This is a genomic window from Stenotrophomonas sp. Marseille-Q5258 (assembly GCF_946900935.1).
GTDB classification, from domain to species: Bacteria; Pseudomonadota; Gammaproteobacteria; order Xanthomonadales; family Xanthomonadaceae; genus Stenotrophomonas; species Stenotrophomonas nematodicola.
The window spans coordinates 1-55,719 of sequence record NZ_CAMPPN010000014.1 but is presented as its reverse complement, the minus strand read 5'-3'; the positions used below and the strand labels follow the sequence as shown (position 1 = coordinate 55,719).

General features: G+C 68.3%; 52 protein-coding genes, 1 other RNA gene and 1 riboswitch (1 of these 54 only partly in view). Of the genes, 24 read left to right on the top strand and 29 right to left on the bottom strand.

Going from position 1 to position 55,719, the window contains the following annotated elements:
- The 4 genes from hemW to pepQ all read left to right on the top strand — a co-directional run.
- A protein-coding gene (gene hemW, locus OC534_RS10930; protein ID WP_229296483.1) for a radical SAM family heme chaperone HemW crosses the window boundary here: on the top strand, positions 1–476 show its 3' end. 748 nt of this gene lie to the left of the window's left edge; the window shows 476 of its 1,224 coding nt (coding positions 749–1,224); its start codon lies off the left edge, out of view; the stop codon is at positions 474–476.
- Between the two features lie 169 nt (positions 477–645).
- The gene (locus OC534_RS10925; protein WP_262071781.1) at positions 646–3,108 is read left to right on the top strand and encodes a DUF1631 domain-containing protein; all 2,463 of its coding nucleotides are present in this window, start codon (positions 646–648) and stop codon (positions 3,106–3,108) included.
- On the top strand, positions 3,105–3,455 hold the full coding sequence (locus OC534_RS10920; RefSeq protein ID WP_153164723.1) for a PilZ domain-containing protein: 351 nt from the start codon (positions 3,105–3,107) through the stop codon (positions 3,453–3,455). Before OC534_RS10925 ends, OC534_RS10920 begins: the two co-directional genes overlap by 4 nt.
- An 82-nt stretch (positions 3,456–3,537) precedes the next feature.
- Positions 3,538–4,866 (top strand): Xaa-Pro dipeptidase, encoded by a 1,329-nt coding sequence (gene pepQ, locus OC534_RS10915; RefSeq protein ID WP_262071780.1) that lies wholly within the window; start codon positions 3,538–3,540, stop codon positions 4,864–4,866.
- A 142-nt stretch (positions 4,867–5,008) separates the two neighbouring features.
- Here pepQ and OC534_RS10910 read toward each other — a convergent pair whose 3' ends face one another.
- Complete coding sequence (locus tag OC534_RS10910) at positions 5,009–6,334, bottom strand: aminopeptidase P N-terminal domain-containing protein (RefSeq protein ID WP_165699792.1); 1,326 nt, start codon at positions 6,332–6,334, stop codon at positions 5,009–5,011.
- A 7-nt stretch (positions 6,335–6,341) separates the two neighbouring features.
- Positions 6,342–6,890 (bottom strand): UPF0149 family protein, encoded by a 549-nt coding sequence (locus OC534_RS10905; protein ID WP_017355836.1) that lies wholly within the window; start codon positions 6,888–6,890, stop codon positions 6,342–6,344.
- A gap of 199 nt (positions 6,891–7,089) precedes the next feature.
- Here OC534_RS10905 and OC534_RS10900 point away from each other — a divergent pair, with 199 nt between their 5' ends.
- The 8 genes from OC534_RS10900 to OC534_RS10865 all read left to right on the top strand — a co-directional run bounded on the left by OC534_RS10900 (position 7,090) and on the right by OC534_RS10865 (position 11,192).
- Complete coding sequence (locus OC534_RS10900; RefSeq protein ID WP_017355837.1) at positions 7,090–7,311, top strand: TIGR02449 family protein; 222 nt, start codon at positions 7,090–7,092, stop codon at positions 7,309–7,311.
- Complete coding sequence (locus OC534_RS10895) at positions 7,308–7,604, top strand: cell division protein ZapA (protein ID WP_017355838.1); 297 nt, start codon at positions 7,308–7,310, stop codon at positions 7,602–7,604. The genes OC534_RS10900 and OC534_RS10895 overlap by 4 nt, the downstream gene beginning before the upstream one ends.
- Positions 7,605–7,727: 123 nt before the next feature.
- A non-coding RNA gene (ssrS, locus tag OC534_RS10890) (6S RNA) lies at positions 7,728–7,912 on the top strand.
- Between the two features lie 82 nt (positions 7,913–7,994).
- Positions 7,995–8,597, top strand: a complete 603-nt coding sequence (locus OC534_RS10885) for a 5-formyltetrahydrofolate cyclo-ligase (protein ID WP_136003180.1) — start codon at positions 7,995–7,997, stop codon at positions 8,595–8,597.
- Between the two features lie 7 nt (positions 8,598–8,604).
- On the top strand, positions 8,605–9,081 hold the full coding sequence (locus tag OC534_RS10880) for an EVE domain-containing protein (RefSeq protein WP_017355840.1): 477 nt from the start codon (positions 8,605–8,607) through the stop codon (positions 9,079–9,081).
- Between the two features lie 38 nt (positions 9,082–9,119).
- On the top strand, positions 9,120–9,767 hold the full coding sequence (gene rpiA / locus OC534_RS10875) for a ribose-5-phosphate isomerase RpiA (RefSeq protein ID WP_017355841.1): 648 nt from the start codon (positions 9,120–9,122) through the stop codon (positions 9,765–9,767).
- Between the two features lie 45 nt (positions 9,768–9,812).
- Complete coding sequence (locus OC534_RS10870; protein WP_136002966.1) at positions 9,813–10,265, top strand: DUF192 domain-containing protein; 453 nt, start codon at positions 9,813–9,815, stop codon at positions 10,263–10,265.
- 81 nt (positions 10,266–10,346) lie between these two features.
- Positions 10,347–11,192, top strand: a complete 846-nt coding sequence (locus tag OC534_RS10865; RefSeq protein ID WP_136002965.1) for a SirB1 family protein — start codon at positions 10,347–10,349, stop codon at positions 11,190–11,192.
- A 33-nt stretch (positions 11,193–11,225) separates the two neighbouring features.
- On the opposite strand, the gene OC534_RS10860 is transcribed toward OC534_RS10865, so the two are convergent.
- Complete coding sequence (locus OC534_RS10860; protein WP_136002964.1) at positions 11,226–11,417, bottom strand: rubredoxin; 192 nt, start codon at positions 11,415–11,417, stop codon at positions 11,226–11,228.
- A gap of 72 nt (positions 11,418–11,489) precedes the next feature.
- Between OC534_RS10860 and thiE the strand changes: the two genes are divergently transcribed.
- Both thiE and hemL read left to right on the top strand, forming a co-directional pair.
- Positions 11,490–12,143 (top strand): thiamine phosphate synthase, encoded by a 654-nt coding sequence (gene thiE, locus OC534_RS10855; protein ID WP_262071779.1) that lies wholly within the window; start codon positions 11,490–11,492, stop codon positions 12,141–12,143.
- Positions 12,140–13,429, top strand: a complete 1,290-nt coding sequence (hemL, locus tag OC534_RS10850; protein ID WP_017356525.1) for a glutamate-1-semialdehyde 2,1-aminomutase — start codon at positions 12,140–12,142, stop codon at positions 13,427–13,429. The genes thiE and hemL overlap by 4 nt, the downstream gene beginning before the upstream one ends.
- A 67-nt stretch (positions 13,430–13,496) precedes the next feature.
- On the opposite strand, the gene azu is transcribed toward hemL, so the two are convergent.
- Positions 13,497–13,943: an azurin gene (gene azu / locus OC534_RS10845; RefSeq protein WP_136002962.1), complete on the bottom strand. Its 447-nt coding sequence runs from the start codon at positions 13,941–13,943 to the stop codon at positions 13,497–13,499.
- Between the two features lie 131 nt (positions 13,944–14,074).
- On the opposite strand from azu, the gene OC534_RS10840 reads away from it, so the two are divergent.
- Positions 14,075–14,683 carry an HAD-IA family hydrolase gene (locus OC534_RS10840; RefSeq protein ID WP_262071806.1) on the top strand — a complete coding sequence of 203 codons (609 nt, stop codon included), beginning with the start codon at positions 14,075–14,077 and terminating at the stop codon, positions 14,681–14,683.
- A gap of 60 nt (positions 14,684–14,743) precedes the next feature.
- Here OC534_RS10840 and OC534_RS10835 read toward each other — a convergent pair whose 3' ends face one another.
- Positions 14,744–15,973: an acetylornithine transaminase gene (locus OC534_RS10835; RefSeq protein WP_136003178.1), complete on the bottom strand. Its 1,230-nt coding sequence runs from the start codon at positions 15,971–15,973 to the stop codon at positions 14,744–14,746.
- Between the two features lie 65 nt (positions 15,974–16,038).
- Here OC534_RS10835 and OC534_RS10830 point away from each other — a divergent pair, with 65 nt between their 5' ends.
- Complete coding sequence (locus OC534_RS10830) at positions 16,039–16,911, top strand: ion transporter (protein ID WP_017356529.1); 873 nt, start codon at positions 16,039–16,041, stop codon at positions 16,909–16,911.
- 3 nt (positions 16,912–16,914) lie between these two features.
- Here OC534_RS10830 and OC534_RS10825 read toward each other — a convergent pair whose 3' ends face one another.
- Together OC534_RS10825 and OC534_RS10820 are read right to left on the bottom strand one after the other, a co-directional pair.
- Entirely contained in the window at positions 16,915–17,733 is an 819-nt protein-coding gene (locus tag OC534_RS10825) for an NAD(P)-dependent oxidoreductase (RefSeq protein ID WP_017356530.1), read from the bottom strand.
- Between the two features lie 75 nt (positions 17,734–17,808).
- Positions 17,809–18,465, bottom strand: coding sequence for a phosphotransferase (locus OC534_RS10820; RefSeq protein WP_136002961.1), 657 nt, complete (start codon positions 18,463–18,465; stop codon positions 17,809–17,811).
- Between the two features lie 111 nt (positions 18,466–18,576).
- Between OC534_RS10820 and OC534_RS10815 the strand changes: the two genes are divergently transcribed.
- Entirely contained in the window at positions 18,577–20,571 is a 1,995-nt protein-coding gene (locus OC534_RS10815; protein ID WP_136002960.1) for a bifunctional DedA family/phosphatase PAP2 family protein, read from the top strand.
- A 32-nt stretch (positions 20,572–20,603) separates the two neighbouring features.
- On the opposite strand, the gene OC534_RS10810 is transcribed toward OC534_RS10815, so the two are convergent.
- The 3 genes from OC534_RS10810 to OC534_RS10800 all read right to left on the bottom strand — a co-directional run bounded on the left by OC534_RS10810 (position 20,604) and on the right by OC534_RS10800 (position 23,458).
- Positions 20,604–21,185 carry an LON peptidase substrate-binding domain-containing protein gene (locus tag OC534_RS10810; protein ID WP_017357030.1) on the bottom strand — a complete coding sequence of 194 codons (582 nt, stop codon included), beginning with the start codon at positions 21,183–21,185 and terminating at the stop codon, positions 20,604–20,606.
- A 5-nt stretch (positions 21,186–21,190) separates the two neighbouring features.
- Positions 21,191–22,555, bottom strand: a complete 1,365-nt coding sequence (mpl, locus tag OC534_RS10805) for a UDP-N-acetylmuramate:L-alanyl-gamma-D-glutamyl-meso-diaminopimelate ligase (protein WP_017357029.1) — start codon at positions 22,553–22,555, stop codon at positions 21,191–21,193.
- 339 nt (positions 22,556–22,894) lie between these two features.
- Positions 22,895–23,458, bottom strand: a complete 564-nt coding sequence (locus OC534_RS10800) for an adenylate kinase (RefSeq protein WP_136002959.1) — start codon at positions 23,456–23,458, stop codon at positions 22,895–22,897.
- Between the two features lie 141 nt (positions 23,459–23,599).
- On the opposite strand from OC534_RS10800, the gene OC534_RS10795 reads away from it, so the two are divergent.
- Complete coding sequence (locus OC534_RS10795) at positions 23,600–24,859, top strand: 6-phosphofructokinase (RefSeq protein WP_166473405.1); 1,260 nt, start codon at positions 23,600–23,602, stop codon at positions 24,857–24,859.
- Between the two features lie 139 nt (positions 24,860–24,998).
- The gene (locus OC534_RS10790) at positions 24,999–25,796 is read left to right on the top strand and encodes a hypothetical protein (RefSeq protein ID WP_017357026.1); all 798 of its coding nucleotides are present in this window, start codon (positions 24,999–25,001) and stop codon (positions 25,794–25,796) included.
- Between the two features lie 94 nt (positions 25,797–25,890).
- On the opposite strand, the gene OC534_RS10785 is transcribed toward OC534_RS10790, so the two are convergent.
- Positions 25,891–26,394 carry a hypothetical protein gene (locus OC534_RS10785; protein WP_136002957.1) on the bottom strand — a complete coding sequence of 168 codons (504 nt, stop codon included), beginning with the start codon at positions 26,392–26,394 and terminating at the stop codon, positions 25,891–25,893.
- Positions 26,395–26,722: 328 nt separating this feature from the next.
- Here OC534_RS10785 and OC534_RS10780 point away from each other — a divergent pair, with 328 nt between their 5' ends.
- Positions 26,723–28,750, top strand: a complete 2,028-nt coding sequence (locus tag OC534_RS10780) for a sodium-translocating pyrophosphatase (RefSeq protein WP_136002956.1) — start codon at positions 26,723–26,725, stop codon at positions 28,748–28,750.
- Here OC534_RS10780 and OC534_RS10775 read toward each other — a convergent pair whose 3' ends face one another.
- Genes OC534_RS10775 through OC534_RS10755 form a run of 5 tightly spaced genes read right to left on the bottom strand, consistent with a single transcriptional unit; the run spans position 28,751 to position 31,725 of the window.
- On the bottom strand, positions 28,751–29,488 hold the full coding sequence (locus tag OC534_RS10775; RefSeq protein WP_153164729.1) for a TonB family protein: 738 nt from the start codon (positions 29,486–29,488) through the stop codon (positions 28,751–28,753).
- Positions 29,485–29,910 (bottom strand): TonB system transport protein ExbD, encoded by a 426-nt coding sequence (gene exbD / locus OC534_RS10770; protein WP_136002954.1) that lies wholly within the window; start codon positions 29,908–29,910, stop codon positions 29,485–29,487. Before exbD ends, OC534_RS10775 begins: the two co-directional genes overlap by 4 nt.
- A gap of 10 nt (positions 29,911–29,920) precedes the next feature.
- Positions 29,921–30,649 (bottom strand): tonB-system energizer ExbB, encoded by a 729-nt coding sequence (gene exbB / locus OC534_RS10765; protein ID WP_262071778.1) that lies wholly within the window; start codon positions 30,647–30,649, stop codon positions 29,921–29,923.
- Positions 30,633–31,097 carry a YbaN family protein gene (locus OC534_RS10760; RefSeq protein ID WP_136002953.1) on the bottom strand — a complete coding sequence of 155 codons (465 nt, stop codon included), beginning with the start codon at positions 31,095–31,097 and terminating at the stop codon, positions 30,633–30,635. Before OC534_RS10760 ends, exbB begins: the two co-directional genes overlap by 17 nt.
- Before the next feature lie 40 nt (positions 31,098–31,137).
- Positions 31,138–31,725 (bottom strand): biliverdin-producing heme oxygenase, encoded by a 588-nt coding sequence (locus tag OC534_RS10755; RefSeq protein WP_017354295.1) that lies wholly within the window; start codon positions 31,723–31,725, stop codon positions 31,138–31,140.
- Positions 31,726–31,864: 139 nt separating this feature from the next.
- Between OC534_RS10755 and OC534_RS10750 the strand changes: the two genes are divergently transcribed.
- A complete protein-coding gene (locus OC534_RS10750) occupies positions 31,865–32,122 on the top strand; it encodes a DUF2789 domain-containing protein (protein WP_017354294.1) in 258 nt (85 codons plus the stop codon).
- A 50-nt stretch (positions 32,123–32,172) separates the two neighbouring features.
- Here OC534_RS10750 and OC534_RS10745 read toward each other — a convergent pair whose 3' ends face one another.
- From OC534_RS10745 to OC534_RS10715, 7 genes are all read right to left on the bottom strand, one after another.
- The gene (locus OC534_RS10745) at positions 32,173–35,091 is read right to left on the bottom strand and encodes a TonB-dependent receptor (RefSeq protein ID WP_262071777.1); all 2,919 of its coding nucleotides are present in this window, start codon (positions 35,089–35,091) and stop codon (positions 32,173–32,175) included.
- Between the two features lie 171 nt (positions 35,092–35,262).
- Positions 35,263–36,237 (bottom strand): FecR domain-containing protein, encoded by a 975-nt coding sequence (locus OC534_RS10740; RefSeq protein ID WP_262071776.1) that lies wholly within the window; start codon positions 36,235–36,237, stop codon positions 35,263–35,265.
- A gap of 112 nt (positions 36,238–36,349) precedes the next feature.
- Positions 36,350–36,850: an RNA polymerase sigma factor gene (locus tag OC534_RS10735; RefSeq protein WP_017354291.1), complete on the bottom strand. Its 501-nt coding sequence runs from the start codon at positions 36,848–36,850 to the stop codon at positions 36,350–36,352.
- A 136-nt stretch (positions 36,851–36,986) separates the two neighbouring features.
- Complete coding sequence (locus tag OC534_RS10730; protein WP_262071775.1) at positions 36,987–37,658, bottom strand: glutamine cyclotransferase; 672 nt, start codon at positions 37,656–37,658, stop codon at positions 36,987–36,989.
- 43 nt (positions 37,659–37,701) lie between these two features.
- Positions 37,702–38,922 carry a helix-turn-helix domain-containing protein gene (locus OC534_RS10725; protein ID WP_262071774.1) on the bottom strand — a complete coding sequence of 407 codons (1,221 nt, stop codon included), beginning with the start codon at positions 38,920–38,922 and terminating at the stop codon, positions 37,702–37,704.
- Positions 38,923–38,978: 56 nt separating this feature from the next.
- Entirely contained in the window at positions 38,979–39,461 is a 483-nt protein-coding gene (locus tag OC534_RS10720; RefSeq protein WP_153164736.1) for a hypothetical protein, read from the bottom strand.
- A gap of 52 nt (positions 39,462–39,513) precedes the next feature.
- Positions 39,514–40,032: a hypothetical protein gene (locus OC534_RS10715; RefSeq protein ID WP_136002947.1), complete on the bottom strand. Its 519-nt coding sequence runs from the start codon at positions 40,030–40,032 to the stop codon at positions 39,514–39,516.
- 187 nt (positions 40,033–40,219) lie between these two features.
- Between OC534_RS10715 and ppa the strand changes: the two genes are divergently transcribed.
- Positions 40,220–40,756: an inorganic diphosphatase gene (gene ppa, locus OC534_RS10710; RefSeq protein ID WP_017355116.1), complete on the top strand. Its 537-nt coding sequence runs from the start codon at positions 40,220–40,222 to the stop codon at positions 40,754–40,756.
- Between the two features lie 153 nt (positions 40,757–40,909).
- Positions 40,910–42,028: an HDOD domain-containing protein gene (locus OC534_RS10705; RefSeq protein WP_136002946.1), complete on the top strand. Its 1,119-nt coding sequence runs from the start codon at positions 40,910–40,912 to the stop codon at positions 42,026–42,028.
- A 162-nt stretch (positions 42,029–42,190) separates the two neighbouring features.
- Here OC534_RS10705 and OC534_RS10700 read toward each other — a convergent pair whose 3' ends face one another.
- The 5 genes from OC534_RS10700 to thiC all read right to left on the bottom strand — a co-directional run bounded on the left by OC534_RS10700 (position 42,191) and on the right by thiC (position 51,356).
- The gene (locus tag OC534_RS10700; protein ID WP_026070634.1) at positions 42,191–45,049 is read right to left on the bottom strand and encodes a TonB-dependent receptor; all 2,859 of its coding nucleotides are present in this window, start codon (positions 45,047–45,049) and stop codon (positions 42,191–42,193) included.
- Positions 45,050–45,096: 47 nt separating this feature from the next.
- Complete coding sequence (locus tag OC534_RS10695) at positions 45,097–45,999, bottom strand: helix-turn-helix transcriptional regulator (protein ID WP_262071773.1); 903 nt, start codon at positions 45,997–45,999, stop codon at positions 45,097–45,099.
- A 112-nt stretch (positions 46,000–46,111) separates the two neighbouring features.
- A complete protein-coding gene (locus OC534_RS10690) occupies positions 46,112–48,448 on the bottom strand; it encodes a winged helix-turn-helix domain-containing protein (protein ID WP_262071772.1) in 2,337 nt (778 codons plus the stop codon).
- Positions 48,449–48,699: 251 nt separating this feature from the next.
- Complete coding sequence (locus OC534_RS10685; protein WP_017355111.1) at positions 48,700–49,377, bottom strand: ion channel; 678 nt, start codon at positions 49,375–49,377, stop codon at positions 48,700–48,702.
- A 101-nt stretch (positions 49,378–49,478) separates the two neighbouring features.
- Entirely contained in the window at positions 49,479–51,356 is a 1,878-nt protein-coding gene (gene thiC, locus OC534_RS10680) for a phosphomethylpyrimidine synthase ThiC (protein ID WP_262071771.1), read from the bottom strand.
- A 138-nt stretch (positions 51,357–51,494) separates the two neighbouring features.
- Positions 51,495–51,596: riboswitch (TPP riboswitch) on the bottom strand.
- A gap of 278 nt (positions 51,597–51,874) precedes the next feature.
- On the opposite strand from thiC, the gene OC534_RS10675 reads away from it, so the two are divergent.
- Complete coding sequence (locus OC534_RS10675) at positions 51,875–53,443, top strand: BCCT family transporter (RefSeq protein WP_017355108.1); 1,569 nt, start codon at positions 51,875–51,877, stop codon at positions 53,441–53,443.
- Positions 53,444–53,564: 121 nt separating this feature from the next.
- Here OC534_RS10675 and ggt read toward each other — a convergent pair whose 3' ends face one another.
- Positions 53,565–55,283, bottom strand: coding sequence for a gamma-glutamyltransferase (gene ggt / locus OC534_RS10670; RefSeq protein ID WP_017356278.1), 1,719 nt, complete (start codon positions 55,281–55,283; stop codon positions 53,565–53,567).
- Positions 55,284–55,719: the final 436 nt, after the last annotated feature.

The following is a 55,719-nucleotide window of genomic DNA, read 5'->3' as shown; positions in this document are numbered from 1 at the left end:
AGCGTCTGCTGGCCGACGCCGGCTATGCGCAGTACGAGGTCAGCGCCTATGCGCGGCCGGGACGGCAGAGTGCGCACAACCTGAACTACTGGCGTTTCGGCGATTACCTGGGCATCGGCGCCGGCGCGCACGGCAAGATCAGCAGCGGCGCCGGGCAGAACGTGCTGCGCCGCTGGAAGCACAAGCATCCGCAGACGTTCATGGAGACCGCCGGCACGGCCGCATCGATCGGCGGCGACGACATCATCGATGCCGACCGCCTGCCCTTCGAATACATGCTCAACCTGTTGCGCCTGCACGAAGGGTTTGGCCTGCGCGATTTCGAATCGCGCACCGGGTTGGCGCGGGCACAGATAGCCGCACCGTTGCAGACTGCAGTGGCGCGCGGGTGGATGACCATGACAGGCGACCATGCGCAGCCCACCGAACTGGGCCGGCGCTTCACCAACGACGTCGTCGAACTGTTCCTCCCCTGACGCCGGGTTCTTCCCGGTTTGTTGCAGGTGGCATGGACCACACGGAACGCAGCCGGGCAGCACCCGGCTCCGTGGCGGCCCGCGGCCGGGGCGCCTTCACGCACCGTGTGGCGGCAAACCGGGGAAACCGTTAGATTCCGGGTACTCAGGGGAGCCGGAACCACCACGGATGTCTGCGTCCGCACCTTCATCGTTTCAGGCCGACAGCGCGCGCTTTGCCAGCGTCGATGCGCCGCCGCGCGTGCGCCGGCTGCTGGCCGCCCTGCACGCGCAGGCGGTACAGACGCTGAGCAACCCGCTCAAGCTGACCATCGTCGAGCTGGAGCGTGAGTTGTTCCGCGATGCGGAACGCGCACGCAACAGCCAGATCCAGGCCGACATCTACGCCCAGGCGCGGCAGCTGCACGAGGTGAACGCCCTGTTCGCGCCGCGCTTCCTGGCCGCCCTGGCCGACGCGCTGGCGCAGCTGCGCCAGCCGCGACAGGCACACCGCCCGGTGGCCGCCGCCACGCCGGTGTCGGCCAATACCCTCACCCTGGTCACCGATACCGACATCGACCGCGATATCGTGCTGGCCGACATCACCCGGCGCGAAGCCCAGCGGTCGGCCAGCGCGCTGCAGCTGCTGGGCCAGCGCTTCGGCGTCCTCGCGGCCGGCCCGGCGTTCGACGTGGAAGATCTGCCCTTCGGCCCGTACGTGCTGTGCCGGATCGCGCGCGAGCTGGGCGAACAGTTCTCGCTGGGGCTGGAGACCCAGCTGGCCTTGTTCCGTGTGTTCGACCGCCAGCTGATCGAGCGTCTCGGCGAGCTGCTGGAGCGCGCCAACATCCTGCTCGGCCACGAAGGCGTGCTCCCCGGCCTGGTCTATACCCCGTATCTGGCCCGTTCGGCGACCACCCGCCGCATTGTCACCGGCGCCGAGCGTGGGTCGCCCGCCCGTGCCGGCGGCGCCGGCGCGCGGCCGCTGACCGGCTGGGGCGGTGCCACGCCCGCCGGTGCCTGGGCGGCCATGACCAGCGAAGCGATGGCGGCCCTGCCACGTTCGCTGCAGAACGCCACGCTCGCACCGATGACCGCCGCAGGGGCCGGTGCAGCGGTACCGGCATCCGCTGGCACCGGTGCGGCCGGTCCGGATCTCACGGCACCGGCGATGGCGGCCCTGCACCAGTTGCTGGGCGCCGCGCGCCAGGCCAACGCCGGGGCAGCACCTGCGGACGGCGGCGGTGCCGCGACGCCGGGCGGACCGGCCACGGCGGGTGCGCCCGGTTCCGCCTCCCAGCTTCCCGCGCAACCGGCGCCAGCCAGCACCGCCGTTCCGATTCCGGACGAGGCCCTGCAGGCCACCCTGGCACGCCTGCAGGGCCAGACCGCACACGCGGCGGGCACCCGCCGCAGCATGGCCGACCTGCACAACGCGCTGCTGGCCCAGGTACGCGCCGACCACGGGCCGCAGGCAGCGCTGACCATCAAGGACAACGACACCTTCGACCTGCTGGACATGCTCTACGGGCAGATCCAGCGCGAAGTCCGCCATGACGCGGCCGCCGCCGACCTGCTGACCCGTCTGCAGGTGCCGGTGGCGCGCGCAGCGCTGTCCGACCCCGCCTTCTTCGTGCGCGACCAGCACCCGGCCCGCGAACTGCTCAATGCCGTGGCCGAAGCAGGGGCCACCTGGCTGGGCGAGGAGGATGTCGATCCGCAGCTGGTGGCCAAGCTCAGCCACGCCGTCGACCAGGTGGTACAGAACTACAAGGGCGACACGGCGGTATTCGACGCTGCCAACGACGACATCCAGCAGCATTTCCGCGCACTGGCGCACAAAGCCGAACTGGCCGAACGCCGGCACGTGGAGGCGGCACGCGGCAAAGAGCGCCTGGAATCGGCCAAGCAGCAGGCCAGCGCCAGCATCGAGCAGCTGTGCGCGCAGGCCGCGCCGCCGCGCTTCGTGCAGTCCCTGCTCAAGCAGGCCTGGTCGGACACCCTGACCCTGACCCTGCTGCGCCACGGCGAGGAGTCGCCACAGTGGCAGCAGCGCCAGGAGGAAACAGCCCGCATCGCCGCCATCACCTGCCAGCCGCCGGGCGCTGCGGACAGCGACACCGCGCTGGGTGAGCAGGTCGAAGCCGCGCTGCTGCAGGTGGGGTACCACCAGGACGAGGCCGCCGCGATCGCCCGCCGGCTGTCCACGCCCGGTGGCGAGGATGACAGCACGTCGCGGACCGAACTGACCGCGCGCCTGAAAGCGCGCACCCGCCTCGGCGAACAGGCCGACAGCGCCGACCCGCGCAAGGTCGCACCGCTGGCGCGCAGCACGGCCGAGGAAGACTGCTACCGCCAGCTGCGCACGCTGCCGTTCGGCACCTGGTTCGAGTTCACCACCAACCAGCAAGGTGACGTGCGCCGCCAGCGCCTGTCCTGGTACAGCCTGGTCACCGACAACGCATTGTTCGTCACGCCGCGTGGGCAGAAGGCCGGCGAGCACTCGCTCGACGCCCTTGCCCGCCTGATGGCGCACGGCCAGGCGCGCATCGTCACCGAAGACAAGGGCCGGCTTATCGACCGCGCCTGGCAGGCCACCCTGCGCACCCTGCGCTCGCTGGCAGGCGTCGGCACCCCGGAGGCATCGGCATGAATACCCCCGACACGCGACGCGCGCCCCGCCGCCAGGTGGCCGAGCTGGTGCCGGTCACCGACTGCATGGCCGAGACCATTATCGGCCGCCTCGGCAACGTCTCCGAAACCGGCATGCTGATGCTGGCCTCCGTACCGATGCACGAGGATGCCCTGTACCAGCTGCAGTTCGCCATTCCCGGGCCGCACGGCCAGCCGCGCGTGCTCGATGTGGGCGCGCACCTGCTGTGGAGCGAACAGACCCATGCGCCCGGCCAGGCCTGGGTGGGCTTCCGCTTCCTGACACTGAGCCGCGAACACCGCGAACAGCTGCGCGACTGGATCGCGCAGGAATCTTCGGCAGTGTGAGTGCCGGTTCCGGCACAGCGCCGCCGGCGCGATTGCGGCAGAATCAGGGGCTGCACTCCGCACTGTCGAACGAGCCCCCGTGATGAACCAGCCAGACCTCGGCGCCCTGTATTCCCACCACATCGGCGTGCTGTGCCGGCGCGCGGATGAAGCGCTGGCGCGCGGCGGTTTCGACCACCTGGTGATTCCCAGCGGCACCCAGCACTACCAGGCGTTCGACGACCGCGACTATCCGTATGCGGTCAACCCGAACTTCAAAGCCTGGCTGCCGCTGACCAAGGTCCCCAACAGCTGGCTGGTGTACACCCCGGGCAAGCGCCCCACGGTGATTTTCCACCAGCCGTTCGACTACTGGCACGTGGTGCCCGACGCGCCCAACGGCTGGTGGGTGGAGCATGTGGACATCGCGATCATCCGCACCCCCGAGGAAGCGCTGACGCTGCTGCCCAGGGACATCGCGCGCTGCGCGATCCTCGGTGAGCCGCAGAGCGCGCTGGGTACCGTGGTGCCGAACAACCCCGAGCCGGTATTGAGCTACCTGGACTGGCACCGCGCCAGCAAGACGCCGTATGAAATCGCGTTGATGCGCCAGGCCCAGCGCCTCGGCGTGCGCGGCCACCGCGCTGCCGAAGCCGCCTTCCGCTCCGGCGCCAGCGAGTTCGAGATCCACATGGCGTACTGCCGTGCGGTAGGCCAGGACGCCAATGAACTGCCCTACGGCAACATCATCGGTCTCAACGAACACGCCGCGGTACTGCATTACACCGACCTGGGGCGCACCGCACCGCAGCCGCTGCGCAGCTTCCTGATCGATGCCGGCGCCAGCGCGCACGGTTATGCCAGCGACATCACCCGCACCTATGCGGCCGCCGGCCACGACGAGTTCCAGGCGATGATCGACGCGGTCGACACCGCGCAGCAGGTCATGTGCGCCGGGGTGCGTGCGGGCGTGGACTACAAGCAGCTGCACATCGACGCGCACCTGTCGCTGATGGGCATCCTCAAGGACGTCGGCGTGCTCAAGGTGTCTGCCGAGGCCGCCCTGGCCACCGGCGTCAGCGCCGCGTTCTTCCCGCACGGCCTGGGTCATCTGATCGGCCTGCAGGTGCACGATGTCGCCGGCTTCGCCGCCAGCGACCGCGGCGGCCGCGTCGAACGCCCGCAGGGCCACCCCTACCTGCGCCTGACCCGCGTGCTGGAGCCGGGCATGGTGGTCACCATCGAGCCGGGCCTCTACTTCATCGACATGCTGCTGGACGAAGTGAAGCAGGCCGGCAACGCCGACAGCATCGACTGGGGCCGCGTGGACTTCTTCCGCCCGTATGGCGGCATCCGTATCGAAGACGAGGTGCTGTGCACCGACGGCGACGCCGACAACCTCACCCGCCCTGCCTTCGCCGCCGCGGATTGACCAGCCGCGGGTAGAGCCGACCGCTGGTCGGCTATCGCGCGCAACGCGGGGTGTCGCGATGCCGGCGCGGAGAGCAGCCGACCAGAGGTCGGCTGTGCGGGGCGATGCGGCGTTGATCGGCAACGCCGCGCCCCGGGCCGGCTCAGCGCGCGGCCATCTCCGCTTCGATCTCGTCCGCGCTGCGCGCCAAGGCGGCGGTCAGCACCTGGTGGCCGTTGTCGGTGATCAGCACATCGTCCTCGGTGCGGATGCCGATGCCACGCCAGCGCGCCTCCACGGTGCGATCATCGACCGAGACATACAGACCCGGCTCGATGGTGAACACCATGCCCGGTTCCAGCATCCGCGAGTCGCCAGCCAGGCGGTAATCGCCGACATCATGTACATCCAGCCCCAGCCAATGGCCGGTCTTGTGCCGGTAAAAGCGCTGGTAATGACCCTCGGCGATGTTCTCTTCCAGGCTGCCCTTCAGCAGTCCCAGCCGCAGCAGGCCTTCGGTGAGCGTTTCCACCGCCGCCAGGTGCCCGGCCTCGTACGCCTGGCCCGGGCGCGCCTGGGCCAACGCGGCCGCCTGCGCCGCGCCCACCAGATCGTGCAGCGCACGCTGTTCGGGCGTGAAACGGCCGTTGACCGGGAAAGTCCGCGTGATGTCGCTGGCATACCCGCGGTACTCGGCGCCGGCGTCGATCAGGACCAGATCACCGTCGCGGCTGCAGGCAGTGTTGTCGCGGTAATGCAGGATGCAGGCGTTGGCGCCGGCCCCGACAATGCTGCCGTACGCGGCCCAGGCATCGTTGGCGCGGAACTGGCGTTCCAGGTCGGCCTGCAGCTCGTACTCGTGGATGCCTGGCCGCGCCACCCGCATCGCGACGCGATGCGCCTGCACGCTGATGTCCGCCGCGCGCTGCATCAAGGCGATCTCGGCCGCAGACTTGAACAGGCGCTGCTCATGCAGCAGGTGGCCCAGCTCCAGGAACTCGTGCGGCGGCTGGGCGCCATGACGGACCTGGGAGCGCACGCGGTTGACCCAGCCGATCAGCTTGAGGTCGAACTCCGCATCACGGCCGAAGTGGTAATACACCCGCGAACGGCCCTCGAGCAGGCCCGGCAGGATGTCGTCCAGATCGTCGATCGGGTACGCATCGTCCATGCCGTAGCGCGACACCGCGCCCTCCTGGCCGGCGCGTGCGCCATCCCAGGCCTCGCGGTCGGCATCGCGCTCGCGGCAGAACAGGATCACCTCGCCGTGGCGGCGCCCGGGGATCAGCACCAGCACCGCCTCCGGCTCGGGAAAGCCGGACAGGTACCAGAAATCCGAGTCCTGGCGGAACGGATAGTGGGTATCCAGGCTGCGCACGCGCTCGGCGGCGGCCGGCAGCACCAGGATCGCGTCGTCGCCGGCCATTTCCATCAACTGGCGGCGGCGACGGGTGTATTCGGCGGCGGAGATGCCGGTCAGCTGCCGGATATCCATCTCAGTTCAGGCGCTGCCGATGGCGCGCGGCCATGACGCAGTCCCCGTGCAGCAGCAGCACCGCCACGCGGATGAACTCCTCGATTTCGGCCAGCGCATCGTCGTCATCGTCGTTGCCGCTTTCAAAATCCTCGCTCGACGCCTGGGCCAGCTTGGCCAGGTCGTTGAGCGCCTCTTCGCCTTCCTCGGACAGCGTCGGGCGGCGACCACCCGCGCCCAGCCCGAAGCCGCCCAGGAACGCGCGCGCCCAGGTGAACAGGGCGTCGGCCTGCGCGGCAGTGTCGCCGGCATCGGACAGCAGCAGCTCGAAGGCGAAATCACGGTCTTCCAGCTGGGCCACACTGGCCTCCAACAGACGCGACAGCGCGTCGCCCTCTGCCGGCACCGGCAGGGCGTCGTCGGCCAGCACCCGCGCCGGCCATTCGCGCACCGGCGCACCACCGGCGGACAGCCAACCGCACAGGCCGCCGTGGAGTTCAGCGGCGCTGGCGCCCAGGCCCAGGGCCTGGCTGGCCTGGTTTACGTCGTCGACACTCGGAAGTTCGGTCATCTTGGGGCTCGATCAGAAAAAGGTGCCACCGCAGCCGATCACCACGGTTTGTGAGCGCGACAGTGTAGCAATCCGGCCGTCTTCCCCGGGTCGTTGCCGTGCGTCCGGGCTGCCCGCGACAGACCCCGGCCCGGACCGCCGCACGCCCCCGTCATTATTCGCTTGACCGCCCTGTACGCCCTTGCCTATCGTGCCGCTCATGGAACCCGCCGACGCCATCGCCCAGTTGCAGGCCTTCGCCGCACGCGTGGAGGCGTTGCTTGAGCGCAACCAGCGCCTGGCCGAGGAGAACCGCAGTCTCCGCCACCAGCAGGAACAGCTGGTGGCCGAGCGGTCCCAGCTTCTGGCCAAGAACGAGCAGGCCCGCTCCCGGGTCGAAGCGATGATCACCCGCCTCAAGTCCCTGGAGCAGCACACATGAGCCAGACCGAACCGGTCAGTGTCCGCATCCTGGACCGCGAGTACACGGTGGGCGTGGGCGCCGAGGAACGCGAAAGCCTCACGGCGGCGGCCAGGCTGCTGGACGCCAAGATGCGCGAGATCCGCGGCAGCAACCGCATGGCTGCGGTGGACCGGGTGGCGGTGCTGGCCGCGCTCAACCTCGCCCATGAGCTGCAGCAGCTGCGCGACGACCATGCCCGCCAGGCGGTGGCGCTGCAGCAGACGCTGGCCGACCTGAACCGGCGTCTGGACCGCGCCATCGACGGCGCCTGACCGCGCGTGGAACATCGCCACGCGTGCGGCGATGAACACGCGCCTGTCATCGATCTGAATTCTCCTGCAATCCAACCGACGAACGGCCTATCCCCCGGCGCGCGCTTGGCTATAATGGCGACGCGTTCTCTGCTGTGAACGACGGCGTGTGCAAACATTCGCCTTGTCCCTTAATTACGACCACGGGTGCGCGACGGCGCCGGGAGTGCAGGTCCGCCTTGTAGCGGGAAGCCCGAAGGAACCCCAGCGTACCCACTTGAACCCCGGGTTCAAGGTCGTTTCGCACGCATCGTCACCGCGGAGAATGCAATATTCCGGCAAGAGCGACGTTCCCCTGGAGCGTCGCTCTTGTTTTATCCGCCGCTCTCCTTCCATGACCTGGACCCCGGCATGACCGACCCGCGCCTGGCCCTGCGCCAGCAGTTGCGCCACGCCCGTCGAGACCTCCCCGCCGCGCACCGCCTGGCCGCTGCCGACACCTTGGCCGATGCGCTGCTGTCGTTGCCGTTCGCCCCCACCGCAGGCCATGTCGCCGGTTACTGGGCGATGGATGGCGAGATCGCCCTGCACCGCTGGCAGATGCAGTTGCCCGACAACGTGGTCTATTGCCTGCCGGTACTGCATGCGCAGACGCTGCGCTTCGCGCCTTGGCGTCCCGGGCAGCCGCTGACCGCCAACCGGTTCGGCATTCCCGAGCCGGACATGCCGATCGCGCAGACCCTGGCGCCCGAGGAGATGGCGCTGGTGGTGGCACCGCTGGTCGGATTCGACAGCCAGTGCCGGCGACTGGGCATGGGAGGCGGCTGGTATGATCGCAGCTTCGCATTCCGGCAGGCGCGCCAGGCCCCGCCGTGGCTGGTCGGCGTCGGATTCTCGATCCAGCAGGTGGACGCCCTTCCGGTCGCGCCCTGGGATGTCCCGGTCGATGCGATCTGCACCGAACTGTCCACCCTTGTTCCCGCGCCGGTCCACGATCGGCACCCACCGCGATAGAGATGGCATGACCGCACGCAAGCGCTACTGGCTGATGAAGTCCGAACCGGACGCCTTTTCCATCGACGATCTGCAGCGCGTCGGTCGCGAGCCTTGGAACGGCGTGCGCAACTACCAGGCGCGCAACTTCATGCGCGATGGCATGAAGGTCGGCGATGGCGTGCTGTTCTACCACTCCAACACCAAGGTCCCCGGCATCGTCGGGCTGGCCACCGTGGCCAGCGACGCCTACCCGGACGAGACCCAGTTCGACGCCGGGTCGGACTATTACGATCCCAAGGCCACCCGCGAAGAACCGCGCTGGCTGCTGGTGGACGTGGCCTTCGAGCGCAAACTGCGCAACACGATTTCGCTGGACGAGATCAAGCTGCATGCCGATGCGCTGGGCGAGGGGTTCCCGCTCATCGCGCGCGGCAACCGCCTGTCTATCCTGCCGGTGACAGCAGCGCAATGGAAAACGCTGCTGTCGCTGGAAAAGCACTGACCCTTTTCTTTCCTCCTCGTCACCAAGAGTTCTCCGCCATGTCCGAAGCCAAGCGCCTGGCCGCCGAAAAAGCCCTGGAATACGTCGAAGACGGCATGATCGTCGGTGTCGGCACCGGGTCCACCGTTGCCTACTTCATCGACGGTCTGGCCCGCATCAAGCACCGCATCAAGGGCACCGTGTCCAGCTCCGAACAGAGCACCGCGCGCCTGCGCGAGCACGGCATCGAGGTGATGGAACTGAACCACACCGGCACGCTCTCGCTGTACGTGGACGGCGCCGACGAATGCGACGGCAACAAGTGCCTGATCAAGGGCGGTGGCGCTGCCCTGACCCGCGAAAAGATCATTGCCGAGGCCAGCGAGCGCTTCGTCTGCATCGTCGACCCGAGCAAGCAGGTCAAGGTGCTGGGCCGCTTCCCGCTGCCGGTGGAAGTCATCCCGATGGCGCGCAGCCTGGTGGCGCGCCGGATCCTGGAAATGACCGGCGGCCAGCCGGCGTGGCGCGAAGGCGTGATCACCGACAACGGCAACGTCATTCTGGACATCCACCATCTGGAAATCACCGACCCGGTGAAGCTGGAGCGCGAGCTCAACCAGCTGCCCGGCGTGGTCTGCGTGGGCCTGTTCGCGCGGCGCCCGGCCGACGTGGTGATCGTCGGTGGCGAACCGCCGCAGGTGTTCTGATCCCCTGGCCGGCGCCCGGCGCCGGCCCTACCGTCGAGGTGAACGATGATTCTCAAGCGTCTGCTGCCGCTGCTGTTGCTGCTCGCCCTGACCGGGTGCGCCAGCACCGGCGCCCGCCACTGGGTCGAACTGGGCGGTACGCGGTACAAGGTCGAACTGGCGACCAGCGATGAAACCCGCGCACGCGGGCTGATGTTCCGCGACCACATGCCCGACGACCACGGCATGCTGTTCATCCACGAACGCGAGGAGCTGCAGGCGTACTGGATGAAGAACACCAAGATCGCGCTGGACATCCTGTACTTCGATGCGCAGCGCCGGCTGGTCAGCCAGTCGCGCGACGTTCCGCCGTGCTCGGCCGGCGACCGTTGCCCGCCCTACCCCAGCAGCGGCCCGGCACGGTATGTGCTCGAGCTCAACGCCGGCCAGGCCGAAAAACTGGGCCTGGCCGATGGCACCGAGCTGGTGTTCGGCCCCGGCATCGACGACGCCCGATAAGGGAGTGACCGCCGGCCACGGCTGGCGGTCTTTCACATGGCCCCGCTTGAATCGCGAGGCATTTGTCGCCAGTCTTGTCCCATGCAGGGGCAGATGACATTACCGGAGTGGGATTCGCTGGCCGACCTGGACGACGAGGCGCTGCCCCTGTTGCCCACCGCGCTGCTGATCGCCCGCGATGAGTACCCCGACCTGGACCCGAAGGTCTACGACGCGCTCATCCAGAGCCATGTCGAGCACCTGCGCACGGAGGTCGGCACGATCGAGATGTGGCCGATGAAGATCGCGGCCGTCAACCGCCACCTGTTCGACGAACTGGGCTACAGCGGCGACCACGGCGAGTACTACGACCCGCGCAACAGCTACCTCAACCAGGTGTTCGAACGCCGCTTGGGCAACCCGATCTCGCTGGCCCTGGTGCAGATGGAAGTCTCGCGCCGGCTGGGCATTCCGCTGGACGGAGTGTCCTTCCCCGGCCATTTCCTGGTGCGCCTGCCGGTCAACGACGGCGTCCTGGTGATGGACCCCTTCAACGGCGGTCGCCCACTGGACGTGGAAGAACTGCGCGAGCGCGCCCGCTCGCACCTGGGCGGCGAGGTTCCCGATGACGACGTGCTGGCGCAGATCCTCGATCCGGCGCCGGCACGCGCGATCCTGATGCGCATGCTGCGCAATCTGCACGGGGTGTATGCCGAGCGCGGCGAATGGGACCGCGCCGCACGCTGTGCGGACCGCCTGCTGAAACTGGCCCCCGAGCAGGACGACGCATTGCGCGACCGCGGACTGGCCTACCTGCAGCTGGATTACCAGGCCGGCGCGCACCGCGACCTGGCCCAGTACCTGCAGCGCAATGGCCAGGCCAGCGACGCCCAGTGGGTGCGCGAGAAACTGGTGGCGCTGGGCGGGCGCACGCCGCGGCTGCACTGAACACCGCAAGCCGCGATTGACCCGCCAGGCGGATCAGTCCACCTCGACCATCTCGAAATCGTCCTTGGTCACGCCGCAGTCCGGGCACGTCCAGGTATCGGGAATGTCTTCCCAACGGGTGCCCGGCGCGATCCCCTCTTCCGGCAGACCGTCTTCTTCCTTGTACAGAAAGCCGCAGACAACGCACATCCAGGTGCGGAAAGTGGTGGCGGTGGCATCGGTCATTGGATAATCACGGCGGGACAGGAACGGGCGGCGCCCATTGTCCCACTCCCGTCGTGCTACCGGTAGCCACCGATGACTTCTGCGTCCCGCCTTTCCCCACGCCCCCGTGGCGTTTACCTGATCACCCCCGACGAGGCCGATACCGCCCGCCTGCTGGCGCGCACCGCGCCGCTGCTGGCTGACGGCGCCACCTGGCTGCAGTACCGCAACAAGACCGCCGACGCCGCCCTGAAGGAGGCGCAGGCCACCGGGCTGCAGGCACTGTGCGCGCAACACGGGGTGCCGCTGATCATCAACGACGACCCGCACCTCGCCCACCGCGTGGGCGCCGCCGGCGTCCACCTGGGCGGCACCGATGGGGACATCGGCGCCGCGCGCGCCCTGCTGGGCGCGGCGGCCATCATCGGCGCGTCCTGCTACGACCAGCTGGCCAACGCCGAGCATGCGGTCGCCGCCGGCGCCAGCTATGTGGCCTTCGGTGCGTTCTTCCCCACCACCACCAAGGTCACCCGCAGCCGCGCCACCCCCGACCTGCTGCGGCAAAGCGCCGCACTGGGCGTGCCGCGGGTGGCGATCGGCGGGCTGACCCCGGACAATGTCGGTCCCGTCATCGCGGCCGGCGCCGATCTGGTGGCCGTGGTCAGCAGCGTATTCGCCGCCGACGATCCGGTCGCCATCCAGCGCGCCTTCCTCGCCCAGTTCCCGCCTCACCAGGACACCCCATGAACCACGACCAGTCCCACGCCCTGTTCACCCGCGCACAGGCGCTGCTGCCCGGCGGCGTCAACTCGCCGGTGCGCGCGTTCAAGTCGGTTGGCGGTGAACCGTTCTTCGTGCAGCGCGCCGATGGCCCGTACCTGTACGACGTGGACGGCAACCGCTACATCGACTACGTCGGGTCGTGGGGCCCGATGATCGTCGGCCACAACCACCCGGCCGTGCGCCAGGCGGTGAAGCGCGCCATCGACAACGGCCTGTCCTTCGGCGCACCGTGCGAGGCCGAAGTGGTGATGGCCGAGACGCTCACCCGGCTGGTGCCGTCGTGCGAGATGGTGCGCATGGTCAACTCCGGTACCGAAGCCACGCTGTCGGCGATCCGCCTGGCGCGGGGTGCCACCGGCCGCAGCCGCATCGTCAAGTTCGAAGGCTGCTACCACGGTCACGGCGATTCGTTCCTGGTCAAGGCCGGCAGCGGCATGCTGACGCTGGGCGTGCCCACCTCGCCGGGCGTGCCGGCGGGCCTGAGCGAACTGACACTGACCCTGCCCTACAACGATTTCGACGCGGCCACCGCGCTGTTCGCCGAACAGGGCGAGCACATCGCCGGCCTGATCATCGAACCGGTGGTGGGCAACGCCAACTGCATTCCGCCGCGCGAAGGCTACCTGCAGCACCTGCGTGCGCTGTGCACGCAGTACGGCACGCTGCTGATCTTCGACGAAGTGATGACCGGCTTCCGCGTCGCCCTCGGCGGCGCGCAGGCACACTACGGCATCACCCCCGACCTGACCACGTTCGGCAAGATCATCGGAGGCGGCATGCCGGTGGGGGCCTACGGCGGGCGTCGCGAGCTGATGTCGCAGATCGCGCCCGCCGGCCCGATCTACCAGGCGGGCACCCTGAGCGGCAACCCGGTGGCGATGGCCGCTGGCCTGGCGATGCTCGAGCTGGTGCAGGAACCGGGCTTCCACGACCGCCTGAGCGCTGCGAGCGCCCGCCTGTGCGCCGGCCTCGAGGATGCGGCCGCGGCGGCCGGCGTGGCCGTTACCACCACGCAGGTGGGGGCGATGTTCGGCCTGTTCTTCACCGACCAGAAAGTGGACACCTATGCGCAGGCCGTTGCCTGCGACATCGGCGCGTTCAACCGCTTCTTCCACGCCATGCTCGAGCGCGGCGTGTTCCTGGCACCCTCGGCCTACGAGGCCGGCTTCCTGTCCAGCGCCCACGACGACAGCGTGATCGACGCAACGATCGCCGCAGCGCGCGACGCGTTCAAGGTCGTCAACGGCTGATCCAGCGGGAAGGGTACGGGGCTACCGACCCGCGGTCGGTAGCTGCCGGCCGGTTGGTGTTCGGGACTCACCCGAATACAAACCGGCCTTTCATCATCGCGAAGTGGCCCGGGAACGAGCAGAAGAAAGTGTAGTCGCCGCCCTTGGTGAGCCTGGCGGTGGAGAAGGTGACGCTGGTGCTCTGTCCCCCCCCGATCACCGGCGTGTGCGCCAGCACGCGCGCGTCGCCCTTCGGCAGATAGCTGTCGGCCAGCTTCATGCGCATGCCGGCCATCGCCACCGGCTGGTAGTCCGCACTGCGGGTCAGCACCCAGTTGTGGCCCATCGTGGTGGCGGCCAGCTTACCGGTGTGGCGCAGGGTCAGCTTGACCTGGCTGCAGTCCGCCGCGACCTTGATCTCCTTCTGGCTGAAGCTCATCTGATCGGTGCTGTCCAGAGCGACCGCGCAGACGCGGGCGTGGGCAGACGGGGCCAGCACCAGGCCGGCGAGCAACACGGGAACAAGCAGTTTCAAGACAATCTCCAGTCAACGGTCCCCGCGATTCTAGGGGCCGCGTACGCGCACCACCTGCGACGCGATGTCGCAGCGCGCCCCGTCGCTGGGGTACGGTCAGCATTGGACCTGGACGAGAGTGCCCGATGCCGATGGCCGTGGACTGTCTGCTGCTGGATGTCGATGGCGTGCTGGTGCGCTATGCGCGGCACCTGCGCGTACGCCACCTCGCCACCGCCTGCGGTTGCAGCGCGGCGGCGGTGCACGCCGCCCTGTTCGACAGCGGACTCGACCGCGAGCATGACAGCGGGCTGGACAGCGACGTGTATCTGGCACGCCTGGGCCAGGCGTTGGGCACGCCGGTCAGCGCGGCGCAGTGGCAGGCCGCGCGCATTGCCGCCTCCATGCCACAGGCCGGGGTGATCGAGCGCGTGCAGCGCATCGCGCGGCATCTGCCGATCGCGGTGCTGACCAACAACGGGGCCATGATGGCCGATACGATTCCGCGCCTGCTGCCGACCCTGGCCGAGGCACTGCGCGGACGTATCCTGTGCAGCGGCGCATTGGGCGGGCGCAAACCCGATCCGGCGGTATTCCTGCAGGCCACGGCGCTGCTCGGCCTGCGACCGGAACGGACGCTGTTCGTGGACGATCTGTTCACCAACGTGCGCGGCGCGCGCGTGGCCGGCCTGCAGGCCGAAACCGCGGCCGACAGCCGTACCTTCGGCAAGGTCATGAAGCGCTACGGGCTGAGCGGCTGAGCGGCTGAGCGGGAGCGCGTACGCGCCCCCGGGCAGGCCGGGGGCACGAAGGATGGCGGCTCAGCGCGAGGCGATGTACGACTGGATGGCCGCCCGCAGGCGCTTGAGGCCTTCGGCGATTTCCTCATCGGTGATGTTCAGCGACGGCACGAAGCGCAGTACGTCCGGGCCGGCCTGCAGCGTCAGCAGCCCCTTGTCGGCGGCATGGTCCAGAATCGCGCCGGCCTGGCCGGCAAAGTCGCGGTCCAGCACCGCGCCCAGCATCAGGCCCCGGCCACGCACCTGGCTGAACACCTTGAACTCGTCGTTGATCCGGCCCAGGCCGTCGCGCAGCGCCTGCGACTGGCGGCTCACGTTGTGGCCGATCTCCGGCGAGGACAGCTTGCGCAACGCCACGCGTGCGACCGCCGCCGCCAGCGGGTTGCCGCCGAAGGTGGTGCCGTGCGCGCCGAACTGCATGACCTCGGCAACTTTCGGGCCGGCCAGCATCGCACCGATCGGGAACCCGCCGCCCAGCGCCTTGGCCAGGGTCACGATGTCCGGCTTGATGCCGTCCTGCCAGTGCGCGAACAGCGTCCCGGTGCGGCCCATGCCGACCTGGATCTCGTCCAGCACCATCAGCGCGCCATGCTGGTCGCAGAGATCACGGATGCGCTGCATGAAGCCCGGCTTGGCCGGCATCACACCGCCCTCGCCCTGGATCGGCTCCAGCATCACCGCCGCCACGTCACCGGCGGCCATCGCGGTCTCCAGCTGCACCTCGTCGTTGAAATCGACATAGCGGAAGCCACCCGGCAACGGCTCGTAGCCTTCCTGGTACTTCGGCTGGGCGGTGGCGGTCACCGCCGCCAGGGTGCGGCCGTGGAAGCTGCCGCGGAAAGTGACGATGACGCGCTGGTGAGCCGGGCGGCCCTGCGAGGACGCCCACTTGCGCACCAGCTTGATCGCCACTTCATTGGCTTCGGCGCCGGAATTGCACAGGAACACGCGCTCGGCGAAACGCGAGGCGGTGACCAGTTCCTCGGCCAGGCGCAGCGGCGGTTCGCTGTAGAACACGTTGCTGGTGTGCCAGAGCTTGCCGGCCTGCTCGATCAGCGCTGCGGTCAGGTCCGGGTCGTTGTGGCCCAGCCCGCACACGGCGATGCCGGCGGCAAGGTCGATGAACTCGCGCCCCTGGGTATCCCACACGCGCGCGCCCTGGCCGCGCTCGAGCACCACCTGGCGCGGCTTGTACACCGGCAGGTAGTAATGCGACAGGGACAACAGCGGATCGGGGGCGGCGGCGGTCATGGCAGTCAGGGGCATCGGGAAAGTCCCATTCTCGCGCTTCCGCCGGCTCAGGCACAATGCGGCCCATGCGACCGTTCAGCGCCCCCCAGCTCAATCCCGCCACCGAGACCGGCTGGCGCCGTCGCTGGTTCGACATCATCTACCGCCACGACACCCGGCCGTCGCGCAACTTCGACCTGCTGCTGGTCTACGCCATCATCGCCAGCGTACTGGTGGTGATGTTCGACAGCGTGCAGCGCTTCCACGTTGCCCACGCCGACTGGCTGTACGTGGTCGAATGGGGCTTCACCCTCCTGTTCACCGCCGAGTACGTACTGCGGCTGGTGGTGGTGAAACGACCGCTGCGCTATGCGGTGAGCGTCTGGGGCGTCATCGACCTGGCCTCGATCCTGCCCACCTATCTGTCGCTGTTCATCCCCGGCGCGCAGAGCCTGCTGGTGGTGCGCGCGCTGCGCATTCTGCGGGTGTTCCGCATCCTCAAGCTGACCCGCTACATCGAGGAAAGCGGCATCCTGATGCAGTCGCTGTGGCGCAGCCGGCGCAAGATCCTGCTGTTTCTGTTCACGGTGGTGACCATCACCATCATCGCCGGCACCCTGATGTACGTGATCGAAGGGCCCAACCACGGCTTCACCAGCATCCCCAGCAGCATGTACTGGGCGGTGGTGACGATGGCCACGGTGGGCTTTGGCGACATCGTGCCGCAGACCGTGCTCGGCCGCTTCGTCACCTCGGTACTGATCCTCATCGGCTACAGCATCATCGCCGTGCCCACCGGCATCTACACCGCCGAACTGGCCAGCACCATGCGCGACGCGGAGCTGGCCGCACGCCGTGACGCGCGTGGCTGCCCGCAGTGCGGGCTGGAAGGACACGAGCCCGATGCGCGGCATTGCCGGCGTTGCGGGCACGTGTTGCCGGAGACGTTCAACCAGTAGCGGTCAGTCCAGGAACAGGTCCGGCAGCAGCGGCCGTGAGGGGTCCACCGCGTAACGGCCCAGGTCGGTGATGCCGGCCTGGGCCAGCACCTCGTCATCGAGCAGGAACTGCCCGCTGAATCCGGCCGCCTGGCGGGTCAGCACGGCGTGCGCGGCGTCGGCCAGGATCTCCGGCGTGCGGCAGCCGGCACTGTCCACGCCGGGAATCATGTTGATCGCATCGGTGGCAATGATCGTGCGCGGCCACAGTGCATTCACCGCCACGCCCTGCGGCCCGAACTCGGCGGCCAGTCCCAGCGTGACGAAGCTCATGCCCATCTTGGCCAGCGTGTAACCGGTATGCGGTCCCCACCATTTCGGGTCGAGGCTGGGCGGCGGGGCCAGGGTCAGGATGTGCGGATTGGGTGCCTGCAGCAGGTGCGGCAGGCAGGCCTGCGCGCACAGGAAGCTGCCGCGCGAATTGACCTGCTGCATCAGGTCGAACCGCTTCATCGGTGTCTCCAGCGTGCCGCGCAGCCAGATCGCGCTGGCATTGTTGACCAAGATGTCGATGCCGCCGAACGTGTCGACGGTGGCGGCCACGGCTGCGCGCACCTGGTCTTCCTCGCGGATGTCGCACTGCAGGGCCAACGCCTGGCCGCCGGCAGCGGTCACGGCGTCAGCGGCGCTGTGGATGGTGCCGGGCAGTTTCGGATTGGGCACCGCCGACTTGGCTGCGATGGCCACGTTGGCGCCGTCGCGCGCTGCGCGCAGGGCGATGGCCAGGCCGATGCCGCGCGAGGCGCCGGTGATGAACAGGGTCTTGCCTTGCAGACTGGCCATGCGGACGTCCTCGAAGCGGTTGCGTGGACCGGCATTATGCCGCGCGCGCCGCCTGGCGACCTGCGGAAGGCCGCGTCAGGGTTTGGGGCCCTGCCCTTCGTTGTCTTCCCAGTGCAGGATCCGGCGGGTGACGAAGCGGTACACCGGCTTGCCGGTGCGGAACCACAGATCGCGTACCCACGAGGGTCGCGCGAGCACGCGTCGTTCCACCGGCGTCAGCGACGTGCCGCAGTACATGCGCTTGTGCTTGAGCAGGTGGCGCAGGTCTTCGCGCGCCAGCAGCCGCATCCAGCGCGAGCGCGGATTGCCGATCACCGCCAGCTGGAAGTCGATGACCGCCGGCGAGCCGTCCTCGCGCACCAGCCAGTTGGCTTCCTTGGCCAGGTCGTTGTGTGCGACGCCACGCCGATGGACCTGCTGCAGCAGCGCGCGCGCCGCACGGAAGTACGCCAGATCGCCGCGCGGCGGACGCTGGTACATCGCCTGGCCCGGCATGTAGCTGCGGTCCAGCTGCTGGCGGTTGGACGCCAGCAGCTGCGGCGTCGCCGCCAGCCCGTCCAGCTGCCGCAGCGCGCGCGCTTCGCGCCGCGCCAGGCCGCGTGCGATCCCGCGCAGCCACCACGGGCCGGCACGCAGATCACGACGGATGAAACGGTGCCCGCCCTGCTCGACCAGCAGGATACGGCCGAAGGTGTCGGACTTGAGCGCCTGCTGGGAAGGGGACGTATTCACTGCGTCATTCTAGGCATGCCAGCGACCCATTCACGTCGATACGCGGCAGATCACGGCATTTCCCTGCTGCTGGCCGGCAATCAGTCACTTTCACAGCCCTATAATCCCCGCATGGACTCGTCATGGATCGATGCCACGCTTGCGTGGATCGCAGCTCACCCCGTGCTTGCCGGCGCGGTCATTTTCCTTATCGCCTTCTGCGATGCGGTCATCGTGCTGGGCGCGATCGTGCCCGCCCTCCCGCTGCTGTTCGCCGTGGGCGTCTTCATCGGCCTGGGGCAGATTTCCGGACCGTATGCGGTGGCGTGCGCGGCCCTCGGTGCGTTTGCCGGTGACGGGATCAGCTACTGGATCGGGCGTCGCTGGGGCGATCGCCTGCGCGGCTTCTGGCCGTTCAGCAAATACCCGCAGCTGCTGGACCGTGGCGAGACGATGTTCCGCCGCAATGCCTTCAAGAGCATCCTGGTGGCACGCTACGTCGGCGCGATCCGCCCGTTCGTGCCCGCCATCGCCGGCATGTTGAAGATGCCGCTGTCGCGCTACATCCAGGCCAGCGGCATTGCCAGTCTGTCCTGGGCGGTGCTGTTCCTGGCGCCGGGTTGGGTGCTTGGCGAAGCCTATGATGCCGTCGCTGCGGTCGCCGGGCGGCTGGTGATGGTGCTTGCCCTGCTGGGCGTGATCCTGGGCCTGGTATGGGCGATCGTGCTGTACGGCTACCGCTGGTCGGCCGCGCGCATGGACAGCTGGCTGGCCGCCCTGCTGCGCTGGTCGCAGCGCCACCCCACGCTGGGCCGCTATTCGGTGTCGGTGCTGGACCCGCAGCGCCGCGAATCGGTGCCGCTGGCGATGCTGGCGCTGATGCTGCTGCTGCTGGGCTGGTGCTGGTTCGCGCTGCTGATGGCAGTAGTCGCGCATGGCGAGCCGCTCGCGCTGGACCTGGCCGTGCACCAGGCCATGCTGGCCCTGCGCAATCCGCTGGCCGACTACCCGATGGCCGCACTCGCCTCGCTGGGCGCCTGGCCGGTACTGGCACCGGCCACGGCCGCCGGCATGGGGTATCTGATCTGGCGCCGGCGCTGGATGGCCGCCGGCCACTGGCTGGCGGCACTGGCCTTCGGCCTGGCCCTGACCAAGCTGCTCGGCGCCACCGTGCACGTGGTACGCCCGCCCGATGCCAGCAGCGGGTTCGGCTTCCCGTCGGTGTCGGTGACGATGGCCACCATCACCTTCGGCTTCTTCGCGGTGCTGATCGCGCGCGAGCTGCCCGGTCGCACCCGCGTGTGGCCGTACCTGCTGTCCGGTGTCATCGTCAGCGTGATCGGCTTTGCCCGCCTGTACCTCGGCGCGCATTGGCTCAGCGACGTGATCGGCGGGATGCTGTTCGGCATTTTCTGGCTGCTGGTGCTGGGCATCGCCTACCGCCGCCGCTTCAACCGCTCGTTCTGGGTCAAGCCGGTGGCATGGCTGTTCTACGGCACCTTCGCGGTGGCCGCGCTGTGGTACGCGCCGCGCAACATCCCGGTGAAGCTGGCACGGTTCGAGCCGGCGCAGCCGGCACCGGTGGATATCGCCTCGGCCGCGTGGTGGCAGCAGGCGTGGCAGCAGCTGCCGGCGCGGCGTAACGAGTTCGACGACGACCAGCGCTGGCCGCTGGACGTGCAGGTGGCCGGGCCGCTGGCACCGTTGCAGAAGCGCCTGGAAAGCCAGGGCTGGCGCGTGCAGCCGCAGGCCGGCTGGGAACAGGCGCTGCTGATGCTGGACAAGTCGGCCGGCCAGGACGAAATCCCGGTGCTGCCGGCCACGCTGGACACCCAGGTGGAATCGCTGCTGATGCTGCGCGCGGGCAATGCGCCCGACGAGGTCTTCGCGCTCCGCCTGTGGCCGGCGCCGGCCCGCCTGCAGCCCGGCGACCAGCCGCTGTGGCTGGGCAGCGCGCAGACCCTGCACTACCAGCGGCATTTCAGCCTGATTGGCATGTGGCGGCCGATGCGCGGCATCGACCCGTCGCTGAACGCCGTGCGTGAGGCGCTGGACGGCCTGCCGCAGCAGGTCTCCACCCATCCGGACACACAGATGCCGGTACTGCGGGTCAAGACCACCCCGTAACGCCGGGCTCTACCCGGCGGCGGAGCCCACGCTCACGCGGGTATCCAGCGCAGCAGGTCCTGCAGCCGCTGGTGCGGATCATCCTGCTGCAGCAGCTGCAGCCGCTGCGGTTCCTCCAGCGGCAGCAGCTCGGCGAGCCGCCAGCCCACCCATGCGGCCTGGTCGAGCTGCCCCGGGTGCACCGGGGCGAATGCCGCGCCCGCCTGTTCGATGATGTGTTCCAGCACGGTGGCCAGCAGCGCGTGTTCGGGGCGCAGCTCGTCATCGTGATCGGGTGGACTCCACTGCACGTCCGCCAGCACCAGGCCATTGTCACGCACGCGCGTGCGCAGCACATGGAAGCGGCGCTGGCCGCGCAGGCGCAGCACCAGCACGCCATCGGCACCGACGTCGAAATCCTCGATGCGCGCTTCCACGCCGTAGGCCGCCGGCAGGGCCGGGCCACCGACCTCGTCGCCGTCCAGGATCAGGCACACGCCAAAGGTGGAATCCTGCCGGCCGCACTCGCGCAGCATGTCCAGGTAGCGGCGCTCGAACACCCGCAGGCCGAGCGCGGCGCCGGGCAGCAGCACGGCGTGCAGGGGAAACAGCGGCAGGGACGCAGTCTCGGTCATGGCCGTTACGATGCCTGCAACTGCGCCAGAAAGCGGCGCGGCGCGCCGTCGAAACCGCCGTTGGACATGAACACCACGTGGTCGCCCGGTGCCACCACACGACCCAGCTGGGCCAGCAGCGCATCGGTATCGGGCACTGCGTACGCATCGCCGCGTACCGCAGCGATCACCGCCGACGCATCCCAGGCCAGCTCGGGACGGTGCAGGAACACCACTGCATCGGCCAGGTCCAGCGACGGCGCCAGCGCCTGCGCGTGCGCGCCCAGGCGCATCGAATTGCTGCGCGGCTCCATCGCCACCACGATGCGGGCATCGCCCACCTTGGCGCGCAGGCCGTCGAGGGTGGTGTGGATGGCGGTGGGATGGTGCGCGAAATCATCGTAGATGGTCACGCCATCGGCGCTGCCGATCACTTCCATGCGGCGCTTGACGCTGCGGAAGCTCGCCAGCGCCGGGATCACCTGCGCCGGGTCGACGCCCACCGCATGCGCGGCGGCCAGTGCAGCCAGCCCGTTGAGCACGTTGTGGCGACCCAGCAGCGACCACTGCACCTCACCCACGTCCACGCCCCGATGGGAGACGCGGAAGCGGCTGCCGTCGGCGTGCACCAGCGCGGCGCTCCACTCCAGCGCCGGATCGAAGCCGAACCGCTCCACCGGCGTCCAGCAGCCCATCGCCAGCACCTCGGCCAGACGGGCGTCCTCGCCGTTGACGATCAGCCGCCCGCGCGCCGGCACCGTGCGCACCAGATGGTGGAACTGGCGCTGGATCGCGGCGACGTCGGGGAAGATGTCGGCATGGTCGAATTCAAGGTTGTTGAGGATCGCCACCAGCGGCCGGTAGTGGACGAATTTGCTGCGCTTGTCGAAAAAGGCGGTGTCGTATTCGTCGGCTTCCACCACGAACTCACGACCACTGCCCAGCCGCGCGGACACGCCGAAGTCTTCGGCCACGCCCCCGATCAGGAACCCCGGCTCACGGCCGGCGGCCTGCAGCAGCCAGGTCAGGATGGTGGTGGTGGTGGTCTTGCCGTGGGTACCGGCCACGGCCAGCGTGTCGCGGCCCGGCAGCACCTGCTCGGCCAGCCACTGCGCCCCGGAGATATAGCGCTGGCCGGCGTCGAGGACCGCTTCCACCGCCGGATTGCCGCGCGACAGGGCGTTGCCGACCACCACCGCGTCGCAGTCGGGGCCGACGCTGTCGGCGCGATAGCCGGGGTCGAGGGTGATACCCAGCTGTTCGAGCTGGGTGGACATCGGCGGATAGATCGCCTGGTCACTGCCACGGACCGTCAGGCCCTGTTCGCGTGCCAACGCGGCTACGCCGCCCATGAAAGTGCCTGCAATGCCCAGGATATGTATCGTGCTCATGCGCTCGATTGTCGCCGATCACTGTCGATGCGTGTGCGCGTCGTCAGACAAGTCCTACAAAGACTGTGAGAAAAATCCACACCCATGTCGGGGAATTCCCGATAGCCAACTAGTGTGAACACGGACACAATTCAGGTTGCCAGCCGTAGCACCCCATTGGTCCTACTCCCCAAGAGGCCATCCCCAGGGGGGCTCATGCTGCGGGGCCCTGAGCAAGCCCGCCAGCTGGCGCCTTAAGAACAGACACGCCTGGTCCCTTCGGGGACCGGGCGTGCCTGTTTTCGGGGCCGGCTGCACCGATCCCCGACCGCAGGCGCTGCCGAAGCAGCGCCCGGGAGGTCAGCGCTGGATCGCCGCGCGGATGCGCGCTTCCACGTCGTCCAGCTCACCCACGCCATCGACGCGGGCCAGCGTGCCGCGGCCGGCATAGAAATCCACCACCGGCGCGGTCTGGTCGTTGTAGACCTGCAGGCGCTGGCGCACCGACTCGGGATTGTCGTCGGCGCGGCCCTGTTCGGCGGCACGGCCGGCAATGCGCTCGACCAGCAGTTCGGTCGGCACGTCCAGCTGCACCACCGCGTCCAGCGGCTGGCCGATCTTGGCCAGCAGGGTATCCAGCGCGTTGGCCTGGGCCACATTGCGCGGGTAGCCGTCCAGGATGAATCCGTTGGCGACGTCGGCCTGGCCCAGGCGCGATTCCAGCATGCCCAGCAGGATGTCGTCGGACACCAGGTTGCCGGCGTCCATCACGGCCTTGGCCTGCCTGCCCAGCTCGGTACCGGCGGCCACTTCGGCACGCAGCAGATCGCCGGTGGAAATGTGCGCAATCGCCAGCTGTTCCTTCAGGCGCGTCGCCTGTGTCCCCTTGCCCGAACCGGGCGGTCCCAACAGAACCAATCGCATCAACCTGACTCCAACTTGGTAAGAAATAGGAAGGGCGCGCGCCCCGGGAATGTCCACAATCACGCTGCACCGCAATACGCGCACTTTACCCCATCCGGGTAATGTCCCTGCAATGTCCTTCCCCCAGACCAAGGTCGACCCATGTCAAAAGGTACCCTGCTGTATGCCCAGTCGGGCGGCGTCACCGCCGTCATCAACGCGACCGCCTCGGCGGTCATCAGCACCGCCCGGGCCAAGGGAATCAAGGTGTTGGCCGCGCGCAACGGCATCCTTGGCGCACTGCGCGAGGAACTGATCGACACCTCGAAGGAAACCGCCGCCGCCATCGCCGCGCTGGCCCATACCCCGGGCGGGGCCTTTGGCTCGTGCCGCTACAAGCTGAAGTCGCTGGAGGCCGACCGGGCCCGGTACGAACGCCTGCTCGAGGTCCTGCGCGCCCACGACGTGCGCTGGTTCCTCTACAACGGCGGCAACGATTCGGCCGACACCGCCTGGAAGGTGTCCCAGCTGGCCAAGGCATTCGACTACGACCTGACCTGCATCGGGGTGCCCAAGACCATCGACAACGATCTGGCGGTGACCGACACCTGCCCCGGCTTCGGGTCGGCCGCCAAGTACACCGCGGTGTCGGTGCGCGAGGCCGCGTTGGACGTCGCGGCGATGGCCGAGACCTCCACCAAGGTATTCGTCTACGAGGCGATGGGCCGTCATGCCGGCTGGCTTGCCGCCGCTGCGGGATTGGCCGGCGAGGGCCCCGACGATGCCCCGCACATCATCCTGCTGCCCGAGCGCGCCTATGACGAGGCCGCGTTCCTGGCCAAGGTCAAGGCGGTGGTCGAGCGCGTGGGCCACTGCGTGGTGGTGGCCTCCGAAGGCATCCAGACCGCCGATGGCCGCTTCGTGGCCGATGCCGGCGGCGGCAAGGATTCCTTCGGGCACACTCAGCTCGGTGGCGTGGCCTCGCAGCTGGCCGGGCGGGTCAAGGATGCACTGGGCTACAAGGTGCACTGGACCCTGCCCGACTACCTGCAGCGTTCGGCCCGCCATATCGCCTCCAGAACCGACTGGGAACAGGCGCAGGCGGTCGGCAAGGCCGCCGTGCAGTTCGCACTGAAAGGCCAGAACGCAGTGATGCCGGTGATCGTGCGCAGCAGTGACAGCCCCTACCGCTGGAAAATCGAGGCGGCCCCGCTGCACAAGGTGGCCAACCACGAGAAGAAGATGCCGGCCAGCTTCATCCGCAGGGACGGCTTCGGCATCACCGCCAAGGCGCGCGCCTACCTGTCGCCCCTGATCAGGGGCGAGGCCCCCCTGCCCTATGGTGCCGATGGCCTGCCGAAGTACGTGACGCTGAAAAACGTGGCGGTCCGGAAGAAGCTGGCGCCCTGGCAGGAAGGCTGATCCTGCCGCCCGGCGCCGACCGGGCATTTGCGACACCGGGGGGGCGGACCCTACAATCCGCCCCGCCAGCAAGGTCTGCTGGATCTCGCCCTAGCGACCCACCCTCCGCGCACCGCGGACGATGACAAGGACTGTACCGATGATGCGCCATCCCCTGTTTGCCGTACTGCTGCTCGCCGTGGCAGCCCCTGCGTTCGCCGACACCTGCGAAAGCAGCTTCCAGAAGAAGGGCAACCCGCTTTCCGGCACCACCTACACCGCCTCGGTGACCGTGCCCGACCTGACCGTCAAGAGCGCGATCGGTCAGATGAACGTGATCGCCAAGGGCAACAACATGGACGTGCTGAGCGCGGACGCAGAGAACGGCGCGATGCTGATCGAAGATCCGCAGTCGGCCATGCACAAGACCATTCCGATCATCATCAGCGCCACCAGCGAAGGCCGCACCGGCACGGTGGCGATGACGGTCAAGCTCAACCCGGGCGCCTTTGCCAAGGCCGACGCGATCCGCGCCGAGATGTGCAAGATGCTGACCCAGGTCAAGCCCGGCAAGGCCGGCGAACAGTTCGCCGCGTCCACCCCGAAGGCCTCGACGGTGAACATTTCCGCTTCCGATTTCGGCTTCCAGCTGCGTACCCAGCACAAGGACAACCCGGCCGCGATCGAACCGCGCTACCAGGGCAAGATCTATTCGATCACCGGCCGCGTCAACGGCGTGCTCAAGAGCGGTGGCACCTACAACACCGGCTTCGACATTCCCAGCAGCACCTCGGGCATCGACTTCGAAAGCGTGGCCATCACCTGCGCGTTTGCCCCGAGCCAGGCAGCCTTCGCGCTGGCGCTCCGCCCGCGGGAAAAGGTCACGCTGGTCGGCGTGGTCGACCGCTACGACCAGATCGGCCGCGTGCTGTGGCTGAAGGACTGCAAGGGCAACTGAGCCCGCGCAACCCGGCGTGATACCCGAGCCCGGACCGGCCCTGCCGTCCGGGCTTTTTCATGGCCTGTAACCGGCACCCCGCCACGTCACGCCATCAACGGCAGGCGTTGCCTTCCACCGTCATCTGCGCGGCGAACATCGGCACCGGCGCGATCCTGCCGGCCGCCGCCTGCTTCCTGGCCTCCTCCAGGTAGATCCGCGACTGCCCCTGGCCATCGAGTTCGGGCTTCTGCGCGACCGGCATGCGCCACACGCGTACCACCGCCTGCTGCGCCGGGCATGCCGCGCTCGGCACGCGGATGACGTCATTGAGTTTCCATCCCTTGGCCTCGCTCGGCTGCGCCTTGTCGAAATCGACGAAACGCGCGCGCGGCTGGCATTGCTCGCTGGTGCGCACCACGCTGAACCGGTAGGGCTGCGCGACGTCACCGGTGAACACGCCTTCCAGCCGCGCGCAGGCTTCGGGAATCTGGCGCAGCGTGTGGGCGGCATTCACCGCCTGTGGGGCACCGGCGGCGCGCTGCAGTTCCGGGGTCTCGGCGGCGGACGCAGCCACCGCAGGCAGCAGGGCCAGCCAGAACAGGTGACGGGGGGACATGGCGATGCCTCGTTGGGAATGGGAAGAGGGTCGCTTGGCGCAGATGAATGGTGTGGCAAGGCGGCACCGACCACGGGACCGGGCAGTGCCTGCCGTGATGGCCCTTCCGCGCCACCGGATGCGACCTGGAGCGCATACCGGCATCCACATCTGGCGGTTTCCGCGCTTTTCCCGGCATACTCGGGGGGCACCAGGATTGCTGAACAAAGCCACACGCTTGATGACCGGGCACGGTCTGAACGGGTTGGTCCTTAGCTTGCAGCCCGTTGTGCCCCGCGTGGTGAGGTTCATCCGTCGACTGGATGCCATCCATCACCCGGGAGGGGACATGCTGGAACGATACGGGCTTACCCTGGCGCTGATCTGCGCCATCCTCGCGATTCTCTACGGCATCGTGTCGGCACGCTGGATCCTCCGGCAACCGGCTGGCAATGCCCGCATGCAGGAGATCGCCGCCGCCATCCAGGAAGGCGCGCGCGCCTATCTCAACCGTCAGTACCTCACCATCGGTGTCGCCGGCATCGTGCTGTTCGTGCTGGTCGGGTTCTTCCTCAGCTGGTACACCGCGACCGGCTTCGCGATCGGTGCGGTGCTGTCCGGTGCGGCCGGCTACATCGGCATGAACGTGTCGGTGCGGGCCAATGTGCGCACCGCGGAAGCGGCACGCAAGGGTCTCGGCGCGGCGATGGACGTGGCGTTCCGCGGCGGCGCGATCACCGGCATGCTGGTGGTCGGACTGGGGCTGCTGGGCGTGGCCGGCTATTACGCCCTGCTGCTGCGGCTGGGGCTGGATACCGCGCAGGCGCTGCACGCACTGGTCGGGTTGGCGTTCGGCTCGTCGCTGATCTCGATCTTCGCGCGGCTCGGCGGCGGCATCTTCACCAAGGGCGCCGACGTCGGTGCCGACCTGGTCGGCAAGGTCGAAGCCGGCATCCCCGAAGACGATCCCCGCAACCCTGCGGTCATCGCCGACAACGTCGGCGACAACGTCGGCGACTGCGCGGGCATGGCCGCCGACCTGTTCGAGACCTACGCGGTGACGGTGATCGCCACCATGCTGCTGGGCAGCCTGATGATCGCCGAAGCCGGACGCAACGCGATCCTGTACCCGCTGGTGCTGGGCGGGGTCTCGATCATCGCCTCGATCATCGGCGCGCTGTTCGTCAAGGTGAAGCCGGGCGGTTCGATCATGGGCGCGCTGTACAAGGGCGTGATCGTCTCGGCGGTGCTGGCGGCGATCGCCTTCTATCCGATCACGCTGCAACTGATGCCGGACAACGCGCACGGTGCATTGAACCTGTACTTCTGCGCGTTGATCGGGCTGGTGCTGACCGGGCTGATCGTGTGGATCACCGAGTACTACACCGGCACCCAGTACACGCCGGTGCAGCATGTCGCGCAGGCCTCCACCACCGGCCACGGCACCAACATCATCGCCGGGCTCGGTGTGTCGATGAAATCGACCGCGCTGCCGGTGATCGCCGTGTGCGTGGCGATCTGGCTGGCGCACTACTTCGGTGGCCTGTACGGCATCGCCATCGCCGCCACCGCGATGCTGTCGATGGCCGGCATGATCGTGGCGCTGGATGCGTACGGGCCGATCACCGACAACGCCGGCGGCATCGCCGAGATGGCCGAGCTGCCACCGGAGATCCGCAGCATCACCGACCCGCTCGACGCGGTGGGCAACACCACCAAGGCGGTGACCAAGGGCTATGCGATCGGCTCGGCGGCGCTGGCCGCGCTGGTGCTGTTTGCCGACTACACGCACAACCTGCAGGCGGCCCATCCCGGCGAGGTGTTCGCCTTCGACCTGTCCGACCACACGGTGATCATCGGCCTGCTGATCGGCGGCCTGATCCCCTACCTGTTCGGTGCGATGGCGATGGAGGCGGTCGGCCGTGCGGCCGGGGCGGTGGTGGAGGAAGTGCGCCGCCAGTTCCGCGACATCCCCGGCATCATGCAGGGCACCGGCAAGCCGCAGTACGACAAGGCAGTGGACATGCTGACCCGCTCGGCGATCCGCGAAATGATCGTTCCCTCGCTGTTGCCGGTCGCCGTGCCGGTGGTGGTCGGCCTGCTGCTGGGGCCGCGTGCGCTGGGCGGCCTGCTGATCGGCACGATCGTGACCGGCCTGTTCGTGGCGATCTCGATGACCACCGGCGGCGGCGCCTGGGACAACGCCAAGAAGTACATCGAGGATGGCCACTTCGGCGGCAAGGGCAGCGAAGCGCACAAGGCCGCGGTCACCGGCGATACCGTCGGCGATCCCTACAAGGACACCGCCGGCCCGGCGATCAATCCGCTGATCAAGATCATCAACATCGTCGCCCTGCTGCTCGTGCCCCTGCTGTAGTCAGCGCCCGCGCAGGGAAAACGCCACCGGCACCATGACCTCCACCGGATCGCCGGGGAGGTCCGCCGGTGGCGGCGGCATCGGATTGCCACGGCGCACGGTGTCCAGCGTCTCGGCATCCAGCAGCGCGTGGCCGCTGCTGGTGCCCAGTCGGATGTTGCTCGCATGCCCCTGCCTGTCCACCGAGAAGCGCACGTAGGCCACGCCCTGCTGGCGCAGACGTTCGGCCTGGCGCGGATAGCGGCGGTGCTGCTCCAGGTGGCCCAGCAGCAGCCCCTGCCAGGTCACCTGCGCGGGACTGCGTTGACCGGACACGGTCTGCTGCCCGGCATAGCGCTGCGATGCCTGCGCCTGCACGTCCGGCGGGGCCAGCGTCTGGTCCACTTCGGCAAGGTCGGAGGGGTCCTCACGCTCGCGAGGTTTCTGCGGCTGCGGTGCCTGGCTGAGCGCGGCGTCCGGGTCGGACGGCAGCACCAGGCGTGGCGGCGGTGTCGGGGTGGGCTGCGGGCGGTGCTGCTCCTGCTGTGCCGGCCCCGGCGGAATCTCGGTGGCCGGCGCCGGCGGCGCTTCGGCGGTGGCTGCCAGCTCGATCGCGATCGCCTCCTGCGGCAGCGCAACGGGCGGCGCGGCGGTCCGCGCGTGCCACCACACCACCGCACCGATCACCGCCGCATACAGTGCCACCACGATGCCCAGGCTGGCCGCCCAAGGCACCTGCGCCTCGTTGCGCAGGCTCATGATGCCGTCTGTTCCAGGCCAACCAGCGCCACCTTGGTGTAGCCGGCGCTGCGCAGCGCGTTGAGCGCCTGCATCACCGCGTCATACGGCACGCCCTTGTCGGCGCGCACGAAGATGCGCTGCGCTGGCGTGCCGTCGCCGGCCCGGTCCAGGACCGCCTTCAGCGCCCCGGCGTCCACCGCCGTGTCGTTGACGCTCCAGCGCAGGTCGGCCTGCACGGTCAGGTACACCGGCTCGCTGTCGCGTGGCTGCGGGCGTGCATTGCTGGCCGGCAGGTCCACCGGCAGATCCACCGTCGCCAGCGGTGCGGCCACCATGAAGATGATCAGCAGCACCAGCATGACGTCGATGAACGGGGTGACGTTGATCGCGTGGGTCTCCTCCAGCGCGTCCTCGTCGTGGCGGGCGGTACGCAGGGCCATGCGGGCCGCCTCAGCGCGCCGCCACGGCGATGCCGCGGCGGTCGAGGTCGCGTGACACCAGCTGCTGCACGCCTGCGGAGACATCGCCGGCCAGCGCACGCAGCCCGGCCAGCACCCGCGCGAAGTGGTTGTAGATCACCACGGCGGGAATCGCCGCCACCAGACCGAGTGCGGTGGCCAGCAGCGCCTCGGCGATGCCCGGGGCGACCACCGCCAGATGGGTGGTGTTGGCATCAGCGATGCCGATGAAGCTGTTCATGATGCCCCACACGGTGCCGAACAGCCCCACGAACGGAGCGATCGCGCCAATGCTCGCGAGCACCCCCACGCCGCTGCGCATGTCCCGTGCATAGGCCAGTTCGATACGTTCCAGCCGCGAGCCGATGCGCTCCTTGATGCCGGCAGCATCGGCGCCGTCGCCGGACAGGCGCAGCTCGGTGCGCGCGCCATCGAGCAGTGCATGCGCCACGCCCTGCCCCAGCACCGCGCCGGCAGCGCCGTCCGCGGCCGGCAGGTGTGCGGCGTCGAGCAGCAGGGCCCGCGCGGCACGCAGCCCGCGCGACTGCCGCGACAGGGCCCAGCCCTTGGCCAGCAGCACCGTCCAGGTGGCCACCGATGCGGCCGCCAGGGCCAGCATCACTGCCTTGACCACCGTATCGGCCGCCAGGTACATGCCCCACGGCGTGAGGTCGTGCGACAGCGCCGCGGCAGCGGCGGGAACATCAACAGGAAGCGTCATCGTCTGGATCTTTGTAGGGAGAAGGTGCATCAGTGGCGCGCGCATCCTGCGCGACGGCGACCGGGGGAACCGACAGGGGGGCGGCATCCAGCCGAGGGACCGGGCGCGACAGGACATAGGCCGCGCTCGCAGCGAAGAACAGTCCCACGCCTAGCAGCAGGCGCCACGACGGTTGCGCTCCCCAGCAGAACAGCGCAAAGCCCAGCGCCATGCCGCCGGCGGCGAACGCCTTGCCCTTGCCACTGACCGCGCCCTGCTCGCGCCACAGCCGCAGTGCCGGACCGTAGCGCGGGTGGTCGAGCAGGCGGCGCTCGAAACGTGGCGAACTGCGTGCGAAACAGCCGACCGCCAGGATCAGGAAAATGGTGGTGGGCATCACCGGCAGCAGCGCGCCGATCACCCCCAGCGCCACCATCAGCCATCCCAGGCAGAACCAGAGCCAGCGCATCAGGCCTGTCCGGCACGGCCCCGCACGGCGCGCGTGCGGCTCATGCGAATTCCAGCTCGACGTGGCCGTGCACGCTGCGGAAGGCAGCGTCGGCGGCGTCGATGACCTGCTGTTCCTGCGCATCGTCCAGGGTCACGCCATCCAGTGCAGCGGTGAACTCGCGCCAGTGGCGCGCAGCTCCGTCTGGATGGGCGGCCAGGTGACGCGCGCCGAAACCGGCGTCCAGCCCGAGTTTGGCGGCCATTTTGTACAGGATGGTGCCGCCGAGGTTGGAGCCTTCGGCCACGTACAGCCAGCCGAGCGCGGCCGGCAGCGGCAGGTCCGGGTCCAGGCGCATCGGTACCGGGCCCGGCAGGGTCTGTTCCAGGTCGCCGAGGTCACGCGCGATCAGCGGCAGGCGGCGGCGGGTGTCCAGGTCGGGCAGCAGCGCGTCCAGCGCGATGTTGGCGTACAGCGCATCGATATCGCGGTGGAAGCGGTACTGCACACGCAGGAAGCGGGCGAACTGCGCACGGCTGGCGAAGATGTCGCCGGCCATGATGCGTTTGTCGAGGGCACCGTGGCTGTCGCGGGTGGCCGCTTTCAGGCGTTGGCTGCGGGTGGCGGGAAGAAGGTCGGTGGCGATCATGGGGCTCGGCGTGTAGGGGGTCCCTGCTTGGACGACTGGCACGACCGCTTCCCCAACCCCGATTGTCGTGCGGGCCGCGATGACGGCTTCACCGGCCTGCGTCGATAATGCGGATCACGTACTTCGCCAAGGCTTTTCGATGATCACCACCGAACCCCGCATGACCAACCTGTTCCTGCAGCTGGGCCTGGACGCCAGCCCGGCGGCGATCGCCGCGTTCATCGCCAGCCATCAACTGCCCACCGAGGTGGCTCTGGTCGATGCGCCGTTCTGGAACGACGGCCAGCGCCAGTTCCTCGCCGAGCAGCTCAAGTCCGATGCCGACTGGGCCATCGTCGTCGACGAGTTGGGCGAGGCCCTGCACGAACAGGCGGTCAAACGCGCTACCGGCCTCTGAGCCGGTGACGCGGTGGGGCCGGCCGTGGCCGGCCCCTGTCCTGCACGGACTCAGTAGCGGTAGGTCAGCGCCAGCCGCACGGTGCGGCCCGGGGCCGGCATGATGCCCAGCGCCAGCGGGTCCAGGTAGTAACGGTCGGTCAGGTTGTCCACGTTGACGTCCACCGCCAGCTGCTCGGTGGCACGCCAGCTGGCGAACAGATCCACCAGCGTGTTGGGACGGTACAGCTGCTGGATGGCCGACAGGCCCACGTTCCATTCCTTGTCCAGCTTGCTGATCGGGCCGGCGTTGTGGATCACGCGCGTACCGAAGGTCAGCCGTTCGTCGAACAGACGCGAACCCAGCGTCATGTTGACCGTATAGCGCGGCGGGTTCTGGGTATTGCTGTAGGAGCCTTCGAAGCCGCCATCAACGCAGTCCGGCGTGTTCTTCAGTTCCTCGATCCTGCGCTGCACACCGTAGGCACGACGCTCGGCAGCGATGTCCGGGGCGCAGGTCTTGGCCTGGAAGTAATAGTGCGCCGACAGATCGGCAAACACCTTGCCGGCATCGTAGTTGGACTGGAACTCCATGCCCGAGACCTTGAAGCGGTCGATGTTGCGGATGTAGCCGGCCGACAGGGTGCGGTAGTCGCGGGTGATCAGGTCGTCGATGCGGGTATCGAAGTAGGCCAGCTTGAACGCCGCACGGTCGCCGTCAACGAACAGGTCGTGCTGCACGGTGCTCGCGCCCACTTCCCAGGTGCCGGCACGCTCGGGCTTGAGCTCGCCGACCGGCTTGGCCGCAGTGAACAGGCCCAGCGTGGACTCGAACAGGCTCGGCAGCTTCACGCCTTCGGCATACTTCACGTACACCATCGTGTCTTCGGTGAAGCGGTAGGCCACGCTGGCCGACGGCATGAACGCGCTGTCGCGGCGACGGATCGGCTTGGACCAGGTCCAGCTGACCGGCACGCTCAGGTCCTCGGCATCGTCGGCGTCGTAGAAGTTCCAGCCGGCGATGTCCGCCACCGTGCCCTGCTTGTACGGCGATGCCAGCAGCGAGGCCTGGGTGAACTGGCCGTTGGCATCCGGATACCAGTTCAGCATCGCGATGCGCGTGGCCCGCCACGACGGCAGGTTCGGGTTGCCGTTGAGCAGCTGCGTGTAGCGGTACTGGCCGATCACGCCGTAGGTTTCCGGCGTGGCCAGGCGGTTGCGGTCATGCACGTCCACGCGGTTGTAGCGCCCGCCCAGCATCAGCTCCCAGTGCTCGTCCGGCTCCCACTTCACCGATGCGACGGCGCTGTATTCCTTGCGTCCGGCATTGCGCAGGAAACGGTTGTTGACCAGATCATCGTGCATGATCGGCGCGTTGCGACCCGGGCCGACGTCCTCATCGCTGTAGGACAGGCCATAGTTGAGCGTGAACAGGCCCGCATCGTTGATCAGGAGCGTGGTGTTGCCCACGTCCAGGCCCAGCCGCGTCTGCTGCATGCTGTTGCGGTAGGCGCTCTTGTAGCCCGGGTCGGTGTTGAAGGTCGGGCCGTCATACCACTCGGTGCGGCGGTCGAAGTACCACGGCGTGATGCCGGTCAGGCCGTTGTACATCAGGCTGTGCGCGTCGGTGTACCAGAGGTTGGCCTTCAGATCGACCAGGTCGTTGTCCGGATTGAAACGGTACCGCAGGTTGTACGCGTCCAGGTCGATGCGGCCCGGTTCCCACTGCGGCACGCGGTCGCGGTCCACGCGGATGATCTGCGAGGCCATGATCTCGCCCTGCTCGCCTTCATAGCGGCGGTAGCCGCCTTCCAGCGTCTGGTTCTCGTCGATGCGCCAGGTGCCCTTGATCAGGAACGACTCGGACTCGGAGGACGTGTTGAACACCTCGGTGCGCGGCGGATTCAGCGGCGCCAGCGTGCGGCGGGTCTGCGGAAAGTCGTCGTAGCCGTGCTTGCCCGCGAAGTAGTTGCCCTGGTCGCGGCGCGCGTAGGCGGCCACCAGGTCCACGCTGTCCCAGTGCCTGGCCGCGGCGATGTTGAAGAACCGGCTGCCGGTGGCGTTGCGGTCGGTACGCGGCACGCCGCTGTAGGCCGGTACATTGTTGGCGCTGTTGTTGGCCAGGCCGCCGCGGATGCGTACACCGCTGTCGCGGCCGTCGCGCAGCACGTCGTCGACCTTCAGCGTCTCCATCTCCACCACGCCGCCGATGCCGCCGGACGCGTTCACGCCCAGACTGGGGCCCTTGGTGATGGTCAGGCTGGAAATCAGGTCCGGGTCCAGGTAGGTGCGCTGGGACTGGCCGGCATAGCCGCGGTAGGTGTCCATCGTCGACTGCCCGCCGTCGATGATCACCGGAATGCGGCTCTGCCCCTGGATGCCGCGGATGTTGAGGTCCAGTGCGTTGGCGGTGCGCGGGTCGCCTGCCGTGACACCGGCCACGCCCTTGACGATGTCCGCCGTGGACGTGCCGCGGAAGCGCTCGAGGGTCGCGCGCGGGACGTACACGCTGGACCCGGCGGTGCGGTAGGCATCCAGCGTGTGGTCGCCGCCGCTGCCGCCGGTGTCGGTGCGGTCGCCGGCCACGCGCAGGGCGTCGGTGACGATGACGCCGTCTTCGCGTGCGGTGGTCGCGCTCCGCTCAAGCGTTACCGCGTCCGGGCCGACCCGGCGCATCACCAGGCCACTGCCCTGCAGCAGGCGTGCCAGTGCCGAGGACGCATCCAGTTCACCGCTCACCGCGGTAGAGGTGACGCCGTTGGCCAACGCGGCCGGATAGGCGACCTGCATGCCGGACTGGCGCATGAAGCTGCGCAGTGCCTCACCCAGCGGCTGGGCCGGAATGTCGAAGCGGTGCGTGGCGGCGGCCGCATCGCCAGCGGACTGGGCCAGGGCCGGCAGTGCGGTGAGGGATGCCAGGCCGGCGGCCAGCAGGGCGACGCACAGGCGGGACGGACGCGGGCGAAGACCCGGACGGGAGGGAGTACGCATGAAGGAACCTGTCGGAATGCAATGCCACGAAGGCGGATGACCCGCGCAAGGTGCGGGCACGGCGGACGTACGTGGCGGCGGCGGGTACGTTCGGGGTGTTAGACGCGCGGCGCGGCGCCAGCCCCAAGGGAAAATGCAGGACGGATCGGATCGGCCTGGCGCAGTGTGCGGTCAGTCCGGCGTTGGCGCCGCGCCGGCACGCACGATCGCCACGCCCAGCGGCAGGCGGGTCACGCGCAGACCGGCCGTGCCTGCCAGCGCATCCAGCGCCTGCTCGGGCCGATCGATGTGGAACGCCGCGCTCACCGCCGGCAGGTGCGATACATCGCCCCGCACAAAGGTCGGGCCGGTCCGGTAACGCCCGATGCCGGCGACGGCGTCGCGCACGTTGACCGCGTCCAGCAGCAGTTCGCCCTGGCGCCACGGGGCAATGCGGTCCAGCGCGATGTCCGGCCCGCGCTCGACGCGACCGTCGCGCACGAACGTCGCGCGCTGCCCGGCCTGCAGATAGGTCCAGCCGCCGCCCTCGCGGGCTGCCACACGCACGCGTCCCTGTTCGACCCGGGCTTCCACGCGCGCGCGCGCGGTGTCGACCACGAACGCGGTGGAGATGTCTTCGACCACCCCACCCTGCGCGTTCACCAGAAAACGCCGCTGCGGATCCGGCGCCACCTCGAACCAGGCCCGCCCGCGCAACAGATCGATCGTGCGGGTGCTGCCATCGAAGTGGACCGCGATCGCCGAATCGGCGTCGAGTACCGCGCGGCTGCCATCGGGCAGCGCCACGGTTTCGGTGGCGATGCCGGTGCGGTGGTCCGAGCGCAGCTGCAACCAGGCTTCCGGCGCGCACCAGGCCAGCGCCAGCACGGCCGCTGCGGCCACGCCCAGACGCAGCCCACGGGAACGGCGCGGTGCGCGCGTTGTGATCGGTGCCGTTGCCACGGGACGTGGGCCAACGCTGCGCCAGAGCTGGCGCTCGTACTCGAACGCGTGGCGGTGGCCCGGCTCGGCCAGCCAATCCTCGAAGGCCTGCATGCGCACAGGGTCGTCAGCCGCCCCCGAGGCCAACCACGTGATCCAGGCGCGCGCCTGCTCCGCCACGGGCGCGGGCGGGGAAAACGGCGGGGTGGGCTGCTGCGGGCGCATGGCTGGCGGTCTGCGCGATCGGGGGCGGATGAAGCGACGACACCGTCGGGCATCATCAGGAACAAGACGAACGGGGGCGGCGCGTCCCCAAGACAGGGTACAGGTCCCGGTGTCAGCGCCCGGCGCGGGCCCAGGCAAGACGCTGGAGCGCCGTGCGCACATGGTTCTCCACGGTCGTCACCGAGACCCCCTGCCGGCGCGCCACATCGGCCTGGGTCATGCCCTGCAGCCGATGCAGGCGGAAGATGGTGCGGGTCGGCTCGGGCAGATGCTCGGCGGCCTGCAGCACCCGCTGCAGTTCGTCCTGGGCCATCGCCTGCTCTTCGGTGGACAGCACCTCATCGGGCCCCCACAGATAGTGCTCGGCCAGCAGCCGGGTACGGCGGGTCCGCTCGCGCCCGTGGTCGGTGGCCAGGTTGGTGGCCAACCGGTAGAGGTAGGCGCGGGGGTTGTCGATCTGCTGCGCGCTGTCCACACCGCGCGCCTTGAACCATACCGACTGGATCACGTCTTCGGCGGTCCCGTCGCTGCCCAGGATGCGTTGCACCAGGCGCAGCAGCGCCGGGCGTTCGCGGATCAGCAGCTCGGTGAGGGTGGAGGCGTTGGTGGACATGGCGGCGGACACGGCAACGATCGGACGGCAGGAACATGGCAGCCACCGGCCGCCATGAGGCGCGGCATGTTACCCCGCAAATGAGAATGCGTCACGTTTGTGGCGGGCCGCCCGATCGCTGCCCGTCCGCCCCGCCTCAGCTGCGGCCGGGGACCCGCACCGCGCGCACCACCCCGGTATTGCCGCCACCGCAGTAGAAGCGCCCGGCGCCGTCCCATTCCAGCCCGCTGACCTCCTTGCCAGCCGGCATGTCCAGACGCTCAAGCACCGCGCCGGTCGCCGGATCGACCCGCCGCAGATCGCTGCGGCCATCTTCCCAGGTGCCATGCCACAGCGCATCGTCCACCCAGGTGACCCCAGTAACGAAGCGGTCCGACGGGATCGTGCGCAGGATCGCCCCCGTGTGCGGGTCGATCTGGTGGATGCGACGTTCGCGGTACTGCCCCACCCACAGGCTGCCCTCGGCCCAGGCCATGCCCGAATCGGTGCCATCGCCGGGGGCGGGAATGGAGCCGAGCACGGTGCCGGTCGCCGGGTCGATGCGGTCGATACGCGCGCCGGCGATCTGGTACAGGTGGGTGCCGTCGAACGCGGTGCCGGCATCGCAGGTCAGCGGCCACTGCCGGACCGCCGCGCCGGTGTCAGGATCGAAGGCCACCAGCGCTTCGCCGGTGGCCGCCCAGACATGCCGCCCGTCGTGGCTCACGCCGTTGATGGTGGACGCGCCGGCAAATGGTCCGTATTCGGCCAGTACCTCGGCCACGGGAACGGTCTGCGTGTCAGAGGACAGCGTGGTGTGCGTGTTCATGGTGTTCTCCTGGCCCGCACGGGAGGGGGACCTGACCACGACCCTAGTCAATCGGCAGCGTGGCAGGGAGTAACAAGATCGTCGTGAATCCGGTCAGCGGCGGCGCCAGCCAGCGCTGGGTGCGGCCCTGCCCGACCGCCCGCACGCGTCCGGCGCCCTCCAGCTCCGCCAGGGCGCGCTGCACGCTGCGCTGGCTGGTGCCCAGCGCCAGCGCCAGCGCCGAACTGGCCCAACCCGCCCCGTCGGAGAGCAACGCCAGCAGGGCGTCCTGCGCATCGTCGCGCGGTGGTGCCAGCACCACCACCTCGCGCGCCGCCGCCGGCAGCAGCACGAAGCCGGCCGCCGTTGCATCCACGCGTGCCCACGGCTGCAACAGCGCGCGCAACCTGCCGATCTCCACGCGCAACCGCGCGCGGTGGGTGTCATCGGGATGGCGCATGCCGAACGCACGGCCGATGAGCGCGTCACGCCCGGCATCGCCCGGCCACGCCTCGGCCAGCGCCCGCAGCAGCGCGAACAGCACCGGCCGGCGTGCCAGCGAGCGGCCCGTCGCACCGGCATGCACCCCGCGCCGGCACGCATCCACCACCAGCGCATCGGCGTCCCACAGCGCTGCTACGCCGTCCAGGGTCAACGCCTGCCACTGGCCGCCGCGCCGGCAGCGCGCGGCCGGCGTGTCCAGGGTGTGCCACGCGCGTTCGACCTCGCCCTGCAAGGCCGCGATGCGCGCATGCGCGGCCGCTTCGCCGGCGCGCTGAAGGGCCGCGCGTGCCGCTGCGACCTGAAGCGTGCGCAGCGCCACTTCGGCGTGGGTCAGCTCGGCCATCGCGGCCAGGGGAGCCGGCAAGGGCTGCCCGTCCAGGTGGTCCAGCGCGGCACGTGCATCGGCCAACCGGCCGAGCAGCACCTCGCGCCGCGCGAGCACCAGCCAGGCCTGCAGTGCGTTGGTGCCGTCGCCGCGTGCCGCCAGCGTGGCGGCCGCCGCGCGCAGCGGCCGCGACGATCCGCCGAGCTCGCGCAGGGCCAGCGCCACCTCCGCATCGGCCACCACGCAACGGGCCTGCGCCAGCGCTTCCTGCGGACCGAACGCGCGAGCGGCCCGTTGCAGCAGCTCGCGCGCCCGAGGCCAGTCCTGCAGCTGCGCCAGCGCCACCCCGCGCAACGCCAGCGCAGGCGGGTCCTCCCGCAGGGCGACGTGCCTGAGGGCGGCAAGCGCGTCGCCGCTGGCAAGGGCACGCGCGGCGGCAGCAGTGAGCGAATCCATGACGACAGGCTACCTGCCCTGCAACCAGGACGCATGGGCGCTGCACCCCGGCACGGTCAGCGCAGGCAGTCACCCAGCGACTCGAAGATGGACATCTGCGCACCCGGCAGCCTGCGGAAGATCGCCCTCGGGCCTTCGAGTGCCGCAAAGAAGGTCTCCACCGTGGTACCCGGCGGAATGGGCAGGCTGCACAGCCAGGTGGGTTGATCGGCCAGGATGGCGCCGGTGGCGCCGTCCACCTCCAGTTGGCTGGCCGCGAAGGCCCAGCGGCAGTCACTGACGGTGCCGGTGCCGGCCGCCACGGAGCACCGCAGCTGGAAGGCTTCGTAATCGCTGTACGCTCCCTCGCAGAACGTGTCGGCGCAGACATCGTCGAAGCCGGCCATCAACCGCCGGCGCAGGTCGTGGAACGCGTCCCAATTCGCCTGGGAGTGTGGGTAGTCGACCAGGTCGACATGGGTTGGCGGTGCGGCAGCAGCGGCCGGCGCGACAGGGGCGGCCATCAGGACGGACAACAGCAGCAGGGGCTTGGCGATCATCGAACGACTCCGTGGATGGCGATGCCCGGGACGTGGCACCGCAGGACAGGCATCAAGGCAGGCAGTCCCGCAGGAACTCGAACATCGAGCGACCTGTGCCTGGCAGGGGGTTGAACAGGTGGCCGGAGCTGTCGGGTTGCCAGTCCATCGCGGCCAGGAAGGTCGCCACCGGCAGCCGCCGCGGCAGGGGGAGCGGACAGAGCCAGTGCAGTACCTCGGTCCGCAGCGCGCCGGTGTCCGGGTCGATGTGGTCGCGGCTGGCCGATACCGGGAAGCGGCACTGCGTCAGGGTGTCGTCGCGGGTATCCACCACGCAGGCCAGGCGCAACGGCCGGTAGTTGTCATGGGCGCCCTCGCAGAAGAAGTCCTCGCAGAGATCGTTGAACTCCAGCATCAGCCAGCGGTTGAGCTCGTGGTAGGCGGTGTCGTCGGCGGATTCATCCGGTCCGACCCGCGCGGCCAGGTCGATGAAGCGCGGGCCCGCGGCCTGCAGGGGCGCGGCCAGGCACAGCCCGAGCAGGACAACAAGGCAGAGGCGCGGCCAGCGGAGGCGGAAGCAGGCAATGACCATCGGGGTCTCCAGAGGGGGATGGCCCTACCCTGCGCCTTCAGCCTCATCCCGCCGATAAGCACGCTCCGCGCGCCAGCGTCGGAATGCCCCGCCACGTCCGGTGGGTACCGTCCGACCTGCACGCGGCCCGCCAAAGGCATAAAATGGGGGGCTGTACGCCAACATCCCCCTCTCGGAGCACACCTCAATGGGTCTGGAACTCGTCTCGCCCGGCAAGAACCCGCCGGAAGAAATCAACGTCATCATCGAGATCCCGAAGGACTCGGAGCCGGTGAAGTACGAAGTGGACAAGGAAACCGGCGCGATCTTCGTCGACCGCATCCTGTCCACCCCGATGCGCTACCCCTGCAACTACGGCTACGTGCCAAGCACCCTGTGCGGCGACGGCGATCCGGCCGACGTGCTGGTGGTGCTGCCGCTGCCGCTGGTGCCGGGTTCGGTGGTGCGTTGCCGTCCGGTCGGCGTGCTCAAGATGAGCGATGAGGCCGGCAGCGACGAAAAGATCCTGGCCGTGCCGATCGCCAAGATCTTCAGCGGCTACGCCCATGTCGAGGATATCGGGCAGGTGTCCAGCCACTGGCTGGAGCGCATCGGCCACTTCTTCGAGCACTACAAGGACCTGGAGAAGGGCAAGTGGGTCAAGCTGGATGGCTGGGGCGGCGCCGCCGAGGCCAAGCAGATCCTGATCGACGCCCATCAGCGTTACCTCAACGGCAACGCCTGAGGCTGAACGACATCGCTCCGGCGCTCGCCGCCGGAGCGATGTGCATCACGTTTTTTGAATGCGGCACATCACTATTTGTGCCGGATTGGGTACATTGCGTCTCTTCACACCGTCCACGGTGCGCTTCACCGTGGTCAGCCAGGGGACAGTGTCGTGCGCATTCTGCTTGTTGGGGACCAGGCCAGCCTGTCGGCTGAGCTGCTGGAGTTCATTGCCGATCTTGGGGAAGAATGGCAACCGTTGACCGCCGCCGATGGCCAGGGCGCGATGAGCATCGTGGCCGGCTCGCCCGTGGATGCGGTGATTGTCTGCCCGGTTCTGCCGGATCTCACCGCGACCACGCTGCTGGGGCAGATCCGTACGCTTCGTCCGGAAACCATCCGTATCGCGCTGGTGGAAGCCAGCGTGGGCACCCGTCCGCCGCCGGCCCGCCTGATCGGGGTGGCGCACCGCTTCCTGCCGATGCCGCTGGCGCCGGAAGTGCTGCTGGAAGCCCTGACCAGCCTGGAAGAACTGCGCGAGCTGCTTGACAGCGAACGCCTGCGCAGTGCCATCGGCCGGATCGAGAAGCTGCCTTCGCCGCCGCATCTGTACCTGAGCCTGACCCAGGCGCTGGAACACGATGACGACACCGACACCGCCGACGTCGCCAAGCTGGTCGCCGCCGACCCGGCAATCGCGGCCAAGGTGCTGCAGCTGTCCAACTCGGCCTTCTTCAACAGTGGCCGGATCATCTCCGACCTGCGTACCGCAGTGACCCGGCTGGGGTTGTCGACGCTGCGCGACCTGGTCCTGGCCAGCGAAGTTTTCTCGGCCCAGCCGCTGTCCGGTGCCGAGCGCAACTCGCTGCAGCAGCGCGCGCTGCTGGCCTCGCGCCTGGCCGCCAAGCTGCTGCCGGACTCCAGCGCCGAACTGGGCGCCACGGCCGCCCTGCTCGCCGACATCGGCCTGCTGCTGCCGGGCGTGCGCAACGAGCGGGTGGACGCGGCCGACGGCGACGACCGCCCGGGCCACGCCGAAGCCGGTGCATACCTGCTGGGCCTGTGGGGCCTGCCGATGCCGATCATCGAAGCGGTCGCCTTCCACCTGCAGCCGCAGCGCTCCAACACCCGGAGCTTCTGGGTGACCGGCGCGGTGCACGTCGCACTGGCGCTGATCAACGGCGATCCGGTCGACGAGGAATACCTGCAGCGCGCCGGCGTACTCAACAAGCTGCCGCAGTGGCGCGATCATGCCAACGCTCTGATGGGGCTGGTGGCCGCCGACGCCTGAGGCGCCGCCGCACGCAGGCACCCGAAGGCGCGTCCGCAGGGGCGCGCTTTTTTTGTCTGCGGCGCGCTCAGTGCGTCACCCTCAAGTGGATGAAGCGGTCAAAAAGAAAGAGGGCGGACCTTGCGGTCCGCCCTCCCTGTGCTGCACCAGTGCGTCGATGGATCAGAAGCGCTGGGTGTACTTCAGGTAGTAGAAGCGACCGATATCGAAGCCGCCGTAGTAGGCGAAGCTCGAGTTCGGCTGGCTGTACATCAGCGGACCTTCGTGGTTGAACACGTTGTTCGCACCGGCCGAAACGGTGGCATTCCACGGGGTCGTGTAACGCACCTGCAGGTCGTGGAACGTGTTCGAACCGGTGTTGCGCACCGGGATGGCCAGCGTGTAATCCGACGAGTACGTCGGGTTGTTGCACTCCGGACCGCCATCGCGGTCATAGGAGCACTCTTCCTTCAGGCCGGAGTAGTAACGCACGCCCCAGTTGACGCCGAAGTTGCCGTAGCTCCAATCGACGTTCAGGTTCGAACGCACGCGGAAGTTGGCACCCCAGTCGCCGGTGCCCCAGCCGTTGTGCTGCTCGACGGCGGTTTCAGCTTCGTTGTCGCGCTTGTACTCGAGGTAGTCCACATAGGTGGTCTTCCAGTCGATGACGAAGTTGCCGATCGCCAGTTCCGGCAGACGGTAACGGACGCCCAGGTCGTAACCTGCGGTTTCCTGGTAGCCGGCGTTGATCAGGCTGCGGGTCACATCGACCACCTGGCCCGAATCCGCATCACGGGTGACGCGGCCACAGGCGTTGGCGTTGTTCAGCACGTAGCACTGGTTGAGGATCGAGGTGACCGACTCCGCCGCGATGACGTTGTCGATGCGGATCTTCCACCAGTCCAGGCTGACGTCCAGGCCCTGCACGAAGTTCGGGCTGTAGACCAGGCCGAGCGTCCAGGTCTTGGAGGTTTCCGGCAGCAGCGCGTCATTGGAACCGGACAGGTACGCGTAGTTCGACTGCGAGCCGGGGCCGGTCGCATCGATGCCGCCCGACGCTTCCTGACGGAAGTTGGCCGGCACTGCGCCGCCGCAGCGTGCAGCCACTTCCGGGTTGCGCACGGCCGCACCGAACAGGGTGTCGCACGGGTCGGTGTACTTGTCGAAGGTCTGCGAGGTACCGCCGTACAGGTCGGCCACGGTCGGCGCACGGAAGCCCGTGGCGTAGGTGCCGCGCACCAGCAGGTCGTCGGTCGGCTTCCACTTCAGGCCGAACTTGCTGTTCACGGTGTCGCCGAAGGTGTTGTAGTCCGAGTAACGGCCGGCCATGTCGACCGACAGTTCCTTGGCGAACGGCAGATCGGCGAGGATCGGCACGTTCAGTTCCAGGTAGAACTCGTCCAGCTTGTAGCCGCCGGCGGTCGGCGCACCCGACAGGTCGGTGCTCAGGCCCGACTGCAGCAGCGCGTCCGGGTTGTACTCGGCGTCTTCTTCGCGGTGCTCGTAACCGGCGGCGAAGGACAGGTCGCCGGCCGGCAGGGTCGCGATGGCGCCGCTCAGGTTGGCGCTGTAGACCTTGCTGGTGGTGACCGAGGTGTCGTGGGTCGGCAGGAACAGGTACTTCTGCAGATCCGGGTTCGACAGCGAGCCATCGGCGGTGGAGCCGTACGGCAGCAGCGGGTTCCACGGGGTGCAGCCGGCAATCGGCGCCGCCGCGGTGCCGCACTGGGCCACGCCGTTGGCATCGATGTACGACGCGCCGACGGCATTGCGCACGTTCGGGATGAACAGGTTGCCGGTGCCGGTCTTGACGCCCTTGTTGCGGTTGTAGACGTAGCCCACATCCCAGTCGAAGTACTTGTCGGCAAACTCGAACGAGCCTTCCAGACCGCCGCTGAAGCGGAAGGTGTTCAGCTCGGACTTGGTCTGACGCGGCACTTCCCAGGTACGACGCATGAAGTCGACGTCGGTATCCAGCGGGTTGAAGACGCTGTTGGCCGACATCGCGGTGTCGTACGCGCCGGAACGGTACGGGTAGCCGGCGATCTGCTGCAGCGCTTCGCGTTCGGTGTACAGGACGCTGGCGGTACCGCGGATGTTGTCGGTGAAATCGAACTGGCCGTTGGTGAACACCGAACGACGCTTGATGCCGGTCGACAGGAACATCTGCTGCGACGGGTTGGACAGGTCGTCGTTGGTCAGCGCGTGGTAGTCGCCGAAGTCGCTCGAGTCGCCACCCGGGTTGAGCACGTAGTTGCCACCCGGGGTGACCAGCACGCCCTTCTCGGTGATCGCGCTCCAGCCATTGCTGTCATCGGCGGTCGGGCTCGGATGACGGTAGCCGTTGGCGTAGGCGCTGAAGCGACGGTCCTTGGCAAGCACCGGCTCTTCTTCGCTGTACTCGGCGCCGAAGGTGACCGAACCGCGTTCACCGGTCTGGCCGTAGACGAAGTTGTAGGTGGTCTTGTCGCCGTCGCCCTGGCCGTACTGGCCCTTGTAGACGCTGGCTTCGAGGCCGTCGAAGTTCTTGCGGGTGATGATGTTGATCACGCCGGCGATGGCATCCGAACCGTAGATCGCCGAAGCGCCGTCGGTCAGGACTTCGATGCGCTCCACGACCGAGGTCGGGATCGAGGCGAGATCGGTGTAGCCGCCCGAGCTGACGCCCATGCGCTTGCCGTCCAGCAGCACCAGGGTGCGCTCCGGGCCGAGGTTGCGCAGATTGACGTACTGGCCGCCCACTTCTTCGCCCGAGGACAGCGCGTCGGCGCGGCTGATCGCCGGGGAGCCGGTGGCGGACAGGTTCTGGACGATGTCGGCAACGCTGGTGAAGCCCTGCTTCTCGATGTCGGCGCGCTGCAGCGCGATCACCGGCTGGGCGGTTTCCATGCTGGCCTGGCGGATACGCGAGCCGGTGACCGAGATGCGGTCAAGATCGGTCGTGCCACCCGCTTCCTGCGCCGATGCAAAGGTCGGCGTCAGGGCAAGCGCAATGCCGGCGGGCAGAAGGCCCAGCCGCACTGCGGGAGTACGAAAATTCATTAATCTCTCCAAGGTACGTTAGTAGCGTGTTAAAACGCCTCGGAAAGTTACGATTGCGTTGCAGCGAATTTTTTGCGTGAGACAACCGATGACTTTGCCGATTCTGGCGGCAAGGTGGCAATGGCTTCGCGGTAGCGCGACGCGGACTGGCCGTAACGCGCGCGGAAGGCCCGTGCGAAGCTGCAGCAGTTGTCGAATCCGCTGGCGGCCGCGACTTCACCCACCATCATGTCGGTATCGCGCAGCAGATCAGCGGCGCGCTCCAGACGCAGACGGGCCGACAGCGACTGCGGGCTTTCCTCGTAGAGGCTCTGGAAGGTCTTGGACAGGTACCAGCTGGAGAAATTGGTCAGCTCGGCCAGTTCACCGATGCGCACCACGCGGTGGCTGTTGCCCTCCAGATACAGCCGCGCGCGCTGCATGCGCCCGAACACCTGGCGTTTGCGCGAGCGCGAACGTCCCGGGCAGCGCTGCACCCCGATGGCCATGCCGTGCTGAAGCGAGGCCAGGTGCAGCAGCACCGGGCGCAGCGCCTGCGCGGGCTGCCCGCTGGCCAGCGCATCGCGCCACAACCGCAACGCCACGCGCACTTCGCTGCGGCTCATGCTGCCGCGGCCGGCGTACAGGCCGCAGTCGGCCAGCTCGCCGAGCGCGCGCAGCGCTTCCGGCGCCAGGCTCAGGCCGATGCACAGGCCATCGCGACCGGCCTGCACCATCGGTCGCGATTCCTTCTCGAAGGCGATCCACTCGCGCTGGCGAAGACGGAACCGGCCTTCCTTGGATTCGACCCAGGCGCTGCCGCGCAGCTGCATCCATACGGTGAACGTGTTGCCCGCGGTCTGCAGGCTGCCCAGCCGCGCCACGCCGAGGCAGGTCGGCAGCGGGCCGTCGTCGACGATCTTGTCCAGGGAGAGCGATTGACCACGATCGGCCAAGGAGAGCTGACGCATGACTGCACCGGAGTTTGCCTTGATTGGCCACCAGTTTTGCCAAGTCGGGCGGCGTTCTCAGGAATTCCCGGCGAGATTCATCCGAATTCGCGACGACGTTGCCACGAAGAAATCACGAAGGGTCATTTCCCTTTAAAAACAGCAACCTGGAGAACCCCGGGAACAGCGACGGGGTCTGTCTGGGCAGGGGCATGACGCCGATATCGGCCCCATCGGCCACCGCCAACGCGACGTAAACGGCATCGCCCCCGGCATTGGCGCTGAAACCGTTGCCCGCGCTCAGGCGTGCACGGTCGAGACAGTGCTCGACCCCGGCACTTCCGGCACTCAACCGCGCGAACAGCGTGGCGCAGTCACGATGACTGGACAGGTAATCGATGCTGCCATTGCCGGCCACACTCCAGGTGCGGTAGCGCCAGCGCGTGGGCCGGTCTTCGCTGACCTGCCGGATGCTGCCGGCCGACAACCGCGCATCGGCCGACCAGAGTCCGCCGGCCGACAGGCGGGTGAACAGCACGCGCCGACCGCTGCGGTCGAAGCGCGCCTGCGACACGCCATCAATGCTGCCCAGCAGGCGCCAGTCGGTGGTGCTGCGATCAAACAGCAGCAGGCGCATCCGCTCCTGGCCGTCGCGCTCGATCACCAGCACATGCTGATCGTCTTCGCCGTACAACGCCTGCAGCGGCTGCGTGACCGGCAACGGCAGGCGCAGTGCCTGTTCATCGCGCGGACTGACTTCATAGACCGAGGGATTGGCATGGTCGTCGCGCCCCAGCACCAGCAGGCGATGGCTGTCGCCGGACCAGTCCGGTGCCTGGCGTGCCTCGGGGCGCAGACCCTCGATCGGGCGCAGCGAATCGGGACGCTCCAGGTCTGCCCACCACAGCGCGAAGCTGCCGGAACGGTCCGAGGAGAACACCAGCTGGCGGCCATCCGGCGACACCATCGGCTGCGCATCCCGCCCACCGGAGGGGAACAGGCGCTCGGGCGTACCCGGGCCGTTGGCACCCACCGGCACGCGGAACACCCCGAACTGGGCACGCCGGTGCACAAACGCGAGCATGCGATTGTTGCGCGACACCGCCGGCGTCTGCGCGTCATCCAGGCCGACATCCCGCAACAGCCGGCTCTCGGTATCCAGTTCGTACAGGCGCGCCTCGCTGTCCACGCGTCGGCCGAACACGATGTGGCGGCTGTCGCCGCGCCAGCTCCAGCCACGGATCTCGGCCGAATCGTCAGTAAGCTGCTCGGGCGTGCCGCCGCTGGCCGGCATCCGCCACAGGTCGCCTACCTGCGGATTGCGGACGAACGCGATCCAGCGGCCATCCGGCGAGTAACGCGGGGCATAGTCGAAGTCGTCTTCGCCGGTGTCGTAGGCCAGCGGGGTCCAGCGGCCGCTGGCAATGTCCAGCACCCGGATGCCACGGTGGGCGTGCGCGCCGGAGAGCGCGCCGAAGATCAGGCCGCGACCGTCCGGCGTCCAGTCGAAACTCAGCAGTTCGGTGCCGTCACAGCGGGTCACATGGCGCAGCGCACCACCGGTCGCGCTGGCGATGAGCACCTCGCAGCTGCCTTCCGCACCGAAGCGCGCAAAGGCGATGTCGCGCCCGTCCGGCGACCAGTTCGGGAAGCGGTCGGACTGGCCCGTCGGGGTCTCGACCAGCGCGCGCGCCGGCGTGTTGCCGGCGGTCTGTACCTTGATGGTGCTGCCCTCACGCACGCCCATGTCGGCTTCATACGCCACCTGGGAACCGTCCGGCGACAGCGTTGGATAGGTCTCAAACCCTGCGGTTGCAGTGATCAGGCGATAGGGGCGCTGTGGGCTGCCGGTAATGCGCGTGCCGTCCTCGACGGCGGCGTCCAGTGCCGAGGGGGGCTGCTCGCGCTGCACCAGCAGCGCGGCCATCACCAGCAGCGCCACCAGCATGGCGATACCGACGGCCAGCAGCACGTAGCGCCGTACGCGTCGGCTGCGGCGCGGTGGCAACGCAATGGGAGCCGGCGCGGCCAGCGTTCCCCCGGCGTCGGTCGCGGCGGCCGACGCCGGCATGGCCTGGCTGTCCACGGCCTCTACGGGCGGGGGCGGCAACGGGGTCTCGACCACGCTCACCGGCACCAGCAGGCGATAGCCGGTCTTGGCGATGGTTTCGATGTAGGCGGTGCCGCTGTCGTCGTCGCTGGCAAAGGCCTTGCGCAGCTGCGTCACCGCCTGGGTGAGCACATCGTTGGTGGGCAGCGTATCGGGCCACACCTCGGCAAACAGTTCATCACGGGTGACCACCGCGCCCGGAGCGCGCATGAGCGCCTTGAGCACCCCCAGTGCCTTGGGAGTCAGGCGTCGTGGCCGACGTGCGCCTGCCACCATGACTTCCCGCGAAGAGAGAATGACGGTGCAGTCGCCGATCTTCATCACGTCGGCGGAAGGTGGCTCACTTTCGTTGTTGATCATTCCAGGCGACACAGGTGAATGCCGGCTCGACGGCAGCGTTGCATTCATCTCCACAGGAAAGATCGAACGAACCGCCAGATTCCGCACAAGGCATCAGCGCAAACAGCAAAAAAACCGAAGCGCGCGAATACTAGCCTATGCCGGTTAACCGCGCCTACGCGCGTGGCCGACAACAGGCTCTCTCTCGCCGACGAATTCCCATAAATTGATTCAGCATTCGCGCCTTCGGGCGCGATATTTTTAGGTGGGATTCAGTTTCGTGCATGCCTGAGCATGGTCAGTCCCACCAGCCGCGACACCACCAGCGCCACGTACATGACGCCTGAAAACTGCTCCAGCATGACCAGCGCGCGTGCCTGCGGGTGCACCGGCACGACATCGCTCAACCCTACCCCGGACAGCAAGCTGAAGCTGAGATAAAGCAGCTCCATCCACGTGCGCAGTTCGCTCTCGCTGGTGGCGAGAAAACTCCCCGGAAACCACTGCTGGCACACCGCGAAGGCGAACGCGAACGCCCACGCCAGCAATGTGAATGTCGCACCGGCCGCGAACAGTTCGTCGCGGGTCACCTTGTGATCCTGCAGCATGTAGGCGGTCAGGCTGCCGGCGGTATAGAAGTACAGCAGGCATTCGAGCAGTTGCGCTGTCGTGATCAGCCCGGGGCGCTCCAGCAGCGCGCCGGCGATGGAAAACACCACCGAGGGGATCGCCAGTACCAGCGCCAGCCACATGCCGAGCGGGCTGCGCCGCACCACCCACAGGGAAAGGCCGAGCACCGCAATGCCGAAGGCGCCGAACAGCGCGCGGCTGGCGCCGGCCTCGTCCATCGCCGGGTACAGCAGCACGCCGAGCAGCTGCACGCCCAGCAACCACGCCGAGGGGTGCCGGCGTGCCATCGCCAGCCATTTGGTCCTGCGCGCTATCGCCATCGTGTTTCCCGCCCCTGGCCGTCCGGCGCCGAGCTTAGCGCGGTTGCCGGGGCGAACGCATGAGGATGCCGGGGGGGCAGCTGCCCCCCCCGGCCGCCGCGTCATTGCGGGCGGTAGACCTCGGCGCCCTGGTCGCGGAACTGCAGCGACTTCTCGGCCATGCCGGCGTCGAGCGCCGCCTGTGCGTCCAGCCCCTGCCCCGCCGCGTAGTCGCGTACGTCCTGGGTGATCTTCATCGAACAGAAGTGCGGGCCGCACATCGAGCAGAAATGGGCCAGCTTGTGCGCGTCCTTCGGCAGGGTTTCGTCATGGAATTCCTTGGCCTTCTCCGGATCCAGGCCCAGGTGGAACTGGTCTTCCCAGCGGAATTCGAAGCGCGCCTTGCTCAGCGCGTTGTCGCGCACCTGCGCACCCGGGTGGCCCTTGGCCAGGTCCGATGCATGCGCCGCGATCCGGTAGGCCATGATGCCGTCGCGCACATCCTGGCGGTTGGGCAGGCCCAGGTGCTCCTTGGGGGTGACGTAGCAGAGCATCGCAGTGCCGTACCAGCCGATCATCGCCGCACCGATCGCGCTGGTGATGTGGTCGTAACCGGGGGCGATGTCGGTGGTCAGCGGCCCCAGCGTGTAGAAAGGCGCCTCACCGCATTCGCGCAGCTGCTTGTCCATGTTCTCCTTGATCAGCTGCATCGGCACGTGGCCGGGGCCTTCGATCATGGTCTGCACGTCGTGTTTCCACGCGATCCTGGTCAACTCGCCCAGCGTCTCCAGCTCACCGAACTGTGCGGCATCGTTGGCATCGGCGATGCAGCCCGGGCGCAGTCCGTCGCCCAGCGAGAAGGTCACGTCGTAGGCCTTCATGATCTCGCAGATGTCGTCGAAATGCGTGTAGAGGAAGTTCTCCTTGTGATGGGCCAGACACCACTTGGCCATGATCGAGCCTCCCCGCGAGACAATGCCGGTGACGCGCCCGGCGGTCAGCGGCACGTAGCGCAGCAGGACGCCGGCATGGATGGTGAAATAGTCCACGCCCTGCTCTGCCTGCTCGATCAGCGTGTCACGGAAGATCTCCCAGGTGAGTTCCTCGGCGCGCCCGTCCACCTTCTCCAGCGCCTGGTAGATCGGCACGGTACCGATCGCCACGGGCGAGTTGCGGATGATCCACTCGCGCGTTTCATGGATGTGCTTGCCGGTAGACAGGTCCATCACGGTGTCACCGCCCCAGCGGATCGCCCACACCAGCTTCTCCACTTCCTCGGCGATGCCGGAGGACACCGCGCTGTTGCCGATGTTGGCGTTGATCTTGGTCAGGAAGTTGCGGCCGATGATCATCGGCTCGCTTTCCGGATGGTTGATGTTGTTGGGCAGCACGGCCCGACCACGCGCGATCTCGTCGCGCACGAACTCGGGGGTGATGACAGCCGGGATGGACGCACCGAACGATTGGCCGGGGTGTTGCCGGCGCAGTGTCGCATCGGCGAGCGCCTCCAACCGCTGGTTCTCGCGGATCGCCACGAACTCCATCTCCGGGGTGACGATGCCGCGCCGCGCGTAGTGCATCTGGGTGACGTTGGCACCGGCCACTGCGCGACGCGGCAGCGCGCGCGCCGGGAATCGCACCGCGTCCAGGCGCGCATCGGTATCGCGCGACCGGCCGAATGCAGAGCTCAGGGCGGGCAGCGTTTTGGTATCGCCGCGCTCGGCTACCCAGGCGGCACGCAACGCCGGCAGGCCGGCCGACAGATCGATGCTGGCGGCCGGATCGGTGTAGGGGCCGGAGGTGTCGTAGACGGTGACCGGCGCGTTCTCCTCGCCGCCGAACAACGTCGGCGTGCGGGTCAGCACGATCTCGCGCATGGGAACCTGCAGGTCGCTGCGCGAGCCCTGCACGTGGATCTTGCGCGAACCGGGGATCGGTCGCGTAACCGAACCGGAAAGCTGCTGGGCCTGCTGCTGCAGGGTGGAAAGCGGTGCGTTCATCGGGCATCGTCCTGTTTGGACCCCGAGCGCGGACCGGCGGTCCGTGACGGGAAATCCGTGTTGAAAGGGACGAAACGGCGGCGCACGACGGGCGCACTGCGGGCGGTCTGCGGGCGTGGGGACCCTACGGCGCAATGCATCAGCGGATGCGAAGCTTCCCTACGCCGGTATCAACCGGATCAGGTTCGAAGGGACTGTCTCAACCTCGGCCACATGGCCTCGGTACCCCCGCTTCAAGACGGATTAGATCACAAAGACCCGTGCATCGGCACCGCAGAGGCCACGGCCGTGAATGGGATCATTACGTCAGCGCGGGTATGATCGCCCCGCGAGGATGTTTCCCCCGTGACGTGCTGCCTGGCGCCTGGCGCTGCGCGCATGCCGGGGACCATCGGTTTGAATCCGGTGCGGAAGCATCCCGCCGACCGGCGTTCGTCCGGCTCCGCCCCAGTTGTCGCCGTCGTGCCGCTGGAGACTGCAAGCATTCGCTCGCCCCCCTGTCCTGGAGAAACCCCTGCATGGTGTTTCGCATTTCCATCGCGCTGGTCGCCCTGCTCGTCCTGACTGCCGGCGTCGCACCCGGCCCGTTCAACGACATCGTGCAGCTGGCGCTGTCCAACATCGTGCGCAGTACCGGCTGGCTGTACCTGCTGGTGGTGTTCATTACCCTGTCGTTCCTGATGTACCTGGCCTTCGGCCGCTTCGGCAGCCTGCGCATCGGCGGCGAGGACGCCGAACCGGACTTTTCCAACGCCAGCTGGATGGCGATGCTGTTTGCTGCCGGCATGGGTATCGGGCTGGTCTTCTGGGGCGCGGCCGAGCCGATCTCGCACTTCATCAAACCGCCCGAAGGGCTGGCGCCACAGAGCATGGAGGCGGCGCGGGCGTCGATGCGCTATGCCTTCTTCCATTGGGGTCTGCATCCGTGGGCGATCTACGCGTTGATCGGTCTGGCGATGGCCTGGTTCCAGTTCAACCGCAACGGGCGCGGCTTGATCAGCGACCTGCTGCAGCCGCTGATCGGCGCGCGCCACCGCGGCTGGATGGGCACCGTGGTGAATGTGGCCGCCGTGGTCGCGACCGCGATCGGCGTGGCCACCACGCTGGGCTTCGGCACCATCCAGATCGCCGCCGGGCTGGAGCGCGTGTTCGGCGTGCGCGCCTCGATTCCCGTGCAGCTGACCATCATCGCCGTCGCCTTCGTGATGTACATGGCCTCCACGACCAGCGGCGTGCATCGCGGCATCAAGTGGCTGTCCAACTTCAACCTCGCGCTCGCCGCACTGCTGCTGGCACTGGTGCTGGTGCTGGGCCCGACCGGTTTCATCTTCGATACCTTCACCACCACGATCGGCTCGTACCTGAACCAGCTGGTGACGATGAGCCTGCGCATGTCGCCGTTCTCGGGCAGCACCTGGGTGGCCGACTGGACGATCTTCTACTGGGCATGGTGGATCGCGTGGGCGCCGTTCGTGGGCTCGTTCATCGCCCGCGTATCGCGCGGGCGCAGCATCCGCGAGTTCGTGCTGGGCGTGGTGATCGCGCCGAGCGTGCTGGGCTTCCTGTGGTTCTCGGTGTTTGGCGGTACCGCGCTGTGGTCGCAGATCTTCGGCCACGTGGATCTGGCGCAGGCCCTGGGCAATGGCTATGAGACCGTGCTGTTCACGATGTTCGACAGCCTGCCGCTGCCCACGGTGCTGTCGGTGATCGCGCTGGTGCTGCTGATCATCTTCTTTGTGACCTCGGCCGATTCGGCGGTGCTGGTGCTGGCCAGCATGTCCACCGACGAGGCGGGCGACCCACCGCTGTCGCGCCGCATGATCTGGGGCGTGGCCATCGCACTGATTGCCGGGGCGCTGCTGCTGGCCGGCGGCCTGGAGGCGCTGCAGGGCATGATCACCATCGCCGCGTTGCCATTCGCGTTGTTGATGCTGCTGGTGATGTGGTCGCTCTACCGTGTGCTGGACATGGAGTACGCGTTGCAGCGCCGTCGTGCCCAACGGGCGCGACGGATGATGGACGCGTGGATCGAACGCGAGATCGCCGCGCAGGAAGAAACCCGCGACGAAGCTGCCCGCGCGCCGTAGAGCCGGGTTCTACCCGGCTGCATCGCCCGTAGAGCCGGGTTCTACCCGGCTGCAGAACGATGGCTGTATCAGCGCCGCGACCGGGAGCCGCCGACCAACAGTCGGCGCCACCTGCGGGGACTCAGTACCCCGCCGCCTGCCCGTCCTTTCGGCTTTCCGACGCGCCGTAATACACGCCCGTTTCCGGGTCGCGCAGGATCGCCTGGTAGCCACCGTAAGGGCCATCGGCGAACACCACACGGTGGCCCTTGCGCATCAGCGCGCGCACAGTCTCGTACGGGAAGCCCGTCTCCAGGTTGACCTCGCCGCCATCGCTCATCGCCGTGGCCTGGCCGGTCGGCTCGGTCGACCCGTCATGCTGGATGCGCGGCGCGTCGCCGGCTTCCTGCAGGTTCATGCCGAAATCAACCATGTTCATGACGATCTGTGCGTGGCCCTGCGGCTGCATCGCCCCGCCCATCACCCCGAAGCTCATCCACGGCTTGCCGTCCTTGGTGACGAACGCCGGAATGATGGTCTGGAAGGGGCGCTTGCCCGGCGCGTAGCCATTGGGGTGGTCCTTCTGCAGCACGAACATCTCGCCGCGGTCCTGCAGGATGAAGCCCAGTCCCGGCGGCGCCATGCCGCTGCCCATGCCACGGTAGTTGGACTGGATCAGCGACACCATCATGCCGTCGGCGTCGGCCACGGTCAGGTAGATCGTGTCGCCCTCCTCCAGTTGCTTCGGCGTGCCCGGTTGCACTTCACGCGACGCTTTGTCCATCGAGATGAGCGTGCGCCGCCCGGCCGCGTAGCCCTTGGAGATCAGCCGGTCCACCGGCGCGGGATGGAACGCCGGATCGGTATAGAAGCGCGCGCGATCGGCGAACGCCAGCTTCTTGGCCTCCACGAACAGGTGCACATGCTCGGGCGAGCCGAAGGCGATCTTCGAGAAATCGTAGCCTTCCAGCACATTGAGAATCTGCAGCGCCGCGATGCCCTGGCTGTTGGGCGGCAGCTCCCATACGTCGTAGCCCCGGTAATTGCTGCTGACCGGCTCTACCCACTCGCCGTGATGGCTGGCCAGGTCGTCGTAGCTGAGGTACCCACCGTTGGCCTTGAAGTAGTCGCCGACAGTCCGCGCGATCTCGCCCTTGTAGAAGGCATCGCGACCGCCCTGCGCGATCTTCTCCAGCGTGTTGGCCAGGTTCGGGTTCCGCCACATCTGACCCTTGCGCGGCGCGTGGCCGTCGATGGTGAACTGCTCGCTGAAGCCAGGATACCTGGACAGGCGGGGCACCGAGCGGTCCCAGTAGTAGGCGATCACCTCGGCCACCGGGTGGCCCTCACGCGCGTAGCGGATGGCCGGCGCCAGGTTCTCGGCCATCGGCTTGCGCCCGAAGCGCGCGTGCAGCGCGAACCAGCCGTCCACCGCCCCCGGGACCGACACCGGCAGCGGCCCGGTCGCCGGAATCTCCTTCAGTCCCCGGCGCTGGAACTCGGCCAGGGTCAGCGACTTCGGCGACCGTCCCGAGCCGTTGTAGCCGTACAGCTTCTGCGTCTTCGGGTCCCAGACGATGGCGAACAGGTCGCCGCCGATGCCGTTGCCCGTGGGCTCCATCAGCCCCAGCGCGGCATTGGCGGCGATGGCGGCATCCACCGCCGAACCACCGGACTTCATCACATCCAGCGCCACCTGGGTGGCCAGTGGCTGCGAGGTGGCCGCCATCGCGTGCGGGGCGATCACTTCCGAGCGGGTGGCAAAGGGATGGCCGGTGACACGGTCGGCCGCCGGGGACAGCGCCGGCAGGGCGCACAGGAGGGCGGCAGTGAGCACGCCGCGGGCAAGGGCTGAAGGCACTGGAGTTCCTGGTGGATGGCAGCGGCCTCGATACTCGCCGCAGATGCCCGGCGCGGACATCCGACAATGGTCATGCACGACAGTGGAAAGCGGGGCGAATCCGCGCAGATCCGCATCGCAAAATAGTGAATTCCGGTTCACCAGAACGCTTTCAACCGCAACCATCCTTGCGCGGCGGGGCTTTGCACTGGATACAGCCGAAACCGTTGGAAATGTTGCCGCAAAGGTTGACAGTGCCAAAACCGCTGTGGTTTTCTCGATCACATGTTGCAGCGCCACACGCCCATTCGCGAATCCATCCAGCACGCCGATCCCGGCGCGGCCTCGATCCGTTCGCTCCTTGTCCTCGTACTTATTACCCAGCCAACAGGTGCGGGACGGACCGGCGTGTAAGCAAGACTGCCAGGTATCCATCAAAAACCCGCACCCGCCCAGG

What these genes read in the sequence shown, in the direction of transcription:
- OC534_RS10925 (WP_262071781.1), top strand. Translation starts at nt 646, where the DNA reads ATGTCTGCGTCCGCACCTTCATCGTTTCAGGCCGACAGCGCGCGCTTT.
- OC534_RS10920 (WP_153164723.1), top strand. Translation starts at nt 3,105, where the DNA reads ATGAATACCCCCGACACGCGACGCGCGCCCCGCCGCCAGGTGGCCGAG.
- pepQ (WP_262071780.1), top strand. Translation starts at nt 3,538, where the DNA reads ATGAACCAGCCAGACCTCGGCGCCCTGTATTCCCACCACATCGGCGTG.
- OC534_RS10905 (WP_017355836.1), bottom strand. Translation starts at nt 6,890, where the DNA reads ATGACCGAACTTCCGAGTGTCGACGACGTAAACCAGGCCAGCCAGGCC.
- OC534_RS10900 (WP_017355837.1), top strand. Translation starts at nt 7,090, where the DNA reads ATGGAACCCGCCGACGCCATCGCCCAGTTGCAGGCCTTCGCCGCACGC.
- OC534_RS10895 (WP_017355838.1), top strand. Translation starts at nt 7,308, where the DNA reads ATGAGCCAGACCGAACCGGTCAGTGTCCGCATCCTGGACCGCGAGTAC.
- OC534_RS10885 (WP_136003180.1), top strand. Translation starts at nt 7,995, where the DNA reads ATGACCGACCCGCGCCTGGCCCTGCGCCAGCAGTTGCGCCACGCCCGT.
- OC534_RS10880 (WP_017355840.1), top strand. Translation starts at nt 8,605, where the DNA reads ATGACCGCACGCAAGCGCTACTGGCTGATGAAGTCCGAACCGGACGCC.
- rpiA (WP_017355841.1), top strand. Translation starts at nt 9,120, where the DNA reads ATGTCCGAAGCCAAGCGCCTGGCCGCCGAAAAAGCCCTGGAATACGTC.
- OC534_RS10870 (WP_136002966.1), top strand. Translation starts at nt 9,813, where the DNA reads ATGATTCTCAAGCGTCTGCTGCCGCTGCTGTTGCTGCTCGCCCTGACC.
- OC534_RS10865 (WP_136002965.1), top strand. Translation starts at nt 10,347, where the DNA reads ATGCAGGGGCAGATGACATTACCGGAGTGGGATTCGCTGGCCGACCTG.
- OC534_RS10860 (WP_136002964.1), bottom strand. Translation starts at nt 11,417, where the DNA reads ATGACCGATGCCACCGCCACCACTTTCCGCACCTGGATGTGCGTTGTC.
- thiE (WP_262071779.1), top strand. Translation starts at nt 11,490, where the DNA reads ATGACTTCTGCGTCCCGCCTTTCCCCACGCCCCCGTGGCGTTTACCTG.
- hemL (WP_017356525.1), top strand. Translation starts at nt 12,140, where the DNA reads ATGAACCACGACCAGTCCCACGCCCTGTTCACCCGCGCACAGGCGCTG.
- OC534_RS10840 (WP_262071806.1), top strand. Translation starts at nt 14,075, where the DNA reads ATGGCCGTGGACTGTCTGCTGCTGGATGTCGATGGCGTGCTGGTGCGC.
- OC534_RS10835 (WP_136003178.1), bottom strand. Translation starts at nt 15,973, where the DNA reads ATGACCGCCGCCGCCCCCGATCCGCTGTTGTCCCTGTCGCATTACTAC.
- OC534_RS10830 (WP_017356529.1), top strand. Translation starts at nt 16,039, where the DNA reads ATGCGACCGTTCAGCGCCCCCCAGCTCAATCCCGCCACCGAGACCGGC.
- OC534_RS10825 (WP_017356530.1), bottom strand. Translation starts at nt 17,733, where the DNA reads ATGGCCAGTCTGCAAGGCAAGACCCTGTTCATCACCGGCGCCTCGCGC.
- OC534_RS10815 (WP_136002960.1), top strand. Translation starts at nt 18,577, where the DNA reads ATGGACTCGTCATGGATCGATGCCACGCTTGCGTGGATCGCAGCTCAC.
- OC534_RS10810 (WP_017357030.1), bottom strand. Translation starts at nt 21,185, where the DNA reads ATGACCGAGACTGCGTCCCTGCCGCTGTTTCCCCTGCACGCCGTGCTG.
- mpl (WP_017357029.1), bottom strand. Translation starts at nt 22,555, where the DNA reads ATGAGCACGATACATATCCTGGGCATTGCAGGCACTTTCATGGGCGGC.
- OC534_RS10800 (WP_136002959.1), bottom strand. Translation starts at nt 23,458, where the DNA reads ATGCGATTGGTTCTGTTGGGACCGCCCGGTTCGGGCAAGGGGACACAG.
- OC534_RS10795 (WP_166473405.1), top strand. Translation starts at nt 23,600, where the DNA reads ATGTCAAAAGGTACCCTGCTGTATGCCCAGTCGGGCGGCGTCACCGCC.
- OC534_RS10790 (WP_017357026.1), top strand. Translation starts at nt 24,999, where the DNA reads ATGATGCGCCATCCCCTGTTTGCCGTACTGCTGCTCGCCGTGGCAGCC.
- OC534_RS10785 (WP_136002957.1), bottom strand. Translation starts at nt 26,394, where the DNA reads ATGTCCCCCCGTCACCTGTTCTGGCTGGCCCTGCTGCCTGCGGTGGCT.
- OC534_RS10780 (WP_136002956.1), top strand. Translation starts at nt 26,723, where the DNA reads ATGCTGGAACGATACGGGCTTACCCTGGCGCTGATCTGCGCCATCCTC.
- OC534_RS10775 (WP_153164729.1), bottom strand. Translation starts at nt 29,488, where the DNA reads ATGAGCCTGCGCAACGAGGCGCAGGTGCCTTGGGCGGCCAGCCTGGGC.
- exbD (WP_136002954.1), bottom strand. Translation starts at nt 29,910, where the DNA reads ATGGCCCTGCGTACCGCCCGCCACGACGAGGACGCGCTGGAGGAGACC.
- exbB (WP_262071778.1), bottom strand. Translation starts at nt 30,649, where the DNA reads ATGACGCTTCCTGTTGATGTTCCCGCCGCTGCCGCGGCGCTGTCGCAC.
- OC534_RS10760 (WP_136002953.1), bottom strand. Translation starts at nt 31,097, where the DNA reads ATGCGCTGGCTCTGGTTCTGCCTGGGATGGCTGATGGTGGCGCTGGGG.
- OC534_RS10755 (WP_017354295.1), bottom strand. Translation starts at nt 31,725, where the DNA reads ATGATCGCCACCGACCTTCTTCCCGCCACCCGCAGCCAACGCCTGAAA.
- OC534_RS10750 (WP_017354294.1), top strand. Translation starts at nt 31,865, where the DNA reads ATGATCACCACCGAACCCCGCATGACCAACCTGTTCCTGCAGCTGGGC.
- OC534_RS10745 (WP_262071777.1), bottom strand. Translation starts at nt 35,091, where the DNA reads ATGCGTACTCCCTCCCGTCCGGGTCTTCGCCCGCGTCCGTCCCGCCTG.
- OC534_RS10740 (WP_262071776.1), bottom strand. Translation starts at nt 36,237, where the DNA reads ATGCGCCCGCAGCAGCCCACCCCGCCGTTTTCCCCGCCCGCGCCCGTG.
- OC534_RS10735 (WP_017354291.1), bottom strand. Translation starts at nt 36,850, where the DNA reads ATGTCCACCAACGCCTCCACCCTCACCGAGCTGCTGATCCGCGAACGC.
- OC534_RS10730 (WP_262071775.1), bottom strand. Translation starts at nt 37,658, where the DNA reads ATGAACACGCACACCACGCTGTCCTCTGACACGCAGACCGTTCCCGTG.
- OC534_RS10725 (WP_262071774.1), bottom strand. Translation starts at nt 38,922, where the DNA reads ATGGATTCGCTCACTGCTGCCGCCGCGCGTGCCCTTGCCAGCGGCGAC.
- OC534_RS10720 (WP_153164736.1), bottom strand. Translation starts at nt 39,461, where the DNA reads ATGATCGCCAAGCCCCTGCTGCTGTTGTCCGTCCTGATGGCCGCCCCT.
- OC534_RS10715 (WP_136002947.1), bottom strand. Translation starts at nt 40,032, where the DNA reads ATGGTCATTGCCTGCTTCCGCCTCCGCTGGCCGCGCCTCTGCCTTGTT.
- ppa (WP_017355116.1), top strand. Translation starts at nt 40,220, where the DNA reads ATGGGTCTGGAACTCGTCTCGCCCGGCAAGAACCCGCCGGAAGAAATC.
- OC534_RS10700 (WP_026070634.1), bottom strand. Translation starts at nt 45,049, where the DNA reads ATGAATTTTCGTACTCCCGCAGTGCGGCTGGGCCTTCTGCCCGCCGGC.
- OC534_RS10695 (WP_262071773.1), bottom strand. Translation starts at nt 45,999, where the DNA reads ATGCGTCAGCTCTCCTTGGCCGATCGTGGTCAATCGCTCTCCCTGGAC.
- OC534_RS10690 (WP_262071772.1), bottom strand. Translation starts at nt 48,448, where the DNA reads ATGATCAACAACGAAAGTGAGCCACCTTCCGCCGACGTGATGAAGATC.
- OC534_RS10685 (WP_017355111.1), bottom strand. Translation starts at nt 49,377, where the DNA reads ATGGCGATAGCGCGCAGGACCAAATGGCTGGCGATGGCACGCCGGCAC.
- thiC (WP_262071771.1), bottom strand. Translation starts at nt 51,356, where the DNA reads ATGAACGCACCGCTTTCCACCCTGCAGCAGCAGGCCCAGCAGCTTTCC.
- OC534_RS10675 (WP_017355108.1), top strand. Translation starts at nt 51,875, where the DNA reads ATGGTGTTTCGCATTTCCATCGCGCTGGTCGCCCTGCTCGTCCTGACT.